The organism is Streptomyces sp. MH60, assembly GCF_002939385.1.
GTDB lineage: Bacteria > Actinomycetota > Actinomycetes > Streptomycetales > Streptomycetaceae > Streptomyces.
In genome coordinates this window covers 1-57,671 of sequence record NZ_MULI01000006.1, presented here as the reverse complement: position 1 = coordinate 57,671, position 57,671 = coordinate 1, and the positions used below count along the sequence as shown (strand labels likewise).

Here is a 57,671-nt window from a genome sequence, read left to right as displayed (position 1 = left end):
GGCGGTCCTCGCCCCGGATGGTCGCGGTCGTCGCCACCACCTTCATGCGGAATCCTCGTCCGTCGGCCCTGTGCCTTGAGGTCAGGGTGCGCTGCACCTCCGCCAAGAGCCCCTCGTAGTGCCCCGAGAAGGCCCCGAGCTCCTCGTTGACCATGTGCAGTTCGTCGATGATCTCCAGGGAGGGGGAGGGGTCGTAGAGAGGTGCCTTCAGGGGCCCGGGAGCCGCCTTCGGATGACCGGGCGCGTGGCGCTCGTGGCACTTCCCGCCCCGACCGAACCCGTGCGGCGTGCACCAGCAGTCGACGTCCCCCAGGAGCGCGCCGAACTTGTCCGACAGCCCGACGTTGGCCAGCTTGTCCAAGGTGCCGACCACGACCGTGGGGAGGTAGCGGTAGATCTCGGTGTCCACCACGACGATGGGCAGGATCTTCCCGCACTGCTCGTTGCCGCAGACGTGCCTGAGCCTGAGCTCCTGAGGATCGGGGGGTGGGATGTGTACCGACCGTTCACCGCAGTAGGGGCAGTCATGCACAAGTCGGTACGCATGCCGCTCTGCCTCGCTCGACCGAAGGCGGTCGAGCGTGCGATCGGACGTGAGCGAGTTTGGGGTGTTGCCTCCGCCGGCGTAGAAGCCGATGAAGAAGGGCCACCCGGGATTGCCGCCGACCTCCTTGATGCGGTCGGCGTTGCGGCCTCGGACGATGTCAGCGGCGGCAATGACGTCGAGTTGCCGTTGTGTCTGCTGGAGGGTGAGGAGCCGGAGGGGGAAGCGGCACCAGGCCGAGACCCCGACCTCCTTTCCTCTGGTCCGGTCGTAGAACATGCACACGAGGACCAGGCCGAGATAGGCCTCCGTCTTGCCGCCTCCAGTCGGGTACCAGACGACGGTCGCCGCTTCGGTGGGATCCACGTCTTGGTCGTCACCCCAGAGTCCCGGAGTGAAGAGCTCCTGGGGGTGCTCCCGCCAGGCCAGGGCGCCGAGCTGGCTCACGATGGCCACGAGCTGGAAGAGGCGCCACCCCCGGTTCGGTTGTTTCCTCCGCGTGTTGAGCTCCGTCATGGACTCGTTCGCCAGCTGGAACGCGGTCAGCAGACGGTCGTCCCGCCGCAGCCACGCGATGCCGTCGCGGAAGCGGGCGACCTCCAACGCGGCGGCCTGGCGGTCGGACTCCTTCCGGCGGGCCAGGTCCGGCCTGTCCTGGAGGTCCTCCGTGCTCCAAGCGGGGGCGTCGAGATACGCCTCCATCTCGTCGGCAAGGTCCTCCAGAACCGGCAGCGGGTCCGCAGCGAGCGCCGAGTAGCCCCAGCCTTCGTCAGCACGGGCCACCGCGCGATGGGTGTCATGCTGCGGCACGGGCACGCTGCGGACGGAGACAAGCCGGCCGTCGTGCCACCGCGGCTCGACACCGCAATTGTTCGCGTACGCCCCCAGGTCACCCGAGTAGCGGTAGGCGTCGGCACCGAGATCCATCACGATGGGCAGGAGAAGGTCACCGTCGATCTCCAGCCCTGCGCGGAACAGGGCGTTGTCCCTCGCCTCGTCGCGGCGGCTGCGGCCCGCGTTCCTGCCCTTTCCCTGGACGGTCACGACCGGGTCCACGGCGAGGTTCTGCAGGGTCGCGGTCACCCGGAGCCGTCCCGGGGCCACCGGCCTCGACGTGATGACGACGTGTGCGGCGGGGGTCGGCACCACAGGATCCCCGGCCACCTCCCGGGCCAGCCACTGCTCGAATGACCGGTCGTCCTCCATCGCTGCGGGAGGCACCAGACGCTCCCGCCGGTCGTTGCCCACGCGACGGTCGATCCGCGGATCACGGAGCGCCAGCTCGACGGCCCCGGCGAAGGCGTGCCGGAACTCACCCTCCAGAGTATGACGGAGGCCGGCCTGACCGAGGACGATCTCCACCGGGCCGACCGCCACGTCAAGTCGCCTGAACAACGGCGCCAGCCGGTACGGCTCCTCGCGGTCGCCAGCCCACTCCAGCTGCTCCGCTCGGGTCGGCAGGGCCGAGTAGTAGAAGGACGCCTTCGCCCTGACCATGACGGAGCTGGCGTTCTCGGCCTCGAACTCGAACCCGAGGCTGTCCGGAGTCATCCGACCGTACCTCGGGGCGGCGCCACCCGGCTCGACGGCGTGGGGACCGAGGCTCTCCATGAAGTAGCGTGCGCTGGGAGGTTCGCCGAGGCAGACGTCGCCCTGTGACTCACCTGTCGCGTCGGTGACCACCGCGCTCACGAGGTGCTCGACGAGGGCCGTCTGCTGGGCGACGTTCGGCTTGAACGGTGGTGTGGTCACTGCGTCTCTCCTCCAGCCTCGGCGTAGTTCGCCGACGGGAAGGAGGCGCTGCAGGAAGACCTGAGCAGCAGACTGGCGCCGTCGCTCATGAACGAGCGACGGGGGAGCCGAAGCGGCTCCGAGGTACGTGCCGGTGGCGACGAGCATGCACAACCGGCCCACAGGACAGGGGTGTCCACGGGGTCTCCAGGGTCCGCGAGTCAGAAGCCGCCATGGCACGACGCCATGGCCGGACATCTTCTGCTTCTCCGAACCTGATCAGGATGAGCTCAGGGCAAAGCAAGTTACAAGCCGATAAACCAAGTTGATCGAATCTGTCCGGAACCAACCGAGTCCTTGTCTGAATCGATCGGCCACCGAAGGGGTGTGGACGGTCGTACGTGTCGACGGATGCAAGGACGGACTCCGTCCTTGCATCCGCGGGCGGAAGGCTTAGCGCGATCGGCGACCTGCATGACTTGGGCGTGGCCGAACGCCGAGACGTGGCTCGACGATCTCAATTAGGTCCTACAAAAAGTACATGGGGGGCAATGTGACCATCGATGTAGTCGACGCCGTAGGGCTCGTCCGCAAGAACCGGAAGACGCGCGAGCGTTTGCGGAAGGCTGCTCAGCAGCTCGATCAGCAGGTCGCTGAGGACTCCATCGCCTTGGACAAGGCGCGGCAGATGCTCTACGACGTGGCCGTTCTTCCCTTTCGCGATGTCTACGGGCATGTGAAGAACGTAGATCACTTCGAACTGGCGGCGATCGAGAGGCCCACCGCGAGCATTAAGAGGAGTGCCGAGCCGCGGCGAACGGGTGGGGTCGCCGTGGTGCCGGCCGCTCGCATGGCTGGCGGTGCGGTTCTGGTCCTCGGGCTTTCACTCGCCGTCGGTCCCGCTGCCAAATCGGGGTCCTATCGGGCGGTGCAGGGCCTCGGATCCGCCTCCACGGGCAGGGCGATCAAGTCGCTGCGCGGGGCCGCAGCCCGCAACGCCACAGAAGCATGGTTTGGTCGCGGGGCTGTTGCGGTCGGCGGCGGAGGGAGAGCGGCCGGCAGGAAGATGCTGGACCAGATCGAGGCCACTTCGAGCAAGGTCACGTACGAACTGGCAGCGGCATGGCGGATCCAAGCGCTCGAAGCCGGTCAGCAAGAGGAGGCGCGAGGGCTGGAGCGGCGTGAAGCCGACATGAAGCAGAGACAGGACGAGGCGCTCGCGCTGCACGAGCACTTCGAGGACATGCAACGCGTCACTCGGGATCTCCGGTCCGAGCTGCTGACGAGGTTGCCGTCCCTTGTCGCTCTGGTCGACAACTCCGAAGATTTCGCCCAATACGGCTCCCGGCAGCGCGCAGAGGTGACGACGATGGTCGATCTCGACGGTCTCGCGGTGAAGGTCATGAGGTGCCCGATGGCTGATCCAACGGGACGCCCGGCCGAGGAGTCCAAGCTCGTCGTCGCCGAGGTCGAAGCGCGACTCCAGGCGATGCAACCACACGCGTGAGGTCCGCCACCGGACTGCCGATCCGCTCGGACGCAGCGTGCACTGGTGATCACGAGGCAACCCAGGGCGTTCAACCGGGTCTCGGAGCAGGGGCATCCCAGGGACTTTTCAGGGACTTTCACGTCTGTCCCGGGGAGGTTCCAGGGACTTTCCGTCGTGCAAGCAGGGAAGGCCCTGGCAGCGCCGAAAGATGCGAACGCGCTGGTCAGGGCCCATCCGCCTAGCACTCGATGATGTTGACCGCCAGCCCGCCCCGCGCCGTCTCCTTGTACTTGACGGACATGTCCGCGCAGGTGTCCTTCATGGACTTGATGACCTTGCTGGCCTCGACGTACGCGTCCGCTCTCCCATTCCGTTGGCAGGCCCGACGACGGCAGCACGCGTTTCACTGCTCGTCTCGACGCGCTCCCGGGCAGGGTCGTCGCGGACGCTGTCGGCGGGCGCCTCGGGCAGCAGGTCGCCGACCCGGACGTGGGGGGCGGCCGGATGATCGAAGGAGCGCCGGTGCGCGTGGAGGTCCGGGCTGGAACTGGCCGTAGCGGTGTAGTGCGCTTGATGCGCGTGCGCGGCGAGGACTGAACTCTGAATCTCAGGAACGCCAGTGGCGCCGTCGGTGCGGACATTGCGAGGCCCCTTTGGCGAGCACTCTGCGTGAAGGCTGACGGATATTCAGATACCTCTGATGCATCGTCACCAATTTAAGATCATCTTGCACGTGCGTTGCACAAGGTGATGAAAAACAGCGATGGTCAATGAAGGGTCCCGCAAGTGCGTAACAGCAGGTCAGCAGGCATTCAGGAGTGTCGCGCCCCTCATCTCCTAGGGGCACGACACCCCGCCAATCAGATGTCCCGGAAGATCTCGATCTGTGCCCCGATCGAGTTCAGCCGCTCGGCGAGGTCCTCGTAGCCGCGGTTGATGACGTACACGTTGCGCAGGACCGACGTGCCCTCGGCCGCCATCATGGCGAGGAGGACGACGACCGCGGGGCGCAGGGCGGGCGGGCACATCATCTCGGCGGCGCGCCAGCGGGTGGGGCCCTCGACCAGGACGCGGTGCGGGTCCAGGAGTTGGAGGCGGCCGCCGAGGCGGTTCAGGTCCGTGAGGTAGATGGCGCGGTTGTCGTAGACCCAGTCGTGGATGAGGGTCTGGCCCTGGGCCGAGGCCGCGATGGCCGCGAAGAAGGGGACGTTGTCGATGTTCAGGCCCGGGAAGGGCATGGGGTGGATCTTGTCGATCGGGGCTTCGAGCTTGGAGGGGCGCACCGTGAGGTCCACCAGGCGGGTGCGGCCGTTGTCGGCGAAGTACTCCGGCGTGCGGTCGTGGTCGAGGCCCATCTCCTCCAGGACCGCCAGCTCGATCTCCAGGAACTCGATCGGGACCCGACGCACCGTCAGCTCCGACTCCGTGACCACGGCGGCGGCCAGCAGGCTCATCGCCTCTACCGGGTCCTCGGAGGGGGAGTAGTCCACGTCGGCGTCGATGACCGGCATGCCGTGCACGGTGAGGGTGGTGGTGCCGATGCCCTCGACGCGGACGCCCAGGGCTTCGAGGAAGAAGCAGAGGTCCTGGACCATGTAGTTGGAGGAGGCGTTGCGGATGACGGTGACGCCGTCGTGGCGGGCGGCCGCCAGGAGGGCGTTCTCCGTCACCGTGTCGCCGCGCTCGGTCAGGACGATGGGGCGGTCCGGGCGGACGGTGCGGTCGACCACCGCGTGGTAGTGGCCCTCGGTCGCGGCGACGTCCAGGCCGAAGCGGCGCAGCGCGATCATGTGCGGCTCGATGGTCCGGGTGCCGAGGTCGCAGCCGCCGGCGTAGGGCAGCCGGAAGCGTTCCATGCGGTGCAGCAGCGGGCCGAGGAACATGATGATGGAGCGGGTGCGGACGGCGGCCTCGGCGTCGATGGCCTCCATGTCCAGCTCGGCCGGCGGCACGATCTCCAGGTCGGTGCCCTCATTGATCCAGCGGGTGCGCACGCCGATGGAGTTGAGCACCTCCAGGAGGCGGTAGACCTCCTCGATGCGGGCGACCCGGCGCAGCACCGTGCGCCCCTTGTTGAGCAGCGAGGCGCACAGCAGGGCCACGCAGGCGTTCTTGCTGGTCTTGACGTCGATGGCGCCGGACAGGCGACGGCCGCCGACCACGCGCAGGTGCATCGGACCCGCATAGCCCAGGGAGACGATCTCGCTGTCCAGCGCTTCGCCGATCCGGGCGATCATCTCAAGGCTGATGTTCTGGTTGCCGCGCTCGATCCGGTTGACGGCGCTCTGACTGGTGTTGAGCGCCTCCGCAAGCTGTGACTGCGTCCAGCCGCGGTGCTGCCGAGCGTCACGGATGAGCCTGCCGATGCGTACGAGGTAGTCGTCTGCCATGAGGTTGAGGCTATCTCAGATATGAGATCGCGCCTCTCGGGGGGTCCGTTCGGGTGACGTGACGTCAAGAAACCGCTGGTGACGGCTCAGCGGCGCCTGCTCGTCGTCGTACGACGCCATCCGAAAGGTCCCGGCAAATCCATCGATGTCGTACGTCGTCCGGTACTGCTGCGGGTGTGGCGCGGGCCGTTCCCGCCTCCGGTCGTGATGGACCACGAACGCTTGTTGATGTTCAGCCGCACTCCGGGGAGGATCCGGAAGCTCTTGCGGAACGTGAGCGGCATCGTGCCCCCTTCCGAGTCGTGCCGGGTCGGTCCGGCACGCATCGGATACCCCCGTTCGGCGTACTGATGGCCGCACGGGTCACCCGGGATGGGGCGTACGCCACACGGCGCCCGGACATGACCGGGCCGCCCCTATGTACTAGAGTTATCTCGACATCGAGATATCTGCCGAGGCGTACCGCAGTCGCACGCCGCTACCAGGCCTGGCGGTAAGGGTTACCTAACTTAGCCTTACCTTAGCGGATCGGCCGGGGGGGCGTGGCGGCAGGATGCGGTGGTACGCGCACATAAATGAAGGAGACTGTCGTGTCGGCGAACAGCTTCGACGCCCGCAGCACACTGCAGGTGGGCGACGAGTCTTACGAGATCTTCCGGCTGGACAAGGTCGAGGGCTCCGCGCGCCTTCCCTACAGCCTGAAGGTGCTGCTGGAGAACCTGCTCCGCACCGAGGACGGCGCGAACATCACCGCCGACCACATCCGCGCCCTCGGGGGCTGGGACTCGCAGGCCCAGCCGTCGCAGGAGATCCAGTTCACGCCGGCCCGCGTGATCATGCAGGACTTCACCGGCGTGCCCTGTGTCGTCGACCTCGCCACCATGCGCGAGGCCGTCAAGGAGCTGGGCGGCGACGCGGCGAAGATCAACCCGCTGGCCCCGGCCGAGCTGGTCATCGACCACTCCGTCATCGCCGACAAGTTCGGCACCAACGACGCCTTCAAGCAGAACGTCGACCTGGAGTACGGCCGCAACAAGGAGCGCTACCAGTTCCTGCGCTGGGGCCAGACCGCCTTCGACGAGTTCAAGGTCGTCCCGCCCGGCACCGGCATCGTCCACCAGGTGAACATCGAGCACCTGGCCCGCGTCGTCATGATCCGTGACGGCAAGGCCTACCCCGACACCCTGGTCGGCACCGACTCGCACACCACCATGGTCAACGGCCTCGGCGTCCTCGGCTGGGGCGTCGGCGGCATCGAGGCCGAGGCCGCGATGCTCGGCCAGCCGGTCTCCATGCTCATCCCGCGCGTCGTCGGCTTCAAGCTCACCGGTGAGCTGACCCCCGGCACCACCGCCACCGACCTGGTCCTCACGATCACCGAGATGCTGCGCAAGCACGGCGTCGTCGGCAAGTTCGTCGAGTTCTACGGCGAGGGTGTCGCCGCCACGTCGCTGGCCAACCGCGCCACCATCGGCAACATGTCCCCGGAGTTCGGCTCCACCGCCGCGATCTTCCCGGTCGACGACGAGACGCTGAACTACATGCGCCTGACCGGCCGCAGCGAGCAGCAGGTCGCCCTCGTCGAGGCGTACGCCAAGGAGCAGGGCCTCTGGCTGGACCCGAAGGCCGAGCCGGACTTCTCCGAGAAGCTGGAGCTCGACCTCTCCACGGTCGTGCCCTCCATCGCCGGTCCGAAGCGCCCGCAGGACCGCATCGTCCTGGCGAACGCCGCCGAGCAGTTCAAGCAGGACGTGCGCAACTACGTCGACAGCGTGGACGAGGCGGGCCAGGAGTCCTTCCCGGCCTCCGACGCCCCCGCCGTCACCAACGGCGTGCCGTCCAACCCGGTCCCGGTCACCGCCCCCGACGGCACCACCTACGAGCTGGACCACGGTGCGGTGACGGTCGCGGCCATCACCTCCTGCACCAACACCTCCAACCCGTACGTCATGGTCGCCGCCGCCCTGGTGGCCAAGAAGGCGGTCGAGAAGGGCCTGACCCGCAAGCCGTGGGTCAAGACCACCCTCGCCCCGGGCTCCAAGGTCGTCACCGACTACTTCGAGAAGGCGGGCCTGACCCCCTACCTCGACAAGGTCGGCTTCAACCTGGTCGGCTACGGCTGCACCACCTGCATCGGCAACTCCGGCCCGCTGCCGGACGAGGTCTCCCAGGCCGTCAACGACCACGACCTCGCGGTCACCTCGGTGCTCTCCGGCAACCGCAACTTCGAGGGCCGGATCAACCCCGACGTCAAGATGAACTACCTGGCGTCCCCGCCGCTGGTCGTCGCCTACGCCCTCGCGGGCTCCATGAAGGTGGACATCACCAAGGACGCCCTGGGCGCCGACCAGGACGGCAACCCGGTCTACCTCAAGGACATCTGGCCGACCGAGGCCGAGGTCAACGACGTCGTCGCCAACACCATCGGCGAGGACATGTTCTCCAAGTCCTACAGCGACGTCTTCGCGGGCGACGCCCAGTGGCAGGCGCTGCCGATCCCGACCGGCGACACCTTCGAGTGGGACAGCGAGTCCACCTACGTCCGCAAGCCCCCGTACTTCGAGGGCATGGGCATGGAGCCGGCCCCGGTCGAGGACATCTCCGGCGCCCGGGTGCTCGCCAAGCTGGGCGACTCGGTCACCACCGACCACATCTCCCCGGCCGGTGCGATCAAGGCCGACACCCCGGCCGGCAAGTACCTGACGGAGCACGGCGTCGAGCGCCGCGACTTCAACAGCTACGGCTCGCGCCGCGGCAACCACGAGATCATGATCCGTGGCACCTTCGCCAACATCCGCCTGCGCAACCAGATCGCGCCGGGCACCGAGGGCGGTTACACCCGCGACTTCACGCAGGCCGACGGGCCCGTGTCGTTCATCTACGACGCCTCCCGCAACTACATCGAGCAGAACATCCCGCTCGTCGTCCTGGCCGGCAAGGAGTACGGCTCCGGCTCGTCCCGCGACTGGGCCGCCAAGGGCACCGCGCTCCTCGGCGTCAAGGCCGTCATCGCCGAGTCCTACGAGCGCATCCACCGCTCGAACCTCATCGGCATGGGCGTCCTGCCGCTCCAGTTCCCGGAGGGCCAGACCGCGGCCTCCCTCGGTCTGACCGGCGAGGAGTCCTTCTCCGTCTCCGGCGTGACCGAGCTGAACGACGGCACCACCCCGCGCACGGTGAAGGTCACCACCGACACCGGCGTCGAGTTCGACGCGGTCGTCCGCATCGACACCCCGGGTGAGGCGGACTACTACCGCAACGGCGGCATCCTGCAGTACGTGCTGCGCAGCCTGATCCGCAAGTAGGCGGCGGCCGCACAAGCCGAGGGCCGCACTCCCGTCGCCGGGAGCGCGGCCCTCGCGTCTGTTCGCCTCAGAACATCAGGCGGTACGTGTTCCAGCCACCGCTGCCGATCTTCACCCGGGACTTGAACGGGGAAGCGGCGTTGCCGGTGCCCTTGTACAGGTACAGCGCACCGTTCTTGTCGCGCGCGACCACATCGGTGATGCCGTCGATGTCGATGTCGCCGACGGAGAGGATGTTGTTGTACGTGTTCCAGCCACCGCCGACGCGGGTGCGGGACGTGAACGGCGCCTTGTAGTTGCCGGTGCCCTTGTAGAGCCACAGCACGCCGGAGCTGTCCTTGGCGACGATGTCGTCCTTGCCGTCACCGGTCAGGTCGCCCTGGCCCGCGATGTGCGTGTAGGCGTTCCATCCGCCGCCGACCTTGTAGCGCTGGGTCAGCTTGCCGTTGCCGTAGCCCAGGTACAGGTACAGCACGCCGGACTTGTCTCGGGCGAGCAGGTCGTCGGCGCCGGCGCCACCGAGGTTGCCGGCGGAGAGCAGACGGTCGTAGATGTTCCAACCGTTGCCCACCAGCTGCTGGAAGTCGTCACCCCACTGCGTGTAGCTGAGCTGGTTGCCGGTGACGTCCCAGATGCCGTCCGAGGAGCCGTCGTTGTCGTGGTCGACCTGCGTGATGAAGCGGGTGTTCTGCCAGCCGGAGCCGTTCCAGATCCGCTCGGAGTCAAGACCGCCCTTGAAGTCGGGCAGGTAGGCCCACAGTACGCCGCTGGCGTCCGTGCCGAAGAGCGGGTTGACGGGGGCGTACTCGTCCTCGGCGGCGCCTGCGCCGAACTTCGAGGCGTCCGACGCCTTCGCGTCGACGGGCGTCTTCGAGGTGGAACGCCCGGGGCCGTCGGCGGCGACCGCGGCACTCGTACCGGTCGCCACCAGTGCGGCAGTGAGCGCCGCAGCCGTGGCACGCGCCAGGGCGCGACGCGTGTTCAGGCCGGAGCTTTTGGCCACGTGGATCCTCCATTTGGTCATGCGGAGGGATCACGGACGGGTAAGTCCGCAGGATCCCGGGATACTTCGTGATCCTTACACATGACGTTCACAGGTCAACCAGATTTACGGCCGGGGACGAGAGCGGTACAGAACAGGTACGCAAGTGCAACGTGGGGCGTACAACCTTTTGCGGGGTACGCCGGTCGCCCGGCGTACCCCGCAATGTCATTCCCTGCTCACCTTCGGGTTCAGGCCAGCAGTTCCACCTCCGCCAGCGTGTGCTCGCCGTCCAGGACCAGCCGGTACTTCGCGTACGTGCCCGGCGACTTCACCGAGAACGCGCGCGTCTGCCGGTCCCAGGCGAAGGACTCGCCGGAGCGCTCGTCCAGCGTCCGCCAGGTGGTGCCGTCGGCCGAGCCCTGGAGCTTCCAGCCGGTCGGGGCCTTGGTGCGGTCCGCCGACGAGGTGAGCGTGTACTGGACCGCCTCGGCGCCCTCGCCGGACACGGGCAGGTCCACCGACGTCACGTTCGCGTCCGTCGCCGAGGTGTTGTCGAACAGCGCGCCCTGGCCCGTGATCGCGTCGGTGCGCGGGGCCGGCACCTCGTCGCCCTGGGTGATCGACGGCGGCGCCGCCTTCTCGCCCGTGCCCCACGAGGAGGGCTTCGCGCCCATGTCGAACTCCAGGACGCCGCCCTTCGCGATCAGCGAGTGGGGGAGCGAAGTGGAGTTCCAGCGCTTGCCGTTGACCTTCAGGCCCTGCACGTAGACGTTCTTCGTGCTGTTCTTCGGCGCCTTGACGACCAGCTTGCGGCCGTTCTCCAGGTGCACCGTCGCCTTGGTGAACAGCGGGGACCCGACGGCGTACTCGCCGCTGCCCATCACCAGGGGGTAGAAGCCGAGCGAGGAGAAGAGGAACCAGGCCGACTGCTCGCCGTTGTCCTCGTCGCCGTGGTAGCCCTGGCCGATGTCGCTGCCGGTGTACAGCCGCTGGAGCACCTCGCGGATGTTCTTCTGCGTCTTGTACGGCTGCCCGGCCGCGTCGTACATGTACAGGGCGTGGTGGGCGACCTGGTTGGAGTGCCCGTACATGCCCATGCGGACGTCCCGCGCCTCGACCATCTCGTGGATGACCCCGCCGTAGGAGCCCTTCAGGTCCGGGGAAGCGGTCTCCGGGGTGGACAGGTACGCGTCGAGCTTGTCGCCGAGGCCGTCCCGGCCGCCGTACAGGTTGGCCAGGCCCCGGCTGTCCTGCGGGGCGGTGAAGGCGTAGCCCCAGCCGTTGGTCTCCGTGTAGTCGTAGCCCCACACGCGCGGGTCGTACTTCTCGGAGGCCACGCGCCAGTTGCCCTTGTTGTCCTTGCCCTGGAAGAAGCCCGCCTTCGCGTCGAAGAGGTTGACGTAGTCCTGGGCGCGGTTGAGGAAGTACGCGGACTCGTCCTTGTACCGCTTCTCGCCGGTCTCCTTGTAGAGCTTCTCGCCCATCTTGGCGATGCCGTAGTCGTTGAGGTAGCCCTCCAGCGACCAGGACAGGCCCTCGTGCGTCTCGGTACCGGCGTAGCCGAGGAACGGCGAGGTCTCCATGCCCTTGCGGCCCACGCCCGAGGACGGCGGCACGACGGTGGCGTTCTTGACCGCCGCGTCGTACGCCGCCTTCGCGTCGAAGTCGACGCCCTTGACGTAGGCGTCGGCGAAGGCCACGTCGGAGGAGGTGCCGGTCATCAGGTCCGCGTAGCCGGGGGAGGACCAGCGCGAGGTCCAGCCGCCGTCCTTGTACTGCTGCACGAAGCCGTCGACCAGCTCACCGGCCTGGGACGGGGTGAGGAAGGAGTACGCGGGCCAGGCGGTCCGGTACGTGTCCCAGAAGCCGTTGTTGACGTAGACCTTGCCGTCCACGATCTTGGCGCCGGTCTCGGTCGGCGTGTTCTCCTTGACCGCCTTGGAGAACGGGGAGGCGTACTTGTACCTGCCGTCGACCTTCTCGTGGCCCGCGTTCGGGTACAGGTACAGCCGGTAGAGGCCGGAGTACAGCGTGGTCAGCTGGTCCTGCGTGGCGCCCTCGACCTCGACCTTGCCGAGGATCTCGTCCCACTGCTTCTGGGCGTCGCGCTTGACCTTGTCGAAGGAGGCGCGCTTCGGCAGCTCCTGGCGCAGGTTGTCCTTCGCCTGGTCGACGCTGATCAGCGAGGTGGCGATGCGCAGCGTCACCGCGTGGTCCCGGCCGGCGTCGAAGCGCAGGTGGCCCTTGACGCCGCTGGAGTCGCCGCCGGTGACCGAGCTGTCGAACTCGCCGTAGACGAAGAGGCGGGTGGCACCGGCGGAGCCGCCGGACTTGACGTCCGAGTAGCCGGTGAAGGTGCCGTTCTCCTTGTCCAGGGTCAGGCCGGCCTGGTCGTTGACGTTGTCGAAGATGACGCTCGCGTCGTCACCGGGGTAGGTGAAGCGCATCATCGCCGCGTGGTCGGTCGGCGCCATCTCGGCCTTGACGCCGTTCTCGAACCGCACCCCGTAGTAGTACGGCCTGGCCGTCTCGTTCTCGTGCCGGAAGGCCAGCTCGCGGGCGTCCCGGCCGGTGTCCGGGGTACCGGAGGCGGCCGACGGCATCACCTGGAAGGTCTGCCGGTCGCCCATCCAGGGGCTCGGTTCATGGCTCGCGGCGAACGCCTGCACGGTGGGCAGGTTGTCGTCGTTGTTGCCGCTCGCGTACTCGTAGATCCAGCTGAGCGAACCGGCGTTGGTCACCGGCGTCCAGAAGTTGAAGCCGTGCGGCACGGCGGTCGCGGGGAAGTTGTTGCCGCGCGAGAAGCTGCCGCTGGAGTTGGTGCCGCGGGTGGTGAGCGCGTAGTCGGACAGGTGGGCCTTGGGACGCTCGGGCGCGGCCCGCTCGATGCGCACGTCGTCCAGCCAGCCGCGGAACTTCGCCGGGCCCTTGGGGGAGTCGTACGCCACCAGGATCCGGTCGACGGTCTTGCCGGCCGCGACCGAGCCGATGCCCGACTCGACGCTGTTCCACTGGTTCACGTAGAGGATCTTGGCGTCGCCCTGACCGCGCGGCGTCAGCGGGAACCCGTGCTGGTCGGTGGCCTTGAGGTCGCTCAGGTAGGTGCCGTCGGTGAAGGCGAGGTCGACGGAGACGTTCGTGGCGTCGTAGTCGAGGTCGCCGTCGGCCATCGACGGGAAGATCTTGTACGACAGTTCGCTGCGCCGGTCGACCTTGACGTTCACGTCGAAGATCTTGTTGTACGAGTAGCCCCGGCCGTCCGCGGTGTGCCGGCCCGCGTAGCGCAGCGCGTGGGTGCCGGTGAACCCGGCGTTCGCCTTCGCGGTCGGCGAGCCCACCGGGCCCTCGTCGACGAAGGACAGCATGTCCTCGGGCGTGGGGACCTCGGTGGCGCTGGTGGCCAGCTGCACGTCGGCGAGCTGGAGCGCGTCGCCGGCCCCGTTGTTCTTGGTGATCTCCAGCCGGAAGTGCTGGAACTCGGCGCTCTTCGCGAGTTCGTAGGTCTTGGTCTGGAAGCGCTCGGCGAAGTGCTCCCCGGAGCGGGTGTCCAGCGTCTGCCAGTTCTCGCCGTCGGCCGACCCCTTCAGCGTCCAGTCCAGCGGGTCGCGCTCGTCGTGGTCGTTGGCCGAGGTGAGGGCGTACTTGGCGATCTTCGTCGGCGCGTCGAGGTCGAACTCCACCCAGCCGGTGGGCGCGAAGGTGAGCCACTTGGTGGCCGGCTCGTTGTCGACGAGGTTCTCCTTCACCTCCCGGCCGCCCGTGTTCTCGGCGCTGGCGCGCACGCCGGTGACGTTCTCGGTGACGTTGCCGGGTATGCCGGTGCTGTATCCGCCGTCCACACCGGAGGCCCGCTTGCCGCCGTCCGCGCCGGTGTCGACGGTGTCGGTCCAGTCCGGAGCCGGGTCGTCGGCCTCGAAGGACGACGCGAACCCCCGGTCGGCCTTGGCGGGCGCGTCCGGCAGCGCGACCGCCGCCCCCTGGGAACCCACCGCCAAGGCGAAGGCGGTCGTCATGACGACCGCCGGACCCCATCTGTGCCGAACTCTGTACTGCATGTCCTGGCCACCCTCCCTGCGCGTGGGACAACGTTGTCAAATCAACTGCGCAAGGACCAGTAGGGGTCAAGTGGCATGTGATGTCAAGGGTGTTGGATGTGGCATTCGGTGCTTATGGCAGGGATTCCTCCGGCATGCGGCGCACCGGCCGTTCATATTTCCGGGAGGTCTCAACTCGGAAAAGACGTACCGCGAACCTTGCATTCGATCTTGCTCCGCCGACGGAAAGTGGACTATACCTGTCGGCCACCGGGGGATACGGGGGGAACCGCGACGAGGAACCGTCCAAGGCGCCCGATCAGCGGTGACAGTATCTGTGACCGCACAAGCAGTACCCGCATTTCCTGCACGACCCAGCGTGACCCGATCGCGGTGCCGGGAGGATCCGGTTCACCGCCTGAGTCCTGGAGAAGGCGAGGACTTGAGCATGGGATCCACTTCCGCCGAGAACAACGGTAGGGGCGTCGGCCGCCGCGATCTGATCAAGCGGTCTGCCGCGCTCGGCCTGATCTCCGTACCCACGATGAGCTTCCTGTCCGCCTGCGCGAGCGGCGGCGGGGACGACCAGAAGAAGGCCGAGGCGGGCGAGAAGTCCGCCAAGAACCCGCTCGCGGTCAACGACAGCGCCCAGATGGAATTCGTCCTCTTCGACGGCGGCTTCGGCAAGGAGTACGCCGAGGACGCCGTGAAGCTGTACGAGAAGGCCTTCCCGAAGGCCAAGGTGAAGTTCGCCGCCACCCAGAAGATCCAGTCCACCCTCCAGCCGCGCTTCAACGGCGGCAACCCGCCCGACCTCGTCGACAACTCCGGCGCCGAGCAGATGGACATGGGCGTCCTGGTCGGCAAGAAGCAGCTCGCCGACCTCACCCCGCTGCTCGACGCCCCGTCCTACGACGACCCGAACAAGAAGGTCCGCGACACGCTGCGCCCCGGCATCGTGGAGATGGGCCAGTTCGACGGCGACCCGGTCTGGATCATGTACTACGCCTACACGGTGTACGGCAACTGGTACTCCCAGAAGGCCCTGGACTCCCTGGACGCGGAGTACCCCAAGACCTGGGACGAGATGCTCGCGGTCTGCGCCAAGGCCAAGAAGAAGGGCATGGCCGGCTGGACCTACGCCGGCAAGTACCCGTACTACATCCCCTTCTCGATGTCCCCGATGATCGCCAAGGTCGGCGGCGTCGAGGTGCTGAACGCCATCGACAACCTCGAGCCCAACGCCTGGAAGCACCCGGCGGTCAAGACGGTCTTCGAGGCCTGGTACGAGCTGTACAAGAAGGGCTACATCCTCAAGGGCACCCCGGGCCTGGACCACATCCAGTCGCAGACCGCGTGGGCCAAGGGCAAGGCCCTGTTCATCCCCAACGGCTCCTGGGTGGAGAACGAGTCGGCCAAGGTCATCCCCGCCGACTTCGACCTCGCCGTCTCCGCGCCGCCCGGCATCGACGACTCCGACAAGATGCCCTTCGGCACCATCTGGGCGTCCGGCGGCGAGCCCTTCATCGTGCCGGCCAAGGCGGCCAACGGGGCCGGCGGCATGGAGCAGCTGCGCATCATGCTCAGCGAGGCGTCCTCCAAGAACTTCACCAGCAAGGTGAAGTCCCTGAGCGCCTACAACGGCGGCACCGACGGCATCGAGCTGACCCCGGGCCTCAAGTCGGGCGTCGCGGCGCTGGAGCTGGCCGGCGACAACGTGGTGAACCCGCGCATGCAGGACTGGTACGTGCAGCTCCAGAAGGAGAAGATCGGCGTCTCCTGCCTGGGCGAGATGATGGCGGGCCGGATGACCCCGGCCGAGACCATCAAGAAGATCCAGGGCTACGCCGACGAAGCCGCCAAGGACTCGTCGATCAAGCACTACAAGCACCAGTGAGGACGCGTCACCAGGGCCTGTCCGGCGCCACCGCGCCGGGCGGGCCCTGGCGGCGCCACCCGCGCGCAGATCGGGGTCGGTAGCAATGCAGCACGGCAAGTACCGGTTCATCGTGGGGTTCCTGGCGGTTCCCCTGGGACTGTACGCGCTCTTCGTCATCTGGCCGTTCATCCAGTCCATCTACTACTCGTTCACGGACTGGACGGGGCTGAGCCCCGAGTTCAAGATGGTCGGCTTCGACAACTACTCGCGGATGCTCGACGACGACATCTTCTGGAAGTCGTTGCAACACAGCGTGATGTTCGCGCTGTTGGTGCCGCTGGTGACACTCAGCCTGGCGCTCTTCTTCGCCTTCATGATCAACGTCGGTGGACGGCGCCGCCGCGGCGGCCCGGCGATCACCGGTGTGCGCGGCTCCGGCTTCTACAAGATCGTCTACTTCTTCCCGCAGGTGCTGTCGATCGCGATCGTCGCCCTGCTGTTCCAGTTCGCGTACAACCCGGACAGCGGTGCGATCAACTCGCTGCTGCGCGGGATCGGCCTGGGCTCCGTCCAGCCACTGTGGCTCGGCGATCCCGACATCGCCCTGTGGTGCGTGATGGCGGTGCTGGTCTGGTCGACGGTCGGCTTCTTCGTGGTGCTGTTCTCCGCGGGCATGGCCTCCATCCCGGCGGAGCTGTACGAGGCCGCGCTGCTGGACGGCGCGAGCCGCGCCACCACCTTCTTCAAGGTGACCCTGCCGCTGCTGTGGGACACCGTGCAGTCCGGCTGGGTCTACATGGGCATCCTCGCGCTGGGCGCCGAGTCCTTCGCGGTCGTGCAGATCATGACGACCGGCCCCGGCGGACCCGACTACTCGACCACCGTCATGGTCCTGTACGTGTACCAGAAGGCGTTCCGTGACGGTCAGGCCGCCTACGCCACCACCATCGGCGTCGCCCTGCTCGTCGTCACGCTGGCCTTCGCCGCCGTCGTGATGCGGCTGGGCCGGCGCGAGCGGCTGGAGTACTGATCAATGAAGACGACCGAGACCCCCGCCCCCGTACCGGCCGAACCCGGTACGCCCGTCATCAAGGCCCAGGCCGCCCCCGGCGGACTGAAGGAGGGGAAGAAGGAGGGCACCACCCTCAACGTCTTCTCCCACGGCGTCCTCGTCATCTGGGCGATCATGGTCGGCCTGCCGCTGGTGTGGGCGGTGATGACCTCCTTCAAGGACGACGCCTCCATCTTCGGCTCGCCCTGGGCGCTGCCCGACAAGCTGAACTTCGACAACTGGTCGCGGGCCTGGTCCCAGGCGCACATGAGCGACTATTTCCTCAACACCGTCCTGGTGGTCGGCGGTTCGCTCGTCGGCACCCTGGTGCTGGGTTCCATGGCGGCCTATGTGCTGGCCCGGTTCGACTTTCCGGGCAACCGGTTCATCTATTACTTGTTCATCGCCGGCATGAGTTTCCCGATCATGCTCGCACTGGTCCCGTTGTTCTACGTGGTGGACAACATGGGGATGCTGAACACCATCCACGGGCTGATCCTGGTCTACATCGCCTATTCGCTGCCCTTCACGGTGTTCTTCCTGACCGGGTTCTTCCGGACCTTGCCCACGTCGGTGGCGGAGGCCGCTTTCGTGGACGGCGCCTCCCACTCGCGGACCTTCTTCCAGGTCATGCTGCCGATGGCCAAGCCCGGTCTGATCAGCGTGGGAATCTTCAACTTCCTTGGCCAGTGGAACCAGTACATGCTGCCGACCGTGCTGAACACGGACCCGGACAAGCACGTCCTCACCCAGGGCCTGGTGCAGCTGGCGGTCAGCCAGGGATACAAGGGCGACTGGTCGGGCCTGTTCGCCGGCCTGGTCATGGCGATGCTGCCGGTGCTGGCCGCGTACATCATCTTCCAGCGCCAGGTGGTCCAGGGGCTCACGGCGGGCGCCCTGAAGTAGCGCACCGGACACCTCGCTCATGCCGCTCCCGGAACCCGGGGGCGGCATGCTCGTGTGGGCGGGGACGACCACGGAGGAGACCCGGATGCGGTTCAACCTCTTGACGGGAGGTGACCCGAACGGCTCAGCTTAGAGTTCACTAGTTGGACATGGAAGGGGCCTCATCGAAGCGGCCCCGCGCGCAGGAGGTCGTCGTGGAGACTCCCGGGTCGCAGTCGTCGCTGCACCGAGCCAACCTGGAACGCGTCGTACGGGCGGTACGGCTCGCCGGTTCGCTCACGCAGGCGGAGATCGCGAGGACGACCGGCCTGTCCGCGGCCACGGTCTCGAACATCGTCCGGGAACTGAAGGACGGCGGGACCGTCGAGGTCACGCCCACCTCCGCGGGCGGCCGCCGGGCCCGCAGCGTCTCGCTGAGCGGGGACGCCGGCATCGTCATCGGCGTGGACTTCGGCCACACCCACCTGCGCGTCGCCCTCGGCAACCTCGCCCACCAGGTGCTCGCCGAGGAGTCCGAGCCGCTGGACGTCGACGCCTCCTCGGACCAGGGCTTCGACCGGGCGGAACAGCTGGTCAGCCGGCTGATCGCGGCCACCGGCGTGGACCGCGCCAAGATCGCCGGGGTGGGTCTGGGCGTGCCCGGCCCGATCGACGTGGAGTCCGGGACGCTGGGCTCGACCGCCATCCTGCCCGGCTGGGGCGGCACCCGGCCCGCCGAGGAGCTGCGGGGGCGGCTCGGCGTGCCGGTGCACGTGGACAACGACGCCAACCTGGGCGCCCTGGGCGAGCTGGTCTGGGGCAGCGGCCGGGGGGTGCGGGACCTGGCGTACATCAAGGTCGCCAGCGGCGTCGGTGCCGGTCTGGTGATCAACGGGAAGATCTACCGAGGACCCGGCGGCACAGCAGGTGAAATCGGGCATATCACCCTCGATGAGGCCGGTCCCGTCTGCCGGTGCGGAAACCGGGGTTGCCTGGAGACCTTCGCGGCAGCACGCTATGTGCTTCCGCTCCTCCAGCCGGGCCACGGCACCGATCTGACGATGGAGGGTGTCGTGCGGCTGGCCCGGGACGGTGACCCTGGCTGCCGTCGGGTGATCGCCGACGTCGGCCGCCACATCGGCAGTGGAGTCGCCAACCTCTGCAACCTGCTCAACCCGAGCCGAGTCGTCCTCGGCGGCGATCTCGCCGAGGCCGGTGAGCTGGTGCTCGGGCCGATAAGGGAGTCCGTCGGGCGTTACGCCATCCCCAGCGCGGCACGGCAACTCTCGGTGCTTCCCGGGGCACTTGGGGGCCGTGCGGAGGTGCTGGGAGCCCTTGCCCTCGCGTTGAGCGAGATGGGCGATTCGACGCTTTTGGACGGATCTGCGACCGGCGCTCTGCCGGCGGCCACCCCTGCCTTCACTTAGAGCACGGATGGCACCGTTGTCATCTCGTTAAGGATTTACTTCTTGACGTCGCACGTGTGGCCGAGTTGACTTCCAGCCACCTCGGCCGCAACGACGCGGCCTCGTCAGGGAGGTTTGTGAAGTGAACACGCGTATGCGTCGTGCCGCCGTTGCTCTCGCCGCCGGTGCCATGGCCGTCTCGCTCGCCGCCTGTGGCAGTGCCAAGGAATCCGGCGACGGCAACGACTCGTCCGACTCGGCCGCGAAGAAGGGCGACGACATCAAGGTCGGCCTGCTCCTTCCGGAGAACCAGACCGCGCGGTACGAGAAGTTCGACAAGCCCATGATCGAGAAGAAGGTCAAGGAGCTCACGAACAACAAGGGCGAGGTCGTCTACGCCAACGCCAAGCAGGACGCCAGCCTGCAGAACCAGCAGGTCGACACGATGGTGACCAACAAGGTCGACGTGCTGATCGTGGACGCGGTGGACTACAAGGCGATCGCGGGCTCGGTGAAGAAGGCCAAGGACGCCGGCATCAAGGTCGTCGCCTTCGACCGCCTGGCCGAGGGCCCCATCGACGCCTACACCTCGTTCGACAACGTCACCGTCGGCAAGACGCAGGGCGAGGCGCTCCTCCAGGCGCTGGGCGACAAGGCCAAGAACGCCCAGATCGTCATGATGAACGGCTCCTCCACCGACCCGAACGCCGCCCAGTTCAAGCAGGGCGCGCACGCCGCCCTCGACGGCAAGGTGAAGGTCGGCCGCGAGTACGACACCAAGGAGTGGAAGCCGGAGAACGCCAACGCCAACATGGAGGGCGCCATCTCCGCCCTCGGCAAGGGCAAGATCCAGGGCGTCTACTCCGCCAACGACGGCATGGCGGGCGGCATCATCACCGCCCTGAAGGCCGCCGGCATCTCCAACGTCCCGGTCACCGGCCAGGACGCCGAGCTCGCGGGTGTGCAGCGCATCGTCACCGGTGAGCAGTACATGAGCGTCTTCAAGTCGTACCCGAAGGAGGCCGAGACCGCGGCCGAGATGGCCGTCGCGCTCGCCAAGGGCGAGTCCCTCGACTCCATCGCCAACGACAAGGTCGACTCCGCCACCGCCAAGGGCATCCCCGCGGTCATCGTCCCGGTCGTCTCGCTGACCAAGGACAACATCAAGGAGACCGTCATCAAGGACGGCTTCTACACGGTCGACGAGATCTGCACCGACAAGTACAAGGCCGCCTGCGACAAGATCGGCCTCAAGTAAGCGGACCCGCGTCCAGGGCCGGCTAGAGCCGCCCGGGACCGGCCGCCCCAGCTCCTCCGGCGCCCCGCACTCATCAGCCCCGCAAGCTACGCGGGGCGCCGGACGGAACACCCCCCAAATACTTCTGCACAACCTCCCGCCGGGTCAGGCGGCGAAGGAGATGGTTCACGTGTCCGCTACGCCCGTGCTGGCGTTGCGCGGGGTCTCCAAGCGATTCGGTGCCGTCCAGGCGCTCACCGAGGTAGAGCTTGAGGTCCACGCCGGTGAGGTGGTCGCCCTGGTGGGCGACAACGGCGCCGGAAAGTCCACGCTGGTCAAGACGATCGCCGGCGTGCACCCCATCGATGAGGGCGCCATCGAGTGGGACGGCAAGGCCGTCTCGATCAACAGGCCGCACGACGCCCAGAGCCTCGGCATCGCGACGGTCTACCAGGACCTCGCGCTGTGCGACAACATCGACGTCGTCGGCAACCTCTACCTGGGCCGGGAGATCCGCCGTCGCGGCGTCCTGGACGAGGTGGAGATGGAGCGCCGCTCCCGCGAGCTCCTGGACACGCTGTCCATCCGCATCCCCAGCGTCCGCATCCCGATCGCCTCCCTCTCCGGCGGTCAGCGCCAGGTCGTGGCGATCGCCCGGTCCATGCTCGGCGAGCCCAAGCTGGTCATCCTGGACGAGCCCACCGCCGCCCTCGGCGTCGAGCAGACCGCGCAGGTCCTCGACCTCGTGGAGCGGCTGCGCGAGCGCGGCCACGCGGTCATCCTCATCAGCCACAACATGGCTGACGTCAAGGCGGTCGCCGACAAGGTCGCCGTCCTGCGCCTCGGGCGCAACAACGGCGTCTTCGAGGTCAAGTCGACCTCGCAGGAAGAGATCATCTCCGCCATCACGGGCGCCACGGAGAACGCCGTGACCCGTCGTGCGGCACGCGCAAATGGGGAGATCAAGAAGTGAGCATCGACAAGACCTCCACCCCCGCCGCGGACAGCGCGGTGGAGAACACCGACGCGGCGGCCGCCGCCGTCACGGCCGTCGACCCCCGGCTGCTGGTGCGCGAGCAGGGCTTCGCCGGCTACCTCGGCGAGTTCAAGCGGAAGATGAAGGCCGGTGACCTCGGGTCCATACCGGTCGTCGTCGGTCTGCTGATCATCTGGGCCATCTTCACCAGCCTGAACTCCAACTTCCTCACCGCCGGCAACTTCTCCGACATGTCGGTCGCCATGGTCGGCACCGGCATGATCGCCGTCGGCATCGTCTTCGTCCTGCTGCTCGGCGAGATCGACCTCTCGGTCGGCTCGGTCAGCGGTGTCGCGGGCGCCACCTTCGCGGTGCTGAGCGTCACGCACGGCATGAACGAGTGGCTCGCCCTGCTGCTGGCGATCCTCACCGGTACCGCCGCCGGTGCCCTCCACGGCTTCGTCTTCGCTCGCATCGGTGTCCCGGCCTTCGCCGTGACGCTCGCCGGACTGCTGTTCTGGCAGGGCTTCATGCTCCAGATCCTGGGCGACAACGGCACGATCAACCTCGACTCCGACGGTGTCGTCGTCAAGCTGACCAGCTACTACTTCAGCGACGTGGCCGCCGCCTACGGCCTGGCGGTCGTGGTGACCGCGGGGTACTTCCTCGCCGCGTTCTTCGACAACCGCCGCCGCGAGGCCGCCGGGGTGCCGTCCCGGCCGCTGAACGAGATCATCGTGCGCACGGTGCTGCTCGCGATCCTGGCCTTCGCCGTGGCGATCGTCTTCAACCAGTACAAGGGCCTGCCGCTGGCCGTGGTGATCTTCCTGGCGTTCCTGCTGCTCACGGACTTCGTCCTGCGCCGCACCGCCTACGGGCGCAAGATCTTCGCACTCGGCGGCAGCGTCGAGGCCTCCCGGCGTGCCGGTATCAACGTGGAGCTGGTCCGGATCTCGGTCTTCGCGATCGCCGGCGGCTTCGCGGCGATCGGCGGCCTCTTCGTGGCGTCGAAGATCGCCTCCGCCAACCAGGGCGCGGGCACCGGTGAGTTCCTGATGAACGTCATCGCCGCGGCCGTGATCGGCGGTACGTCCCTGTTCGGCGGCCGCGGCCGCACCTGGGACGCGCTGCTCGGTGTGATGGTCATCGTCTCGATCCAGTACGGCCTCGCCCTGGAGGGCATCGCCTCGCCGGTCCAGTACATGATCACCGGTGGCGTGCTGCTGGCGACCGTCGTCATCGACGCGATCACCCGCAAGACGCAGAAGACGGCCGGCCGCGCATAGCGTCCCGCACGGCCGACGACGGTCCGCCCGCCCGCCCGGCTGAGCCCTGGGCCGGCGGGCGGACCGCTTCGTCGTACGGATACTCGCTCGTGGTGGTCAGCAGGCGCCGAGGTCCTGCCAGACGCCCCACTGGCCGGTGGTCCCGGGCTCCTCGCCGGTCGTCCACCACTTGGCCTTCCAGGTGTGCCCCTCGTGGGAGACCTGCTGCCCGCCCGTGTAGACCGCCCCCGACTTCCACGGGGCGGCGGTGCACTGGCTGCCGTTGCCGCCGGTGACGGTCAGCGCGTACGTGGTGCTGTGGCTGCCGGACGGGCTGGTGCCCGTGACGGTGACGGAGTAGGTCCCCGAGACGGCCTGGCCGGTGGTGGAGAGGGTGAGCGTCGACTGCCCGCCCGCCGTGACCGAGCCGGGACTGAACGCGGCGGTGACTCCCGCCGGGACCCCGCTCGCCTTGAGCTGCACCGTCTCCGCCTCACCGGTCTTCACCGCGGTCTTCACCGTGGTGGTGGCCGAGGCGCCCGCGGTCACCGTGCCGGAGGCCGGGGTGGCGGAGAGGGAGAAGTCGTTCGCCGGGGCGGTGCCGCCGCCGGTGAAGGGCGCGAAGATGTGCGAGAAGTCCCAGGTGTTCTGCTGGATGCCCGAGCAGTTGTCGGCCGCGCCGCCGCCCGCGCAGCCGCCGTTGTCCCGCTGGAGCGCCCAGAAGGACAGGGTGTTGATGCCCTGCTTCAGTGCCCAGTCGTAGACCGTGCGGGCGTTGGCCAGGGTGAAGGTTTCCGCCGGTCCGAAGTCGTCGACGCCGATCATCTCGATGACGCCGATCATGTGCCACAGCTCGGCGGAGGACTTCTGCGGGTACAGCCGGGCCAGCACGTCGTGCAGGCCCTGGGTCGCCGTCTGGGTGTCCTTGGCCATGTCGTGCTGCTGGTTGTCGTAGTAGTCGAACGTCATGAGGTTCACGACGTCGACCTTCGTGCCGTTCTTGACGGCGTTCTCCAGCAGGGCGACGCCGTTGCCCGCGAGGCCGCGGGTGGTCGTGGGCAGCGTGTAGGAGATCTCGACGTGGCGGCCGGTCGCGGCGGCCCAGTCCTGGACCAGCTTGATGGCCTTGTTGCGGCGGTCGATGCCCGCGGTGTTGTCCAGCGAGTCGATCTCGATGTCCATGTCGAGCCTGGTCACGTCGTAGGTGGTGATGACCTTCTCGTAGACCGCGGCGATCTGCTGGACGTCGGTGCAGCTGTCGGCGATCTCGGTGCCGGTGGTGTCGGCCGTGTAGCCGCCGAACGAGGGGATGACGTCGCCGCCGTTCGCCTGGATGGTGTCGAAGTCGGCACCGAAGGTCGACTGCGCGATCGGCATCGACGTGTCGCCGTTCCAGTACGGCGTGCAGGAGCCCGGTGACGCCGTCTGGAGGAAGGCCATGGTCAGGTGCTTGGCGCCCGACTGCGCGGCCAGCGCGGCCGGGCTCTCGCCGGTCCAGGCCTCGAAGTACGGCGCGAAGACCCGGTCCGGCAGCGGGGTCGCCGCCTGGGCCGGGCCGGTGCCGGACAGGGCGAGGCCCACCGCGGCCACGGTGGTGGCGGCCGCGGTGAGGGCCGCGCGGATGGAACGCATGCGTCTCATGTCAGTCCCGGTGTGTGTGGGGAGGAACGTCGATTCCCGTGCTGTGCTGGGGTGTTGCCGGGTACGGGGATATCGCCGGTACACCGGGGGACGCAATGGTCTGGACCAGAATGGGACTAGACCAATCGACCGGGCCGGGAGCCACCCGGCCTGGACACCGTGCGCACGGTGGACTGGACCAGCCGGGTAAAGGTGTCCCCAAGCCGGAGGCGACGTGCCGGCGGACGCGGACCGGGAAGACGCGGACCGGGAAGACGTAGAACGGCCCGCCCCTGGGTAAGGCCGAACGCGTGACGTACGACGCACCGCCCGGACACGTTCCGCCGGAGCGGAACATTAGACTCGACGAGCCCGGCAACAGCTCTACTGCAAGGAGGCACGGGTGCCGCTGCTGACCCGCATCACGGGACCGCGCGATCTGGACCGGCTCAGCCTGGAAGAGCTGACTCAGCTGGCCGAGGAGATCCGTACCTTCCTCGTCGACGCCGTCTCCAAGACCGGCGGCCACCTCGGCCCCAACCTCGGCGTGGTGGAACTCACCCTCGCCCTGCACCGCGTCTTCGACTCGCCGAAGGACAAGGTGCTCTGGGACACCGGCCACCAGTCCTACGTGCACAAGCTGCTCACCGGCCGCCAGGACTTCTCGAAGCTCAAGATGAAGGGCGGCCTGTCCGGCTACCCCTCGCAGGCCGAGTCCGAGCACGACGTCATCGAGAACAGCCACGCCTCCACGGTCCTCGGCTGGGCCGACGGCATCGCCAAGGCCAACCAGGTCCTGGAGCGCGACGACCACGTCGTCGCCGTCATCGGCGACGGAGCCCTCACCGGCGGCATGGCCTGGGAGGCGCTGAACAACATCGCCGCCGCCAAGGACCGCCCCCTGGTCATCGTCGTCAACGACAACGAGCGCTCCTACGCGCCCACCATCGGCGGCCTCGCCAACCACCTGGCGACCCTGCGCACCACCGACGGCTACGAGCGCTTCCTGGCCCGCACCAAGGAGGTCCTGGAGCGCACCCCGGTCGTCGGGCGCCCCCTCTACGACACCCTGCACGGCGCCAAGAAGGGCCTGAAGGACTTCATCGCCCCGCAGGGCATGTTCGAGGACCTCGGCCTCAAGTACGTCGGCCCGATCGACGGCCACGACCTGGAGGCCCTGGAGTCCGCCCTCACCCGCGCCAAGCGCTTCGGCGGCCCCGTCATCGTGCACTGCCTCACCGAGAAGGGCCGCGGCTACCAGCCCGCCCTCCAGGACGAGGCCGACCGCTTCCACGCCGTCGGCAAGATCCACCCCGACACCGGCCTGCCCATCTCCACCTCCGGCGCCGACTGGACCAGCGTCTTCGGCGACGAGATGCTCAAGCTCGGCAAGGAGCGCGAGGACGTCGTCGCCATCACCGCGGCCATGCTCCAGCCGGTCGGCCTCGACAAGTTCGCCAAGGCCTTCCCGGACCGCGTCTACGACGTCGGCATCGCCGAACAGCACGGCGCGGTGTCCGCGGCCGGGCTCGCCCACGGCGGCGTCCACCCGGTCTTCGCCGTGTACGCCACCTTCCTCAACCGCGCCTTCGACCAGGTCCTGATGGACGTCGCCCTGCACAAGTGCGGCGTGACCTTCGTGCTGGACCGGGCCGGCGTCACCGGCACCGACGGCGCCTCCCACAACGGCATGTGGGACATGTCGATCCTCCAGGTCGTCCCCGGCCTGCGCCTGGCCGCCCCGCGCGACGCCGACCAGGTCCGCGCCCAGCTGCGCGAGGCCGTCGCGGTGGACGACGCGCCGACGGTGGTCCGCTTCTCCAAGGGCGCCGTCGGCCCCGCCGTACCCGCCGTCGGCCGCGTCGGCGGCATGGACGTGCTGCGCGCCCCCGGCACCGACACGCCCGACGTGCTCCTGGTCTCCGTCGGCGCCCTCGCGCCGATGTGCCTGGAGGTCGCCGAGCTGCTGAACAAGCAGGGCATCTCCACCACCGTCGTCGACCCGCGCTGGGTCAAGCCCGTCGACGAGGCCATGGCCCCGCTCGCCGAGCGCCACCGCGTCGTCGTCACCGTCGAGGACAACTCCCGGGTCGGCGGGGTCGGCTCCGCCGTCGCCCAGGCCCTGCGCGACGCCGGCGTCGACGTACCGCTGCGCGACTTCGGCATCCCGCCGCGTTTCCTCGACCACGCCTCCCGCGCCGAGGTGCTGGCCGAGATCGGGCTCACCGCGCCCGACATCGCGCGCCAGGTCACCGGTCTGGTCGCCAAGCTCGACGGCAAGTACGACCGCGCGGGCGCCGAGGTGGACCAGGTGGAGGCCGCGCGCGACTGACGTCCGCACTCCGCACTGGGCCGGATGGGCCGGTTCCGCCACTCGTTGCAGTGGCGGAACCGGCCCATCCGCGTGAAATCGCCTACGCCGGGGCATACGCAGTACGCCCCCTCTCGATCATGTCGAGGACGACAAGCGTGGGAGGTCCCCGTGAGCAACACCCTCTTCAGGACCAAGAAGATCGAGCAGTCCATCCGTGACACGGAGGAACCCGAGCACGCGCTCAAGAAATCCCTGTCGGCGCTGGACCTGACCGTCTTCGGTATCGGCGTCGTCATCGGCACCGGCATCTTCGTACTGACCGGCACGGTCGCCAAGAACAACGCCGGGCCCTCCGTGGCCCTGGCGTTCGTCGTCGCCGGAGTCGTCTGCGCGCTCGCCGCGCTGTGCTACGCCGAGTTCGCCTCCACCGTCCCGGTGGCCGGCTCCGCGTACACCTTCTCCTACGCCTCGCTCGGCGAACTGCCCGCCTGGATCATCGGCTGGGACCTGGTCCTGGAGTTCGCGCTCGGCACGGCGGTGGTGGCCGTCGGCTGGTCGGGCTACATCCGCTCGCTGCTGGACAACGCGGGCTGGCACATGCCCGCCGCGCTGGGCGGCAGGGACGGCGCGGAGGGCTTCGGCTTCGACATCCTCGCCGCGGCCCTGGTGCTGGTGCTCACCGCCATCCTCGTGCTCGGCATGAAGCTGTCGGCGCGGATCACCTCGCTCGTCGTCGCCATCAAGGTGGCGGTCGTCCTCATCGTGATCATCGCGGGTGCCTTCTTCGTCAAGAGCGCCAACTACGACCCCTTCATCCCGAAGTCGCAGCCCGTCGAGGCGGGCGGGGGACTGCACTCACCACTGATCCAGCTGATGTTCGGCTGGGCACCGGCCAACTTCGGCGTGATGGGCATCTTCACGGCCGCCTCGGTCGTCTTCTTCGCCTTCATCGGCTTCGACATCGTCGCCACGGCCGCCGAGGAGACCAGGAACCCGCAGCGCGACATGCCCCGCGGCATCCTCGGCTCCCTGATCATCTGCACCGTCCTGTACGTCGCGGTCTCGATCGTCGTCACCGGCATGCAGCACTACACCAAGCTCTCCGTGGACGCCCCGCTCGCGGACGCGTTCAAGGCCACGGGGCATCCCTTCTTCTCCGGCGTGATCAGCTTCGGCGCCGCCGTCGGCCTGACCACGGTCTGCATGATCCTGCTCCTGGGCCAGAGCCGGGTGTTCTTCGCGATGAGCCGCGACGGACTGCTGCCGCGCTTCTTCTCCCACGTCCACCCGAAGTTCCGCACCCCCTACCGGCCGACCATCCTGCTCGGCGTAATCATCGCGATCGTCGCCGGTTTCACCAGCCTCAGCGAGCTGGCCGAGCTGGTGAACATCGGTACGCTCTTCGCCTTCGTCATCGTCGCGATCAGCGTGATCATCCTGCGCCGGACCCGGCCCGACCTGCCCCGCGCCTTCCGCACCCCGCTGGTGCCGCTGCTGCCCATCGTGTCCGTGGCCGCCTCGCTGTGGCTGATGCTGAACCTGCCCGCCGAGACCTGGGTCCGCTTCGGCGTCTGGATGGCGATCGGCTTCGTCGTGTACTTCCTCTACGGCCGCACCCACAGCCGTCTGGCCCGCGGCGAGGAGGCACCGGCCGAGCCGCCCGCCCCGAAGGGCCCGTAGCGCGACGCAGGACGGTGTGAGCGGCGGACCGCGTGAGCGGCGGAGTGCGCGTCGCCGGCCCGTGCGCGCGCTCCGGCCGTCACCCGGGCCGCACCGTCCTCGGCCCCGCGACCTCCGCGCCCAGCTCCGTCACCCGGCGGCGCAGCCCGCGGTCGGCCGTCACGACCAGGACGGGACGGCCGCCCGCCGTCCGCGCGACCAGCTCGACGATGTGGTCGTCCCCGCTGCCGGGCGCGGACTCCACCCGTACGCCGGCCACGGACTCCACCCCGCGGGCCGCGCCCTCGACGACGAGCACGACCTCCACCGGCCCGGACCGCCCCGGCACCCCGTCCGCCGCCAGCCGGTCCCGCAACCGCTCCGCGGCCCCGCGCCGGTCCCGCCACCAGCCGTCGGGCACCGAACCGACCACGTTCGCGGCATCGACGACCACGAGCAGGGACGCGTTCTCTTCCATCCCGCCAGGGTCGCACGCGCCGCCCGCCCCCCAGCGCCTTCGACCGTACCCGACCGACACGGAGCCGACGGTCCCGCTTAGAGTGATGCGGTGAATGGCGACTGGCTTCTCCTCGGCCGCGACGGCCGCCTCAGTGTGTACCTCCCGTCGAACGACGCCGCCCTGTGGCGCGCCGAACGCGCGCCCGCGGGCCCCTGGGAGCCCCCGCGCCGCATCGGCGGCGACCAGGAACTGCACCCGGGCGGCCTCGCGGCCGGCCGGGGCCCCGACGGCTACGCCCACCTGGTCGCCTGGCGCCCGACCGGTGCCGACCGCTGTGCCCTGGTGCACACCACGCACTTCCGGCCGCTGCTCGCGCCCCTGGACTGGCAGCCGGCCGGCCACCCCAACAAGCAGGGCGGCCGCACCGGCACCCCCGCCGTCGCGGTCGACGCGCAGGGCCGCGCCCATGTCTTCGTCCGCAACGGCGGCGGCGGCATGAGCATGGTGGCCCAGCAGGAGAAGGGCGGCTGGGAGCCCTGGCGGGACCTGAAGGGCCGCGGCGTCCAGGAGTCGCCCGCCGCCGTCACGGCCGACTCCGGCCTGGTCGAGCTGTACGCGTCCGTCGAGGGCGGCATCCTGCACTGGAGCCAGGACAAACCGGGTGCGCGACCGGTGCTGGGGGAGCGCCTCGACGCGGCCGTCCGCCCGGGCACCCTGCGCGCCCTGGCGACCTCCACGGAGCACACCACGGTCTTCTTCACCGACGACGACACCGGTGAGCTGTGCGCCTGGCGCCCCGGTGGCAAACCGACCCCCTTGGTGGCCGCCGCCGGCCCCGGCCCCGTGGCCGCCGTCCGCACCGTCATAGACGGCCACGACTGCACGCTGCTCGCCCAGCGTTCGGCGGGCAGCGGCCGTGTCGCCTTCGCCGCGTACCCCACGGAACTGGAGGAGATGGGCGCGGCCTGGACCGAGTCGGGCCCCGCCCTGCCGTCCGACGCGACCGTCTCCCTGGCCCTGGACACCGACGGCCGCCTGGCGGCGGCCACCCTGTCCCCGTCGTCCGGCCAACTGCTGCTGACCCGCCGGAAGGACGAGGCGGGGCTGGCACTGGGGGCTTGGGGGGCGGTCTGAGGGAACGGCGAGAACCGGGGGAGGGCCCCGACGGCCTTCTCCCCCCCCGGTGGACCTACCGGTGGCGGGTCAGGAAGTCTTGCCGCCCGCGGGGGACTTCTTCGCCGACTCCGGGATCTCCTTGTCGCCGCGGATCGCCTTCCACAGCGTGGAGGCCTGCGGCTGAGCGGCCACCACCCGGTTCGGGTCGATCTTGTCGTACGCCACCGGCAGCATGATGGTCTCCATCGTCGACGGGTCGACCCCGTTCAGGCTGCGTCCGAAGTCCGCGAGCGCGGTGAGCGAGGCGAGTTCGGAGTCGGTGGTCAGGGCCGCGGTGAGAGTGTCGGCGATCTTGTACGTCTTGGTCGGGCTGCCCAGGAGGTCCTGCTTCTTGATCTCGCTCAGCAGGGCGATCATGAACTCCTGCTGGAGCCCGATCCGCCCGAGGTCGCTGCCGTCACCGATGCCGTGCCGGGTGCGCACGAAGGCCAGCGAGTCGGTGCCGTTCAGCTTGTGGGTACCGGCCGTCAGGTCGAGCCCGCTGGACTTGTCGTGGATGTCCTGGTCGACGGTGACGGTGACGCCGCCTATCGCGTCCACCAGGTCCTTGAAGCCCGCGAAGTCGATCTCCACGTAGTGGTCCATGCGGACCCCGGACATCTTCTCCACCGTCTTGACCACGCAGGCCGGACCGACCTGCGAATAGACGGAGTTGAACATCACACGCTCGGCCGAGGCCACCTCGGAGCCGTCCGGCTTGGTGCACTCGGGCCGGGTCACCAGGGTGTCACGCGGGATGCTGACGGCGACGGCCTCCTTGCGCCCCTCGGGGATGTGCATCACCAGCGCCGTGTCGGAACGGGCCCCCGCGACCTTGCCGGTGTTCAGTCCGGCGTTGTCGCCCGCGCGCGAGTCGGAACCGAGGACCAGGATGTTCTGCCCGGAGGTGGGGAGCTTCTCCGGCCGGTCCTTGCCGATCGCGTCGTTGATGTCGACGCCGTCGATGTTGCCGTTGAGGTCGCTGTAGAGCCAGTAGGCGGTGCCGCCCGCTGCCACGACGAGTACCGCCAGGCCGAGCAGGATGTTTCGTCCGGTACGGCGCTTCTTCTTCCCGTTCTTCCCGGCTCGTCGGCTCCCCCGCCCCTCGCGCGGCGATTGAGGGGCAGGCGGCACGGGGGTACTCAGGTCGTGGCTCACGGCGGGTCCTCGCAACTCGTGCCCTGAGGGCAGGAGCAGGCCGCTCCCGTGAGGGGCCGGGTCGGTGCTGCTCGGCTGACGCTTGGTTGGCATTGAACTATAGACACGCGGTCGAGCACTCGTACGACCGATGTGCCCGGTGTGTGCCCCGACGGGAGAGCGAGCCGTCCGGTCCACCCGTGGCTCCGCGCGCGCCGGCACCTGCTGGAGAGACCGCTGTGCGAGGCCCGTGCGGTACCGGCAGAGACCTGGGACACCTGTTCGGTCGTGCGTATGATGTGGCGAATTCTGGAGTCATCTGTGGACACCAGGACCGGCGTGGGAGGGGACGGCACACATGCGCGGCAGAGGTGCGCAGGCGGTGGACCGGGAGACCCGGCCCGGTGTCACGACCGGGGTGCGGCCCCAGCGCGCGTCCGTGACCTCTGCGGCCACGGGGTCATGGCTGCTGCGCGGGAACGACGACCGCCTCAGTGCCTACGCGCTGGTCGAGGGCGGTGTGCACCGCTGGACGGAGACCGCGGTGGGCGGCGGCCGCTTCAGCGGGCCGGACTTCTTTCCCGTCGAGGGGCTGACGTGTCTGGCCGTGGCCCAGGGGGCCAACCGCTACGCGCACTTCCTCGGGCGCAGGGAGCGGTCGGGCGGTGGCGGGCCGAAGGCCGATCTGGTCTACGCCGTGCAGTACCAGACGGGGCGGACGCTCGGCGACTGGCGTTCCCTCGGCAACCCCTTCCGTGACCCCAGGGAGGCGGCGAGCCTCGGTGCGCCGACTGCCGCCGTCGACGGACAGGGCACGGTCCACGTCTTCGTCTCCGGTGGCCCCGGCGGGGTCATGCTGCGGCGCGAGGCCAGGAGCGGGGCGTGGGAGGCATGGAAGGACCTGCGCGGCGGCGCGGTCGCGGGCGGACTGAGCGCCGCGGCGAACTCGGCCGGGCTGGTCGAACTGCTCGCGCCGGGGCACCGCTCGGTCATGCACTGGGTGCAGACGGAACCCGGGGCGGATCTGCGGCGGGCGCAGGACCTCACCCCGGCTCCCGTGCCCGGCTCGGCCGCGCTCCTCGAAACCTCGCCAGGAGTGTTCACCGCGTACTGGTCCGAACAGAGCGGGACGGGGGTCTACGCGCAGCGGCCCGGTGAGTGGGCCTTCCCCGCCGGCGGGGCGCCGGGGGAGGGACCTCACGCCACGCTCCGTGCCGCCGTCGACGGCTACGACTGCACGGTCCTGGCCCACCAGGGACGTACGGGGACAGCCGTGCTGGGCGTGTGCGGCACCGGCGCCGAGTCCGGCGGGCTGTGGTGGACCGACACCGGGCTGGCCTGTGCCGGCACTCCGGCGCTCGCACTGGACGGACATGGCCGGATCGTCATGGCGATGGTCGCCGCGGACGGCGCCGTTTTGGTGAACAGGCAGCGGCCGGAGCCGGGGCTGACCCTGTCCGACTGGGAGCGCCTGCCGGGCAGTTGAGAGCGCGCCTGTACAGCACACCGCGCTGAAAGTCCAGAGCGACAAATGGTTGTACCCGTCGCATGTGGTGATCGTCACGCGTCGCAAGCTGTCTGTTGGCTGTCTTGATCTGGACTTTTAGGAAACCATTATGTGAAAGTTTGATGGATTGCCGGTGTGTGGCGATCGCGGTCGAATCGGGGGTGATGGGCCCCCGTGTCTGGGAATGCGTGCTTCTTCTAGTCCAAGGCCCCACACAGCGAGGTGTGGAAGTCCTTGGAGGGCAGAGCTGCTGGGTACGGATGGTGGATGCCTCGTGGGTGGCTCGGACAACCCTGAAGCCGGAGCGCTGATTTCGGCGTACCGGTCTGCGGTCCCGACCGGCGCGAGGCGACGCATCGTCCGCGGGGTGCCGACCCCCGTCCGCAGGGCGGTGAAGTCCTCGCTCACCGCCGCCGACTCCGTACGCTCCGCCGCGGTGGTCTGGGCGATGGGAGGCAAGCGCAACGCTCCTCGGCACAGCCCCGCCCACACCCGGCGAGTCGTCCGGGTCGGCCGCCGCCACATGCGTGCGCTGCTGGTCGAGGGGGCGACGGACTGGGCGGCCCGGGCCCGCAACCTCAACATCGTGGTCTCCGTTCTGGAGTCGGCGGGCATCGACTACTTCTGCGTGCGCGGCACGAACAGCGGACTGCCCGCCGTCGCCGTCCCCACCGCGTCCCGCCCGCTGGTGGAGGAGATGCTCCGGCTGGCCTTCGACCAGGCCCCGGGCTACGTGGGACCGGCCACCGGCGGCGAGGCCCGCATGGAGCCCGGCGACGAGGAGCGGTCCTGGCGGCAGCTGCGCAACCACAAGGTGCTGAGGGTCGCCTGGTACGTGTGCGACCCGACCCAGCAACTGGTCTTCGGCGCGGCCAGCGGATGCGACATCGAGATGTGGACGGAGCGGGACGGGGAGCTGCGCGCTCCGCGGCCCAACCGGGTCATCGACGCGGTTCCGGTGGACGCCGCGCGCAAGTCGGCGCCGCAGAGCCTCTTCAGCCCCATACCCCCCGCATACCGCACGGGGAAGGCCCGGACGCTGGCCGAGTTCGCCGTACCGCTCCCCGAGGACCACCAGTTCCCCATCGATGTCGTGTACACCTGGGTGGACGACTCGGACCCGGTCTGGCGGGCCTCGCGCGACCGTGTGCGCCGGGGGTTCTCCGCGGACGGGCTGCACGAGCAGGCGGCGAACGACTCGCGGTTCACCAGCCGTGACGAACTGCGTTACTCACTGCGGTCGCTCCACCAGAACGCACCCTGGGTGCGCAACATCTATCTCGTGACGGCGGGGCAGGTGCCGTCCTGGCTCCAGACGCAGCACGCGAACCTCCGGGTGGTGGACCACCGGGAGATCTTCTCCGAGGCCACCGCCCTGCCGACGTTCAACTCCCACGCCATCGAGAGCCAGCTGCACCACATTCCCGGCCTCTCGGAGTGCTTCCTCTACCTGAACGACGACGTGTTCTTCGGCCGGCCGGTCACGCCCGCGCACTTCTTCCACCCGAACGGCATCACCAAGTTCTTCACCTCGCCCGCATTGATACCGGGCGGGGCCGCCTCCCCGGACGACCTCCCCGTCAATGCCGCGGGAAAGAACAGTCGTTGGCTCATTGCGCAGAAATTCGGTACCGCCATTTCCCAGAAGATGAAGCACACCCCGCACGCGCTGCGCAGGAGTGTGCTGGAGGAGATCGAGGAGACCTTCGCGCAGGAGCACGCCGCCACCCAGCATTCGCGTTTCCGCTCCCCGGACGACGTGCCGATCGCCTCCTCGCTGCACCACTATTTCGCCTATCACTCGGCGCGGGCCACGGTGGGGGAGATCCAGTACCGGTACATCGACCTCTCGGCGGATCTCGCCGACCGGCGCCTCAACACCCTCCTCGCCAACCGGAACATGGACACCTTCTGCCTCAACGACACGGTCGAAGCGGCTGACCCGGAAGCGCAACGGATCATGCTGGATCGTTTCCTCAAGGCCTACTTCCCGGTGCCCAGCCCTTATGAAGTGGCGGACCACAGGAACGCCATCGAGCCTGCGAGCGAGCCCCACCGCACATGAATGCCTATGACGTCACGCTGGTCGTGCCGGTGTACAACGTGGAGCAGTACCTCCAGGAGTGCCTGGACTCCATCGCGGCGCAGACGGTGTTCGAGCGCTGCGAGGTCCTGCTCGTCGACAACGGCAGCACGGACGGCTCGTACCGGCTCTGCGCCGAGTTCGCCCGTCGGCACACCAACACCACCGTGCTGGTGCGCCGCGGCGGGGGCGCCGGAGCGGCCCGCAACCTCGGGATGGACCGGGCGACCAGTGCCCGCATCACCTTCTGCGACTCCGACGACGTCCTGCCGCCCGCCGCGCTGGAACACCTGTTGGCGGCTGCCACGAGGACCGGCGCCCAGGTCGTGGTGGGGATGATGGAGACGTTCCCCAAGCCGACCAACTGGGCGTGGAAGGGGTACTTCGGCAAGGGCGACCAGACGTTCGGCAGCGTGGCGGAGCTGCCCGAGCTGGTGCACAGCGCCAGTGCCTGCAACAAGCTCTTCGACCTCGCCTACCTGCGCTCCCACGGCATCCGCTTCGCGGAGGGCGTCCACTTCGAGGACGCCTACGTCGGCGTGGCCGCGCTCGTGCTCGCCACCCGCCTCGCCCTGGTCGACCAGTGCGTCTACCAGTACCGCAAGCGCGCGGCGGGCAACTCGACCATGGACGCGATCTGGACGCGGCGGCAGAACTACTGGGACCACCTGCGGCTGGTGGAGCACCTGCACCGGATGGGCGCGGGCCTCCCAGACCTCTCGCGGGCCGTGCTCGACCTCTTCCTGGTCCGGAGCTACCAGGGCTTCGCCCTCCGGGCGCCCGACCTCTTCCATGGGGCCGAACTGGAAGACATCTACTCGCGGTGTCGTGCGGTCTACCGCGACGTCGAGCCGGACCTGGTCCTCAGGGCCACCGCCGACGCCCGCCACCGCGTGGCCTACCTCGCGTTCGCCACCGGGGACTTCGGCCTCTTCGCGGACCGGGCGGCCCGACTGCACAAGCTCTCCGTACGTGACGGTGGCGCCTGCCTCCTCGGCGACCTTCCCGACCGGCTGGCCCCGTTGGCGCGGGCCACCCCCTTCACCGCCCACCTCGAACACGTCCGCGAGGTGCCGGGAACCGGAACGCTGAGGCTCTCCGGGCGGTTCGACGTGGGCGGCATGCCCATGGTCCGGCCGCTGGACGCGCACCTGAGCCTGCGCGTACGCGGAAGCCGTCTCAGCGTCCCCGCCACCCAGGTCCGCCGGCGGGACATGAGGAACACGCGGCCGGACACCGAATGGGGCGGCTTCACCGCGGAACTGCCCATCGACGCCCTGCGGCAGGGCGTCCACGACCTGGAGTTCGCCGTCGACGCCGAGGGCGGCCAGGCGGTCACCCCGTGTCTGGTCGCCGCGGGCTACCTGCGCGGGGCCCGCGTCGTCGAACATGGCGGGACTCGGGTGGTGGCGCACTGGAAGGGGAGGAACCGGGCGATCCTGATGGTCCTCGGGACGGCCCGCCGACTCGGCGGACGCACGGTGCTGGGCGGCCTTGTCGCCAAGGACGCCAAACACGTACTGCGCCGACGGCCCTTCTGGAAGCAGCGTCTGCTCCGACTGCTCACCAAGCCGCTGAAGCCGCTGTTCCTGGGGCGGGACATCTGGCTGTTCGGGGAGCGGGGCGACACCGCGCAGGACAACGGGTGGCATCTGTTCCGCCACGTGCGCACCTCCGGAGGGCGGCGCGGGGCGTACTACGTGATCCGGGCCGGCAGCCCGGACAGAGTCCACCTGGCCGGGCTCGGACACGTCGTCGCGCACAGCTCCTGGAAGCACAAGCTGCTGATGCTGCACGCGACCGCACTGATCAACGCCTATGACATCGACACCTACATGCTGCCCGACGGCTGGGACCGGACCCGCTATCTCAAGCACCTGAGCTGGCGCGTGGGTGCGCGCCGGATCTTCCTGCAGCACGGGGTGACGGACAAGGACGTCAGCAAGGGCCTGCACCGCAACCGCACGGGTGTCGATCTCATCCTCGCGGTGAGCCGGGACGAGGGGCGATTCCTGTCGGAGGAACTCGGCTACGAGGGCCAGGTGGAGGTCAGCGGTTTTCCCCGCTTCGACGCGCTGACCCCTGCTCGCGGCAGCCGCACGATCCTCTTCATGCCGACGTGGCGCGCCTATCTGACCGTCGCCTCCTACAGCCGTGACGGCGGTGGCCGCGAGGCGCGACAGGCCGCGCGCGACCGGTTCCTCGCCTCCGGCTACCGGGAATTCATGGTCCGCTTCCTGAACGACCCGGCTCTGCTGGCCGCACTGGACCGGTACGACTACACCCTGGAATTCCTGCCGCACTACGAAATGCGCGCGATGGTCGGGGACATGGCGCCGGACCGGAAACGGGTCCGGATCGTCGATCAGAACGAGATCAGTGTGCAGGAGGCCATGCGCCGTTGCGATCTCTTCGTCACGGACTGGTCGTCGACCGCGTTCGACGTCGCGTACCTCGGGACGCCCCTGGTGTACGCGCAGTTCGACGCCGACGAATATTGGGACGGGCATTACCAGAAGGGGTACTTCGACGCCCGCCGGGACGGTTTCGGGCCGGTGTGCGAAACCGTCGAAGAGACCGTCGCCGAAGTGGTGCGCTACATGCGGGAAGGATGTGCGCGGGAGCCCGAGTACCTGCGACGGGCGGAGGATTTCTTCGAGTACCGGGACCAGCAGAACAGTGTGAGGGCCTCGGAAGCGATCGACAGCCTCATTCGGGGTTCGAAGCATTGATGTGGTGTTCCAGGAGGAAATATGTCCCAAGGCAACCGTGACGTCACGGTCGTCGTGCCGTTCCGCGACGTCCAGAACTACTTCGGCGAGTTTCTGGAGTCGGTGGCCGCGCAGACGGCTTTGGCGCGTGCCCATGTGATCCTCGTCGACAACGGCAGCACCGACCAGTCGGTGGCGATCGCGAGCGAGTTCGCCGGCCGGCACGCCAACGTCGACCTGGTCGCCCAGCCCGAGGGCAGGGCCGGGGATGCGCGCAACATGGGCATGGACATGGCGACAACGCCGTACATCGTCTTCTGGGACGCCGACGACATGGTGCCCGAGCGGTCCCTGGAAGTGCTCCGCAACACCATCGTCAAGACGCGGGCCACGGTCGTCGTGGGACGGGAGAAGCACGTTCCGAAGCCGGTCAAGGCACCGTGGCACAAGTACTTCGGCAAGAACGTCAAGACAGTGAGCAGCGTCGTCGACATTCCTGACCTGATCCACTCGGCGTCCTGCTGGAACAAGATCTTCGACCTCGATCTGCTGCGTTCCCAGGGCATACGGTTCGGTACCGGCACCGCCTTCGAGGACGCCTACGTCTCGCTGCCCGCGCTGCTGCTCTCGGAGCGCATCGCCCTGGTCGACGCTCCCGTCTACGAGTACCGCAGGCGCGGTGACGGCACCTCCGTCATGGACACCATCTGGGACCTCCCGCAGAACTACGCCGACCAGTTGGTGATGCTGGAGTACCTCGCGGCGATGCGCCAGACGCTCACGCCGTACCAGCAGGAAACGCTGGAACGGTTTCTGGTCCGCAGCATGCAGGGCTTCCTGCTCAGAGCACCGAACATCTTCGGCGAGGCCGACTGCCGACAGCTCTTCGAGCGCTGCCGCGCGCTCTACTGGGGGATCACCTCCGAGCAGTTCGCGCGCAGTACCAACGACACCAGGCACCGGCTCCCGTACCTCGCGCTGCATGTCGGAGACTTCGACCTCTTCTACCGTCCGGCCTCCGTCCTCGGCCCCGTCTTCGGCCGCGAGGGGGACCTCTACGTCGACTACCCGGGCACGTCGTGGGGGCTGCCGCTCACGAAGGTCACGTCCGTCCCGGCCCGGATCGAGGGCGTCTCCGCGGGTGACGGCGGGACAGCGGTGATCCACGGCCGCTTCTCGGTCAACGGTGTCCCCGACGAACTGCTGGCCAAGCTGGAGCTGCAGGTCTGGTTCGAACGCAGCGGCACGACCCTTCCGGCGGTGAACCACGGACACTCCCACGACCGGCCGGACCAGGCGGGAGCGGTCTTCAGCGTCACCGTCGACCCCCGGCAGTTCCCGGCCGGCTCCTTCCCCGTGCGCCTCGTGGTGTGCACCCGGGGGAGGGACGTCTCGCGCCCCTGCGCCGTCTCCCCGGCCCTGGCCCAGAACCCGCCCGTCAACGGATTCCACGGCCTCGCCCGGATCGCTGCCGAGGGCGGTACCGCCCAACTGGTCATCGAGTCCAGCCAGCACTGATCAGCGCCCGCTCCAGAAATGGGGTATTCGTCAGAAATCAGGAGTCCTTCGTGTTCGAGCCCCTCTACGCCGTCGCCGTCGTCGTCCCCATCTTCAACGTGGAGAGATATCTCCCGGAGTGCCTGGACTCGCTGGCCCGCCAGACGATCTTCGACCGCTGCCAGGTGGTCCTGGTCGACAACGGCAGCAGCGACAGCTCGGCCGCCATCGCAGCGGAATTCGCAGCGCGGCACCCCAATGTATGGGCGTTCGTGCACGCGGAGGGAAAGGCAGGAGGGGCCAGGAACGCGGGGATGGACCTGGTCAGCGCCCGCTACATCACGTTCTGCGACTCCGACGACGTACTGCCTGACGACGCCCTGGAAACCATGTGGCGGACCGCGGTCAAGGAGCGGGTGCCGCTCACCATCGGGCGGATGGAGACGTTCCCGGAGGAGACCAACTGGCCCTGGCTGCGCTACTTCGGCAAGCAGGTGCAGGTGCACCCCGGAATCGAGAACATTCCGGAGATGATCCATGGCGGCAGCGCCTGCCACAAGCTCTTCGACATCGAGTTCATCCGCGCGAACAACATCCGGTTCCGCGAAGGCGTGCACTTCGAGGACGCGTTCTTCTCGGTGCCCGCCATGCTGCTCGCGGACCGCATCGCCATGGTGCCGAGCACGGTCTACAAGTACCGCAAGCGGGCGGCCGAGGACTCCACCATGGACAAGCTGTGGGAGCGCACGGCGAACTACTGGGACCACCTCCTTCTGGAGGAGTACCTGATGACCCTCCGCTCCCGCCTCTCCGGCCACCGGCAGGAGGTCCTCAACCGGTTCCTGGTGCGCAGCTACCAGGGATTCGCCCTGCGCGCGCCGCAGATCCTGCCGGAGGAAGAGCTGTTCCAGCTCTTCCAGCGGGCCCGTGCGGTCTACACGCTGGTGACACCCGACGCGGTCCTGGCGTCCACCCACGACGCCCGCCACCGGGTGCCGTTCCTCGCGATGTACATGAACTGGTACGAGCTCTTCGCCCGCCCGGACCAAGCGATCGGCGGTGTGTACGGACGAGGCGGGGACCTCTACCTCGACGTGGCGGTGCCGAGCGCACTGCTTCCGCTCACCAAGGTCTCCTCCACCAGCGTGCACGTGGAACGGATCCAGGCGGACCCGGAGTCCGGCGGCGTCCTGGTCGCCGGACGGTTCGTCCTCAACGGACTCCCGATGGGCCGCCCCATGCGCAACCGACTGCAACTGTGGGTGGAGAAGAGCGGTCAGATGGTGCCCGCCCAGCAGGTCTGGCGCAGTGACCTGCTGGCCACACGGGACGACCTCGCCTGGGGCGGATTCGAGGCGGTCGTGCCGGCAGGCGCACTCAAGGACGGCGAATTCCCGCTGAAGCTGGTCTTCTGCACCTCCGGCCGCGATGTCTCGCGCCCGTGCATGACCACCACGGCGATGCTGCGGAGCGCCCGGCCCATGAAGGTCGCGGACCGCTGGGTCCTTCCGCTGTCGAAGGGCAAGGACAACGCCGTACTGGTGGTACGGGAAGCGCGGGGCCGGGACGGGGACAAGGACTGGGAGGAGTTCCTCCAGGAACTGGACCACGACCAGAAGAAGCGCAAGGCACCCTTCTGGCGCGCTCGCGCCATCCGGCGGGCCACGCTCCGGTTCTACGGCCGCAAGGAGATCTGGCTGATCGGCGAGCGCAGGGACACCGCGCAGGACAACAGCCTGCACCTGTTCACCTATCTGCGTAAGCACGAGCGTCGCCGCAAGGCCTACTACATCATCGAGAAGGGCAGCGCGGACCGGGCCAAGCTGAAGCGCCTGGGGAACGTGGTGGCGCACAGTTCCTGGAAGCACAAGCTCCTCATGCTGCACGCGTCGCTGCTCATCAACGCCTACGACATCGACTCGTACATGCTCCCGGACGGCTGGGACCGCACGAAGTACCTCAAGCACCTCAACTGGCGCATCGGGGCCCGGCGGGTCTTCCTCCAGCACGGGGTCACGGACGAGGACGGCAGCAAGGCGCTGCACCGCAACCGGACCGGAGTGGACCTGGTGTTCGCGACCAGTGACCGGGAGGCCCAGTACTTCTCCGAGCACATGCACTACGGCGACCAGGCCAAGGCGCTGGGCTTCCCGCGCTTCGACGCCCTGCAGCCGGACCGCGGCCGCAGGCGGGTCCTGCTGATGCCCACCTGGCGCAAGTACCTGACGATCCCCTCCTACCTCCAGCAGGACGGTGCCGACCAGGACGCCGTCGACGAGATCTTCCGGGAGTCGACCTACCGCGAATTCATGGTGCAGCTGCTGCGCCACCCGAAGCTCATGGAGGCGCTGGAGCACTACGACTACGTGCTCGACTTCCTTCCGCACTACGAGATGCGGAACATGATCGACGGAGTGGTGCCGGAGCACCCCCGGGTGCAGCGCCTGGACCAGACCAAGGTCAGCGTTCAGACGGCGCTGCGCCAGTGCGACCTGTTCATCACCGACTGGTCCTCGGTCCACTTCGACATGGCCTACCTCGGCACGCCGCTCGTCTATGCCCGGTTCGACCCGGACGAGTACTGGGCGAAGCACGCCAGGAAGGGGTACTTCGAAGCCGCGTACGACGGGTTCGGGCCGGTGTGCGGCAACGTCGAGGAAGTGGTGACCGAGGTGATCCGGTACCTCAGCAACGGGTGTGTCCGGGAGCCGGAGTACGACTACCGGGCGCGTGCCTTCTTCGCCTTCGAGGACCGCGACAACTGCGCCCGCGCGACGGCCGCCATCGCCGAGCTTGCCGCGTCGGAAGGCTAGAACCGACGAAAGGGGCGCGGGGTGCCCGCGAGACCGGCCACGGCCGATCCGCGGGCGCCTCGCGCCCCTTCGACGACGGACCCGTCTACGCGGGCACGCTCGCCACCCCCGCCTCCAGGAACCGCTTCCCGTTCACCCGCTGCGCGACGCCCTCGCGGTCCAGGTACGGCGTGATGCCGCCCAGGTGGAAGGGCCAGCCGGCGCCGGTGATCAGGCAGAGGTCGATGTCCTGGGCCTCGGCGACGACGCCCTCGTCGAGCATCAGGCCGATCTCCTGGGCCACCGCGTCGAGTACCCGCGCCCGCACCTGCTCCTCCGTGAGGACGGTGTCGCCCTGCTTGAGGAGCGCGGCGACCTCCGGGTCCAGCTCGGGCTTCCCGCTGTCGTAGACGTAGAAGCCGCGCTTGCCCGCCTCGACGACCGCCTTCAGGTTCGGGGAGACCGTGAAGCGCTCGGGGAAGGCCCGGTTGAGGGTCTCCGAGACGTGCAGGCCGATCGCGGGGCCGACCAGCTCCAGGAGGACCAGCGGGGACATCGGCAGGCCGAGGGGCTCCACCGCCTTCTCCGCCACCGGCACCGGGGTGCCCTCGTCGATGACGTTCTGGATCTCGCCCATGAAGCGGGTCAGGATGCGGTTGACCACGAACGCCGGGGCGTCCTTGACCAGGACCGCGGTCTTCTTCAGCTTCTTGGCGACGCCGAACGCCGTGGCCAGCGAGGCCTCGTCGGTCTGCTCGCCGCGCACGATCTCCAGCAGCGGGAGGATCGCGACCGGGTTGAAGAAGTGGAAGCCGACGACCCGCTCGGGGTGCTTCAGCTTCGACGCCATCTCCGAGACGGAGAGGGAGGAGGTGTTCGTGGCCAGGATCGCGTGCGCCGGGGCGACCGCCTCGACCTCCGCGAAGACCTTCTGCTTGACGCCCATCTCCTCGAAGACGGCCTCGATCACGAAGTCCGCGTCCGCGAAGCCCTCGGCCTTGTCCAGGACGCCGGTCACCAGGGCCTTCAGGCGGTTGGCCTTGTCCTGGTTGATACGGCCCTTGCCGAGCAGCTTGTCGATCTCGGCGTGGACGTAGCCCACACCCTTGTCGACGCGTTCCTGGTCGATGTCGGTCAGGACGACCGGGACCTCCAGGCGGCGCAGGAAGAGCAGCGCGAGCTGGGAGGCCATCAGGCCGGCGCCGACGACGCCCACCTTGGTGACCGGGCGGGCCAGCGACTTGTCGGGCGCACCCGCCGGGCGCTTGCCGCGCTTCTGGACCAGGTTGAAGGCGTAGATGCCGGAGCGCAGTTCGCCGCCCATGATGAGGTCGGCGAGGGCCTGGTCCTCGGCGTCGTAGCCCTGCTGGAGGTCGCCGTTCTTGGCGGCGGCGATGATGTCCAGGGCGCGGTAGGCGGCCGGGGCCGCGCCGTGCACCTTGGAGTCCGCGAGGAACCGGCCCCGCGCGACGGCCTGGTCCCAGGCCTCGCCGCGGTCGATCGCCGGACGCTCGACGGCGAGTTCGCCCTTGAGGACGGACGCCGTCCAGATCAGCGACTGCTCCAGGAAGTCCGCGCCCTCGAAGATCGCGTCCGCGATGCCGAGTTCGTAGACCTGCTTGCCCTTGAGCTGCTTGTTCTGGTTGAGGCTGTTCTCGATGATCACCGAGACGGCCCGGTCGGCGCCGATCAGGTTCGGCAGCAGCGTGCAGCCGCCCCAGCCGGGGACCAGGCCGAGGAAGACCTCGGGGAGGGAGAAGGCCGGGAGGGCCGCCGACACCGTGCGGTAGGTGCAGTGCAGGCCGATCTCCACGCCGCCGCCCATGGCCGCGCCGTTGTAGTACGCGAAGGACGGCACCGCCAGGTTCGCCAGGCGCTTGAGGACGTCGTGGCCGCCCTTGCCGATGGCCAGCGCGTCCTCGTGCCGCTTCAGCAGCTCGACGCCCTTGAGGTCGGCGCCGACCGCGAAGATGAACGGCTTGCCGGTGACGCCGACGCCGACGATGTCGCCGTCCGCGGCCTCCTTCTCGACCTGGTCGAGGGCGGCGTCGATGTTCGCCAGCGACTGCGGGCCGAGCGTGGTCGGCTTGGTGTGGTCGTGGCCGTTGTCCAGGGTGATGAGCGCGAAGCGCCCAGCGCCCAGGGGCAGGTCGAAGTGGCGTACGTGTGCCTGCGTGACGACCTCGCCGGGGAACAGCTCGGCCGCACCCTTCAGCAGCTCTGCGGTGGTGCTCACTTGTCCCCCTCGAAGTGCGGGTTCTCCCAGATGACCGTCGCGCCCATGCCGAAGCCGACGCACATGGTGGTCAGGCCGTAGCGGACGTGCGGCTGTTCCTCGAACTGGCGGGCCAGCTGGGTCATCAGGCGGACGCCCGACGAGGCCAGCGGGTGGCCGAACGCGATGGCGCCGCCGTACTGGTTGACGCGCGCGTCGTCGTCGGCGATGCCGTAGTGCTCCAGGAAGGCGAGCACCTGGACGGCGAAGGCCTCGTTGATCTCGAACAGGCCGATGTCGTCGATGGACAGGCCGGCCTGGGCCAGGGCCTTCTCCGTGGCCGGGATGGGGCCGTAGCCCATGACCTCCGGCTCGACGCCCGCGAAGGAGTACGCGACCAGGCGCATCTTGACCGGCAGGCCGTTCTCACGGGCGAAGTCCTCGCTCGCGATGAGGGAGGCGGTCGCACCGTCGTTCAGACCGGCCGCGTTGCCCGCGGTGACCCGGCCGTGCACGCGGAACGGCGTCTTCAGGCCCGCCAGGTTCTCCAGCGTGGTGCCCGGACGCATCGGCTCGTCGGCGGTGACCAGGCCCCAGCCCGTCTCGCCGGCCTCCTCGTTGGTGCGGCGCACCGAGATCGGCACCAGGTCGGCCTGGATCTGGCCGTTGGCGTACGCCTTGGCGGCCTTCTCCTGCGAGCGCACGGCGTACTCGTCGGCGCGCTGCTTGGTGATGCTCGGGTAGCGGTCGTGCAGGTTCTCCGCGGTCATGCCCATGAACAGGGCGGACTCGTCGACCAGCTTCTCGCTGACGAACCGCGGGTTCGGGTCCACGCCCTCGCCCATCGGGTGGCGGCCCATGTGCTCCACACCGCCCGCGATGGCGACGTCGTACGCGCCGAAGGCGACGGAGCCGGCCACGGTGGTGACGGCGGTCAGGGCGCCCGCGCACATGCGGTCGATGGAGTAGCCGGGGACCGAGGTGGGCAGGCCCGCCAGGATGCCGGCGGTGCGGCCGATGGTCAGGCCCTGGTCACCGATCTGCGTGGTCGCGGCGACGGCGACCTCGTCGATCTTCTTGGGGTCGAGACCGGGGTTGCGGCGCAGCAGCTCCCGGATCGCCTTCACGACCAGGTCGTCGGCGCGGGTCTCGTGGTAGATGCCCTTCGGGCCCGCCTTGCCGAACGGGGTGCGGACGCCGTCGACGAAGACGACGTCCCTGACGGTACGAGGCACGATGGCTCTCCTCCAGGGTGCGGGATGGCACTGCTGCGGCACGCATGCACTGAGCGCGCGCTCAGTCCCCATGCTACTTATGAGTAACGTAGCTGCCCAGTCCCCCCGGCGGGAGCGGCGAAGGTCACACCGCTCGTCACACCACCGGAGGACCGATCACGCGGCGCCCGCTCCGGGAGCGGCCCCGGGACCTTGGCCGGAATCCGCCGCTCCCGCTACGACGCGTCCCGCTACGACGCGTCCCGCTACGACGCGTCCCGCTACGGCGCGTCCCGCTACGGCGCGTCCTGGCTCAGCGCCGCCACCAGTACCGGTGTCACCTGCTCCACCTGCCAGGGCCGGGCCCCGTGTCCGGTGAGGGCCGCGCCCACCGACTCGGCGTCGACCGTCGCGGGCGGTTCCCAGCAGACCCGGCGCACCGTGTCCGGCGTGATCAGGTTCTCCTGGGGCATGCCGAGGCGCTCGGCCAGCGCCGTCACCGCCGCGCGCGCCGCGGTCAGCCGGGCCGCGGCGGCCGGGTCCTTGTCGGCCCAGGCCCGCGGCGGCGGAGGGCCGGTCACCGGCTGGCCGGGCTGCGGCAGCTGCGACTCGGACAGCGCCCGGGCCCGGTCGACCGACACCTGCCACTGCTCCAGCTGCCTGCGGTTCACCCGCCCGAACCCGTTCAGCGCGGCCAGCGCGTGCGCGTTGGGCGGCAGCGCGAGCGCGGCCTCGACGATGGCCGCGTCCCCGAGCACCTTGCCGGGGGAGACGTCCCGGCGCTGCGCGATCCGGTCCCGGGCCTGCCACAGCTCCCGCACCACGGCGAGCTGACGGCGCCGGCGCACCTTGTGCATGCCGGACGTACGGCGCCACGGGTCCTTGCGCGGCTCGGGCGGCGGGGCCGACGCGATCGCGTGGAACTCCTGGCGGGCCCACTCCAGCTTGCCCTGGCGGTCCAGCTCCTTCTCCAGGGCGTCCCGCAGGTCGACCAGCAGCTCCACGTCGAGCGCGGCGTAACGCAGCCAGGGCTCGGGCAGCGGGCGCGTCGACCAGTCGACGGCCGAGTGGCCCTTCTCCAGGACGAAGCCCAGGACGTTCTCCACCATCGCGCCCAGGCCCACGCGCGGGAACCCGGCGAGCCGCCCGGCCAGCTCGGTGTCGAAGATGCGGGTGGGCACCATCCCTATTTCCCGCAGGCACGGCAGGTCCTGGGTGGCCGCGTGCAGCACCCACTCCGCGTCGGCGATCGCCGCGCCGAGACCGGAGAGGTCGGGACAGGCCACCGGGTCGATCAGCGCCGTGCCCGCCCCCGCGCGGCGCAGCTGCACCAGGTACGCGCGCTGGCCGTAGCGGTACCCGGAGGCGCGCTCGGCGTCGACGGCGACGGGGCCGCTCCCGGCGGCGAAGGCGGCGGTCACCTCGGCGAGGGCGTCCGCGTCGGCGATCACCGGCGGAATGCCCTCGCGTGGTTCGAGCAAGGGGATCGGCGCCTGACTCGCAGAAGATCCGGCGTCGTCCGGAGGGGCGCCTCCGGTGGTTCGCAGTGGACGGTCTGCTGCGGTTTCGTGGGCGTCGGTCACCTGTCAAGGGTATCGGTGGATCGACCGAGCCCGCCGACGGAACGTTCCGTCGGCGGGCTCCGGGGGGTCGTAAACCAGTCAGGTCGGTGAAAGATCCGCTGCACGGGGCGTCGGTGGGGAGGGGGAACAGGGAGCGTGGGGGAGCGGGCGGGGCGTCGGGAGCGGGGTGGTGGGTGTCAGTGGATGATGCCCGTGCGCAGGGCCACCGCGACCATCCCGGCGCGGTCGCCCGTGCCGAGCTTGCGGGCGATGCGGGCCAGGTGGCTCTTGACGGTCAGGGCGGACAGGCCCATCGAGACGCCGATCGCCTTGTTCGACTGGCCCTCCGCGACCAGCCGCAGCACCTCCACCTCGCGGCCGGACAGCTCGCGGTAGCCGCCCGGGTGGCTCGGGGCGCCCGGGGGGCGGCGGTGCAGGCGGGCGGCGGCGGCGCCGATGGGGGCGGCGCCGGGCCGGGTGGGGAGCCCGACGTTGGTGCGGGTGCCGGTGACGACGTAGCCCTTGACGCCGCCGGCGAGGGCGTTGCGGACGGCGCCGATGTCGTCGGCGGCGGACAGGGCCAGCCCGTTGGGCCAGCCCGCGGCGCGGGTCTCCGACAGCAGGGTCAGGCCGGAGCCGTCGGGGAGGTGGACTTCGGCGACGCAGATGTCGCGGGGGTTGCCGATGCGGGGACGAGCCTCCGCGACGGACGAGGCCTCGATGACGTCGCGCACACCGAGCGCCCACAGGTGGCGGGTGACGGTGGAACGGACGCGCTGATCGGCCACGACCACCATGGCGGTCGGCTTGTTCGGGCGGTAGGCGACCAGGCTTGCAGGCTGCTCGAGGAGAACGGACACCAGGCCTCCTGGGGTGCGGGGACGGGGCCGGCTCATGGGGGTGAAGCCGGGACGAACCGTGCTTTCAAGGTCACAGTCGTCTTCGGCACCGAACGCGTCCGCCTTTAGAGAATGATCACGATCTGGTGAGTAACAATCCGAGCAATTCGGACACGCTGTCGATCATTCGAAGATCGAACGGTTTCGCACTTTGTCGATACGAGCCCGAAAGTGGCCGTGTCGACAAAGTGACGGAACCTGCTCCGGGCATGCGGGCCCCTTCGCCCGGAATGATGAACGGCGGTCGGCGGCGTCAGCGCGACTGCGGGCCGCGCCGCTGCGGCAGCGTCACGATCGAGGCGTCGCCGGGCGCCGCCGGCGGCAGGCCCGCGACCTGGGCCAACAGATCGCACCACGAGGTCAGGTGCGCCGCGGTGTCCGGGACGCCGCCCAGACCCTCGCGCGGCGTCCAGGACGCCCGGATCTCGATCTGCGAGGCGGACGGGCGCGCCGAGAGCCCTCCGAAGTAGTGCGAACTCGCACGCGTGACGGTGCCGCTGGGCTCGCCGTACGCCAGCCCGCGCGCCTGGAGCGCACCGGTCAGCCAGGACCAGCACACGTCCGGCAGCAGCGGATCCGCCGCCATCTCCGGTTCCAGCTCGGCCCGGACCAGCGTCACCAGGCGGAAGGTCCCCTGCCAGGCGTCGTGTCCGGCCGGGTCGTGCAGCAGCACCAGCCGCCCGTCCGCCAGGTCCTCGTCGCCGTCGACGACCGCGGCCTCCAGCGCGTAGGCGTGCGGGGCGAGCCGCTGCGGTGCGCGGGTCGCCTCCACCTCGATCTGCGGCCGCAGCCGCGCGGCGCGCAGCGCCTCCACGGCGGCCGTGAAGGCCGGCGGCGCCGTACTCCCGTTGTGACTCCCCTTGTGCCGGGCCTCTTCCTCGGTCCCCTTCGCGTCGTCCATTCCGCCAGCGCCGTCCGACAGTCGTCCCTGAGCCGCAGCCATGCGGGGAACATTAAGCGGAACGGCGGCCCGGCGCAGGGAGGGACACCCGCGTGCGGGCGCGATGTCCGGATCACGCGGCCCGGCAGGGCGCGCGGGAGCCGCCCCACCCGTGCTCCACGGGTGCCCGGACCGGGCTCCGCGGGCCGCCCACCCGTGGTCCGGTGCCGTCCGGGGGACATGCGAGACTTGCCGGTGTGAGTGCCAACCAGAGCCCCGCGGGCCAGCAGCCGACCGCCACGTACGACTCCGCGTTCCTCAAGGCGTGCAGGCGTGAGCCGGTGCCGCACACCCCCGTGTGGTTCATGCGGCAGGCCGGGCGCTCACTGCCGGAGTACCTGAAGGCGCGCGAGGGCATCCCGATGCTGGAGTCCTGCATGCGGCCGGAACTCGTCGCCGAGATCACCCTCCAGCCGGTGCGCCGGCACGGTGTGGACGCGGCGATCTACTTCAGCGACATCGTGGTCCCGCTCAAGGCCATCGGCATCGACCTCGACATCAAGCCAGGTGTCGGCCCGGTCATCGTGAACCCGATCCGCACCCGCGCGGACCTGGCACAGCTGCGCGACCTCACCCCCGAGGACGTCACCTACGTCACCGAGGCCTTCGGCCTGCTCACCCGCGAGCTCGGCGCCACCCCGCTGATCGGTTTCGCGGGCGCGCCCTTCACCCTCGCCAGCTACCTCGTGGAGGGCGGCCCGTCCCGCAACCACGAGCACACCAAGGCCCTCATGTACGGCGACCCGCAGCTGTGGGCCGACCTCCTGGACCGCCTCGCCGGCATCACGGCCGCCTTCCTCAAGGTGCAGATCGACGCGGGCGCGAGCGCCGTCCAGCTCTTCGACTCCTGGGTCGGCGCGCTGTCCCCCGCGGACTACCGCCGCTCGGTGCTGCCCGCCTCCCGCAAGGTCTTCGAGGCCGTCTCCGGGTACGGCGTGCCGCGGATCCACTTCGGCGTCGGCACCGGCGAGCTGCTCGGCCTCCTCGGCGAGGCCGGCGCGGACGTCGTCGGCGTCGACTGGCGCGTCCCGCTGGACGAGGCGGCCCGCCGCGTCGGCCCCGGCAAGGCGCTCCAGGGCAACCTGGACCCGGCGGTCCTCTTCGCCGGCCGGGAGGCGGTCGAGACCAAGACCCGCGAGATCCTGGACGCGGCGGCGGGCCTGGAGGGCCATGTCTTCAATCTCGGCCACGGCGTCCTGCCGACCACCGACCCGGACGCGCTGACCCGCCTCGTGGAGTACATCCACACCCAGACCGCGGGCTGACGCACTCCCGTCACGGAGGTCCGGCTCAGGGCGCCGACGCGGCCGTCAGGACCTCCGCCGCGGCCACCCCGGAGGCCGCGCTCGCGCCGTGGGTGAAGATCTGGGCCGCCGCGACGGTGGTGGTGCCCGGCAGGCCCATCTCCACCACGATCGCGTCCGGGCGGGCGGCGGTCAGGCCGGTCACGGCGCGGCTCATCCAGGTGTGCCGGGCGGCGTCGCGGGCCACGATCACCAGCGGGCGTCCGACGGCCGGTTCGAGGGCGCAGCTCTCCAGCGCCACCGTCCCCTCCTCCAGTTCCTGCCCGCGTACCCGCACGGAGGTCGTACCGGGCAGCCGCTCCCGCAGCGGTTCCGCCACGCCCCACGGGGTCTCCTTGCCGATGGCCATGTTGGTCACCGGGGCCAGCTCGACCACGTGCGGCGCGGCGGTCAGCGGCAGCGCGGCCCGCGCGGCGCCGGTGAGCCGCACGGCCCGGCGCGCGGCGACATGCCCGATGCCGTCCCCGGCCGCGTCCCCCGCGGCCCCGGCCGCCCGCAGCCCGGCCGACCAGCGGGCGAACTCCCGTACCCGGCCCGCCGCCTCGGCCAGCCGCTCCTCGGGCAGCTCCCCGCCGGTCACCGCGGCGGTGAGCGCCTTCACGGTGGCGCCGTCGATGCCGTACCGGCGGGTGACGGCGCCCATCTCGATGGCGTCGCTGACGACCAGGCCGTCGAAGCCCAACTCCTCGCGGAGCAGGCCGTGCAGGATGCGCCGGCTCAGCGTGGCCGGCAGGTCGGGGTCGTAGGCGGGAACCAGCAGGTGGCCGCTCATGACCGCGCGCACACCGGCCGCGACGGCGGCCCGGAACGGGGGCAGCGCCTGGGCGGCGATCTCGTCGAGCCCGGCCGGGTACGCGGGCAGGTCGTGGTGGGAGTCGACGGCGACGTCCCCGTGGCCGGGGAAGTGCTTGGCGCAGGCGGCGACGCCGGACGACTGGAGGCCGCGGATCCACGCGGTGGTGTGGCGCGCGACCACCTCGGGGTCCGAACCGAAGGAGCGCACGCCGATGATCGGGTTGTCCGGGTTCGAGTTGACGTCCGCGCTCGGCGCGTAGTCGAGGCTCACCCCGGCGGTGCGCAGCTGCCGGCCGAGGTCGGCGGCGACGGCCTCGGTCAGCTCCGCGTCGTCGACGGTGCCCAGGGCGAAGTTGCCCGGCCGGGACGACCCGGTGGCGGACTCGATGCGGGTGACGTCGCCCGCCTCCTCGTCGATCGCGACGATCAGGTCGGGGTTCTCGGCGCGCAGTCGTGCGGTCAGCCGGGCGACCTGCTCGGTGGAGACGATGTTGCGGGAGAAGAGCACGACGGAGGCCAGTCCGTCGCCGATGTCGCGCAGGATCCAGTCGGGGGCCTCGGTGCCCACGAAACCCGGCTGCAGAACGGAGAGCGCGAGCCGGCGCAACTCGCTGCTGTACTTGCTTGAGGACATCGGCCGCGCCTTTCGGATGGTTTCTTGGTATAGACCAAGGGGGTGCGCGTTCAGGTTAACCAGACGTGTCAAGGGCGTTCTCGCTGAACTGGGAAGTAACAACTCGCCTAGTCGGAAGGGGTGTTGACACCCCGCCCTGGTCTAGTCCATTGTGAGGCGCAAGTTCGGCGAGGGACGAATGTGACACCAGTTTCCGCGCCGGGCACCTGCCGCGGCCGGACTGCGAAGACCGCCGTCGTGGCACCGACTTCCGTACGACGACTTCCGTGACGACCACCCCGGACCTCGCCCCGCTCCCGCCCCGTGCCGCGAGCGGGCCCCGCTGCCACCACCCGACCTCATGTGCGACGGCCCGACCACCGTCGTCCACACCGCCGTCGCCCGCACGGGGCGACGGCGAGGATCTGGAGCACCACATGGCGACGCCCGATTCCCACCTCCACCGAGCCCCGTCGGACCTGCCCTACTTCAGCGCGGACGCCGACACCTACCTGGCCCGCACCCAGCTGCGCGACCTCGACAAGACACGTCCGCTGCGGGTGCTGTCCGAGGAGGACTTCGCCCACTGGCAGACGTACGGCTACGTCGTCGTGAAGGAGGCGATACCCGCCGGCTCCGCGCGCCGACTGCTCGACTTCGCCTGGGAGTTCCAGGGGCTCGACCCCGAACGCCCCGACACCTGGTACCAGGACCGCGAGTACCGCTCCGACCTGGACCGGGAGCTGCACATCTACGGCTTCGTCGAGGCCTACCACCACCAGCTCATCTGGGACAGCCGCCAGACGCAGCGCGTCTACGACGCCTTCGTCGACGTGTGGGACTGCGAGGAGCTGTGGGTCACCCTGGACCGGCTCAACCTCAACCCGCCCAACGTCGGCAACCGCGACCGCGCGCTCATCGACAAGCCCGACCGCGGCTTCGACATCGAGCTGCACTGGGACGTCGACACCACCCTCGGCGTCCTGCCGCAGCGCGTCCAGGGCATCATCGCCCTCAACGACACCAAGCCCGACCACGGCGGCTTCCAGTGCTGCCCCGAGCTGTTCCGCCGCTTCGACCGCTGGAAGGCGCTCCAGCCGGACGACCGCGACCCCATCCGGCCCGCGATCGACCGCGAGGACATGCCGGTCGTACGGCCCGACCTGGAGGCCGGCGACCTCCTCATCTGGAACGGCCTGCTGGCCCACGGCGTCGCCCCCAACGTCTCCGGCGAGGGCGTGCGCGCGGTGCAGTACCTGTCGATGATGCCCGCGCTGGAGACCCACCGCACCCTGCGCGACTCCCGGATCGACTCCTGGCGCACCCTCGCCACCCCCGACTGGAACGCCACCCTGCTCGGCGACGCCCACCGGCACGAGTCCGAGCGCTACGGTCCCGCCGAACTGACCGAACTCGGCGCCAGGCTGCTGGGCCTGAAGTCCTGGCACCCCGGCACCGGTACCGACGGCAGTGACGAGCACCAGGCCACCGGGGACGGCGCATGCGCAGCATCTGCCTGACCCTCCCCACCAACCGGCACTGCCCGGACACCGTCGCGGCCCTCGGCGAGGAAGCCGCCTACGCCGCCGACCACTTCGACATCGATGTCCACCTCCTGGTCCTCGACTCCTGCCCGCCCGCAGACCGCGCCGCCCACGCCGCCGCGTTACGGCGCCTGCCGACGCACCCCCGGATCACGGCCCACCACCTGGACGAGGCCGCCCAGCGCGACTTCCTGACCCGGGTCACGGCACGTTCCGGCAGCGCCAAGCCCGACCTGCTCCTCGACCTGATGCTCCCCGACGGACTGTCCTACGGCGCCTGCACCAACCGCGCCTTCCTGATCGCGGCCGCGCTCGGCTGCGAGTCCGTCCACCGCCGGGACTCCGACAGCCGCTACCAGCGCGTGGACGGCCGTACGGTCTTCCCCGTCCACCACGAACTGCTGTCGCTGGGGGAACGCGCCGCCGACGCGGTGGCGGGGGTCACCGAGTCCACGCTGCCGGACCGCCTGCTGGAGCGGCGGGTCGCCATGGTGGGCAGCTCCTTCGTGGGCGAACTCTCCGTCGACATCGCGCAGATACGGGACGCCGACCCTGCTGTCTACCGCGACGTCGTCTCCCTGTGGGCGCCGCAGGGCTGGTCCGCCGAGCAGAAACGCGCGCTGGCCGAGGAGTCCTTCACCGGCGCGGGCACCGAGCCCTTCACGGCGGACCACTCGCTGCTGACCGTGGTCGACCCCATGCGTGTGGACATGTGCAACATCGCTTTCCACGGTCCGACGGTCAGCGAACGCGTGCCACTGCCGCCCGCCCGGGACACCATCGGCAGCGACTACTTCCTCATCCACCTCGTGCACGACGCCCGGCTGCCGGGCGTGCTGCACAACCGCAACATCGTCAACTACTACACCGGCGAACGCCGGACCGGCCCCGGCTTCCACGCCTACCAGACGCGCTTCGCCAAGTTCCTGCTGTCGATGCTCTACTTCCACCACGTCTACGACCGCATGGCCGAAGCGGGCGACGCACTGCTGGACGAGCGGGGCCGGGCCCGCCCCGCCGCCGTCGCCGCCCTGGCCCGCGAGAGCACCGGCCTCGACACCGCGGAGAACGTCCGCCGGCTCGACGCCCTCGACACCGCCTACCGCAAGCTCGGCGGCCGGTACGCCGACTTCGCCGACCTGCTGGCGGGCCGCCGCGCCCGCCTCCTCGACGAGGCCCGCGGCGACATGGCGGACTTCGCGCTGCTGACGGAGGCGTGGGAGCCGATGGTGGCCGCGGCCCGGGCCACCCCCGTCTCCCCGGCCGCGGGACAGCCGCGGTGAGCGCGGTGACGGCCGCGGACCTCGACGCACCCCTGGCCGCCGCCCTCGCCGCCGCCACCGAGGACCGGCTCGTGTACGACCTGGCCGGCATCGAGGGGCGCCACGACACCCTGCGCCGCGAACTGCCCGGCGTACAGGTGCGGTTCGCGATGAAGGCCTGCCCGGTCGACGAGGTCCTCGCCGCCCTGGCCCGCCGGGGCGCCGGTGCCGACGCGGCGAGCCCCGGCGAGGTCGAGCAGGCGCTGCGGGCCGGGGTGCCGGTCGGCAGCGTGCACTACGGCAACACCGTGAAGTCCGACCGGAACATCGCCGAGGCGTACCGGCTCGGCGTGCGCACCTTCGCCACCGACAGCCTCCAGGACGTGGCCGCCCTCGCCGCCCACGCACCCGGCGCCCGCGTGTTCTGCCGGCTGGCCACCGGCGGGGCGGGCGCGGTGTGGGGACTGAGCAACAAGTTCGGCTGTCCGCCCGCCGACGCCGTCCGCGTGCTGGCGGCGGCCCGGGACGCCGGGCTGGTACCGGCGGGCCTGTCCGTGCACGTCGGCTCCCAGCAGATGACGGGCGAGGCGTGGCACGGCGCCGTGGAGGATCTGGGCGAGGTGCTGCGCGTACTCGGCCGGCACGGCATCCGCGTCGACCACGTCAACCTCGGCGGCGGCCTGCCCGCGCTCGGCTACCGCGACCGGCGCGGCACCCCCCTCGACCCGCCGCTGGACAAGATCTTCGCGGTGATCAGGGAGGGCATGGACGAGCTGCGCCGGATCCACGGCGGTCCCCTGGACTTCGTCATCGAGCCGGGACGGCACCTCGTCGCCGACCACGGCGCGATCCGCGCCCACGTCGCCCGCCTCACCGAACGCCGGGCCGCCGACGGCGAACGGCGGCACTGGCTGTACCTGAGCTGCGGCAAGTTCAACGGCCTCTACGAGATGGACGCCCTGCAGTACCGGCTGGTCTTCCCGGGCCATCCCGCCGGCCCGTACGTCCCGGCCGTGGTCGCCGGTCCCACCTGCGACAGCGACGACGCCTACTCCCACGAGGAGGGGCTGGTCCCGGTGCCGGCGGCGCTGGCCTCGGGCGACCCGGTCTGGGTGCTGTCCTGCGGCGCCTACGCGACCAGCTACACCACCCAGGGCTTCAACGGCTTCGCCCCGCTCCCGTACGCCTTCGCGGGCGGCCCGGAGAGGAGCGGCGCCGATGACTGAGACCGTGCGCATCCGCACCCTCGCCGACGGGGACTGGGACGCGGTGGTGGCGCTGGAGCGGGACGCCTACACCGGCCTCGGCCTGTCGGAGGGCCGGGCCGCGCTCCAGTCCCGGGCGGCGGCGTCGCCGGACACCTGCTTCGTCGTGGACGTCGGCGCCCGTACGGCCGGCTACCTGCTCGCGCTGCCCTATCCGCCGCACCGCTACCCGGACCTGACGCGGACGGAGGCGGCCCGGAGTGCGTTCGAGTCCGGGAACCTCCACCTCCACGACATCGTGGTCGCACCCGGTCTGCGCCGCAGGGGGCTCGGGCGGCACCTGCTGCACCACCTCACCGCCACCGCACGGGCGCGCGGGGACGAGCGGATCTCCCTGGTCGCCGTGGGCGGCACCGAGCGGTTCTGGTCGGCGCGCGGCTTCGTGGCCGAGCCGGGGGTGGTGCCCGTCGGCGCGTACGGCGACGGCGCCGTCTACATGTCCAGGCCGGTCGCGGCCGCCCGGCAGACCCGGGCCCGCCCGTCCCTCTCCCCGCCCGCCCCCACCCTGCGCGAAGTGAGCTGATGGCGCGTGTCCCGTCTCCACGACCCCTTCCGGCGCGGCCAGTTGGCCATCGCCGCGCTGTTCCTGTCCCTCGGCTTCCAGTACGCCACCTGGGCCGCGCGGATCCCCGCCGTCAAGGCCGACCTCGACCTGAGCGCGGCCGAGGTGGGAGTGCTCCTGATGGCCGCGGGGGTCGGCGCCGCGGTGTCCTTCCCGGCGGTGGCGTGGCTGATGCGCCGGATGGGTTCGCGACGCCTCGCCCTGCTGTCCCAGCTGGGCCTGGCGCTGCTGCTGCTCGCCCTGGCGGCGGCGCCGAACTACCCGGTGGCCCTGCTGGTGATGTGCGCCGACGGCGTCCTCGTGGGCTGCCTGAACGTGGCCATGAACGCGCAGGGCGCGGCCCTGGAGGCACGGCACGAACGCAACACCATGGCGAAGCTGCACGCCGTCTTCAGCGCCGGCTCGCTCCTCGCGGCCCTGCTCGCCTCCGGCATGACCGCCGCCACCGGATCGGTCGCGGCACACTTCGGCGTCGCCGTCGTCCTCCTCGCCGCACTGGGCGCCACGGCACGCACCGGACTGCTCGACGAGGACGCCCCGGCCGACGCACCGGCCGACGCACCGGCCGACGCACCGGCCCCCGCCGGCCCGGAACCGGCCCGCCGTCGCTGGACCGTCCCCTCGCGCCTGACCCTGTGGATGTGCTGCGCCATGGTCTTCGGCACGGTCGCCGAGGGCGCCATGAACGACTGGTCCGCCCTGTACCTGAAGGACATCGCCGAGGCGTCGGCGGAACTCGCCCCGCTCGGCATCGCCGTGGTGTCCGGGATGATGGTCGTCGCCCGCCTCTTCGCCGACGGCTGGCGCGGCCGCTGGGGCGACGGACGGGTCGTCCTGCTGGGCAGCGCCGTGGCCGGTACCGGTCTCGCCGTCGCCCTCGTGAGCGGCGGCGTCGCACCGGCGCTGGCCGGGTTCGCCTGCATGGGCCTGGGCATCGCGGCCGTGACCCCCTGCGTCTACGCCGCCGCCGCTCGGCAGGGCTCGGACGCGCTGACGCTGGTCGCCGCCATGGGCACCACGGGGCTGCTGGCCGGCCCGCCGCTCATCGGCTTCATCGCCGGTGCGAGCAACCTGGCGTGGGGCATGGGCGCCGTGGCCGCGTCGGCGGGCGCCGTCGCGCTGTGCAGCACCCGCATCCGCTGGACCCCGGTCCCCGCCGCGCGGAGCGAGGCGACCCCGGCCTGAGCGCACGGGAATGGACATCGCCATGCGGGGTAAGCGCCTTTCGTAGCCATCGGCGCCCGACGGGCGTTGACGACTGGGAGGGCACATCATGACGACCACGACCGCGCGGACGACGGCGGACACCGCGACGGGCATGCCGGAGATCGCGGACCCGTCCAAGGTGGCGCCCAGGGACGCGCGGGAGTTGTCGAAGCTGTTC

37 protein-coding genes (1 of these 37 running past the window's edge) are annotated in these 57,671 nt (G+C 69.8%); 23 read left to right on the top strand and 14 right to left on the bottom strand.

Annotated features, from left to right (window positions below; genetic code table 11):
• A protein-coding gene (locus tag BZZ08_RS06620) for a helicase-related protein (protein ID WP_104631191.1) crosses the window boundary here: on the bottom strand, window positions 1–2,296 show its 5' portion. Its footprint begins 1,157 nt before the window's first position; only the first 2,296 of its 3,453 coding nucleotides appear in the window; it begins with the start codon at window positions 2,294–2,296; the stop codon falls past the left edge of the window.
• A gap of 520 nt (window positions 2,297–2,816) precedes the next feature.
• Here BZZ08_RS06620 and BZZ08_RS06615 point away from each other — a divergent pair.
• Window positions 2,817–3,782 carry a hypothetical protein gene (locus BZZ08_RS06615; RefSeq protein WP_241965390.1) on the top strand — a complete coding sequence of 322 codons (966 nt, stop codon included), beginning with the start codon at window positions 2,817–2,819 and terminating at the stop codon, window positions 3,780–3,782.
• 842 nt (window positions 3,783–4,624) lie between these two features.
• Here BZZ08_RS06615 and BZZ08_RS06610 read toward each other — a convergent pair.
• Both BZZ08_RS06610 and BZZ08_RS06605 read right to left on the bottom strand, forming a co-directional pair.
• Window positions 4,625–6,154, bottom strand: a complete 1,530-nt coding sequence (locus BZZ08_RS06610; protein ID WP_104631190.1) for a helix-turn-helix domain-containing protein — start codon at window positions 6,152–6,154, stop codon at window positions 4,625–4,627.
• A gap of 86 nt (window positions 6,155–6,240) precedes the next feature.
• The gene (locus BZZ08_RS06605) at window positions 6,241–6,438 is read right to left on the bottom strand and encodes a DUF4236 domain-containing protein (RefSeq protein ID WP_104631285.1); all 198 of its coding nucleotides are present in this window, start codon (window positions 6,436–6,438) and stop codon (window positions 6,241–6,243) included.
• A gap of 306 nt (window positions 6,439–6,744) precedes the next feature.
• On the opposite strand from BZZ08_RS06605, the gene acnA reads away from it, so the two are divergent.
• Entirely contained in the window at window positions 6,745–9,459 is a 2,715-nt protein-coding gene (gene acnA / locus BZZ08_RS06600; protein WP_104631189.1) for an aconitate hydratase AcnA, read from the top strand.
• A 67-nt stretch (window positions 9,460–9,526) separates the two neighbouring features.
• Here acnA and BZZ08_RS06595 read toward each other — a convergent pair whose 3' ends face one another.
• A complete protein-coding gene (locus BZZ08_RS06595; RefSeq protein ID WP_241965389.1) occupies window positions 9,527–10,462 on the bottom strand; it encodes an FG-GAP repeat domain-containing protein in 936 nt (311 codons plus the stop codon).
• Window positions 10,463–10,692: 230 nt separating this feature from the next.
• Window positions 10,693–14,499: a GH92 family glycosyl hydrolase gene (locus BZZ08_RS06590; RefSeq protein WP_104631187.1), complete on the bottom strand. Its 3,807-nt coding sequence runs from the start codon at window positions 14,497–14,499 to the stop codon at window positions 10,693–10,695.
• Between the two features lie 427 nt (window positions 14,500–14,926).
• Between BZZ08_RS06590 and ngcE the strand changes: the two genes are divergently transcribed.
• The 7 genes from ngcE (at window position 14,927) to BZZ08_RS06555 (ending at window position 23,198) form a co-directional block, all read left to right on the top strand.
• The gene (gene ngcE, locus BZZ08_RS06585) at window positions 14,927–16,375 is read left to right on the top strand and encodes an N-acetylglucosamine/diacetylchitobiose ABC transporter substrate-binding protein (protein ID WP_104631186.1); all 1,449 of its coding nucleotides are present in this window, start codon (window positions 14,927–14,929) and stop codon (window positions 16,373–16,375) included.
• 85 nt (window positions 16,376–16,460) lie between these two features.
• Window positions 16,461–17,387, top strand: coding sequence for a carbohydrate ABC transporter permease (locus tag BZZ08_RS06580; protein WP_104631185.1), 927 nt, complete (start codon window positions 16,461–16,463; stop codon window positions 17,385–17,387).
• Between the two features lie 3 nt (window positions 17,388–17,390).
• Window positions 17,391–18,314 (top strand): carbohydrate ABC transporter permease, encoded by a 924-nt coding sequence (locus tag BZZ08_RS06575; protein ID WP_104631184.1) that lies wholly within the window; start codon window positions 17,391–17,393, stop codon window positions 18,312–18,314.
• A 194-nt stretch (window positions 18,315–18,508) separates the two neighbouring features.
• Window positions 18,509–19,720 (top strand): ROK family transcriptional regulator, encoded by a 1,212-nt coding sequence (locus BZZ08_RS06570; protein WP_059298200.1) that lies wholly within the window; start codon window positions 18,509–18,511, stop codon window positions 19,718–19,720.
• Between the two features lie 133 nt (window positions 19,721–19,853).
• Window positions 19,854–20,957 carry an ABC transporter substrate-binding protein gene (locus BZZ08_RS06565; protein WP_198601333.1) on the top strand — a complete coding sequence of 368 codons (1,104 nt, stop codon included), beginning with the start codon at window positions 19,854–19,856 and terminating at the stop codon, window positions 20,955–20,957.
• 160 nt (window positions 20,958–21,117) lie between these two features.
• Window positions 21,118–21,909 (top strand): ATP-binding cassette domain-containing protein, encoded by a 792-nt coding sequence (locus tag BZZ08_RS06560; protein WP_198601322.1) that lies wholly within the window; start codon window positions 21,118–21,120, stop codon window positions 21,907–21,909.
• Window positions 21,906–23,198, top strand: a complete 1,293-nt coding sequence (locus BZZ08_RS06555) for a sugar ABC transporter permease (RefSeq protein ID WP_104631181.1) — start codon at window positions 21,906–21,908, stop codon at window positions 23,196–23,198. Before BZZ08_RS06560 ends, BZZ08_RS06555 begins: the two co-directional genes overlap by 4 nt.
• Window positions 23,199–23,294: 96 nt before the next feature.
• On the opposite strand, the gene BZZ08_RS06550 is transcribed toward BZZ08_RS06555, so the two are convergent.
• Window positions 23,295–24,818 (bottom strand): chitinase, encoded by a 1,524-nt coding sequence (locus BZZ08_RS06550; protein ID WP_104631180.1) that lies wholly within the window; start codon window positions 24,816–24,818, stop codon window positions 23,295–23,297.
• Between the two features lie 382 nt (window positions 24,819–25,200).
• Between BZZ08_RS06550 and dxs the strand changes: the two genes are divergently transcribed.
• Entirely contained in the window at window positions 25,201–27,129 is a 1,929-nt protein-coding gene (dxs, locus tag BZZ08_RS06540) for a 1-deoxy-D-xylulose-5-phosphate synthase (RefSeq protein WP_104631179.1), read from the top strand.
• A gap of 150 nt (window positions 27,130–27,279) precedes the next feature.
• The gene (locus BZZ08_RS06535; RefSeq protein WP_104631178.1) at window positions 27,280–28,791 is read left to right on the top strand and encodes an amino acid permease; all 1,512 of its coding nucleotides are present in this window, start codon (window positions 27,280–27,282) and stop codon (window positions 28,789–28,791) included.
• Window positions 28,792–28,870: 79 nt separating this feature from the next.
• Here the strand turns inward: BZZ08_RS06535 and BZZ08_RS06530 are convergent, their stop codons facing one another.
• Complete coding sequence (locus tag BZZ08_RS06530) at window positions 28,871–29,248, bottom strand: NTP pyrophosphohydrolase (protein ID WP_104631177.1); 378 nt, start codon at window positions 29,246–29,248, stop codon at window positions 28,871–28,873.
• A gap of 90 nt (window positions 29,249–29,338) precedes the next feature.
• Here BZZ08_RS06530 and BZZ08_RS06525 point away from each other — a divergent pair, with 90 nt between their 5' ends.
• Entirely contained in the window at window positions 29,339–30,364 is a 1,026-nt protein-coding gene (locus BZZ08_RS06525) for a hypothetical protein (RefSeq protein ID WP_104631176.1), read from the top strand.
• Between the two features lie 69 nt (window positions 30,365–30,433).
• On the opposite strand, the gene BZZ08_RS06520 is transcribed toward BZZ08_RS06525, so the two are convergent.
• Window positions 30,434–31,543 carry an LCP family glycopolymer transferase gene (locus BZZ08_RS06520; protein WP_446750237.1) on the bottom strand — a complete coding sequence of 370 codons (1,110 nt, stop codon included), beginning with the start codon at window positions 31,541–31,543 and terminating at the stop codon, window positions 30,434–30,436.
• A gap of 337 nt (window positions 31,544–31,880) precedes the next feature.
• Between BZZ08_RS06520 and BZZ08_RS06515 the strand changes: the two genes are divergently transcribed.
• The 5 genes from BZZ08_RS06515 (at window position 31,881) to BZZ08_RS06495 (ending at window position 42,133) form a co-directional block, all read left to right on the top strand.
• Window positions 31,881–33,008: a hypothetical protein gene (locus BZZ08_RS06515; protein ID WP_104631175.1), complete on the top strand. Its 1,128-nt coding sequence runs from the start codon at window positions 31,881–31,883 to the stop codon at window positions 33,006–33,008.
• Window positions 33,009–33,396: 388 nt separating this feature from the next.
• Complete coding sequence (locus BZZ08_RS06510; RefSeq protein WP_446750236.1) at window positions 33,397–35,094, top strand: stealth family protein; 1,698 nt, start codon at window positions 33,397–33,399, stop codon at window positions 35,092–35,094.
• Window positions 35,091–37,844, top strand: a complete 2,754-nt coding sequence (locus tag BZZ08_RS39800; protein ID WP_104631173.1) for a bifunctional glycosyltransferase/CDP-glycerol:glycerophosphate glycerophosphotransferase — start codon at window positions 35,091–35,093, stop codon at window positions 37,842–37,844. Before BZZ08_RS06510 ends, BZZ08_RS39800 begins: the two co-directional genes overlap by 4 nt.
• 21 nt (window positions 37,845–37,865) lie before the next feature.
• Window positions 37,866–39,341 (top strand): glycosyltransferase family 2 protein, encoded by a 1,476-nt coding sequence (locus BZZ08_RS06500; protein WP_104631172.1) that lies wholly within the window; start codon window positions 37,866–37,868, stop codon window positions 39,339–39,341.
• Window positions 39,342–39,391: 50 nt separating this feature from the next.
• The gene (locus BZZ08_RS06495) at window positions 39,392–42,133 is read left to right on the top strand and encodes a bifunctional glycosyltransferase/CDP-glycerol:glycerophosphate glycerophosphotransferase (RefSeq protein ID WP_133169154.1); all 2,742 of its coding nucleotides are present in this window, start codon (window positions 39,392–39,394) and stop codon (window positions 42,131–42,133) included.
• Window positions 42,134–42,218: 85 nt separating this feature from the next.
• Here BZZ08_RS06495 and BZZ08_RS06490 read toward each other — a convergent pair whose 3' ends face one another.
• From BZZ08_RS06490 to BZZ08_RS06470, 5 genes are all read right to left on the bottom strand, one after another.
• A complete protein-coding gene (locus BZZ08_RS06490) occupies window positions 42,219–44,348 on the bottom strand; it encodes a 3-hydroxyacyl-CoA dehydrogenase NAD-binding domain-containing protein (RefSeq protein WP_104631170.1) in 2,130 nt (709 codons plus the stop codon).
• Entirely contained in the window at window positions 44,345–45,562 is a 1,218-nt protein-coding gene (locus BZZ08_RS06485; protein ID WP_104631169.1) for a thiolase family protein, read from the bottom strand. The genes BZZ08_RS06490 and BZZ08_RS06485 overlap by 4 nt, the downstream gene beginning before the upstream one ends.
• A 275-nt stretch (window positions 45,563–45,837) precedes the next feature.
• On the bottom strand, window positions 45,838–47,124 hold the full coding sequence (locus BZZ08_RS06480) for a ribonuclease D (RefSeq protein ID WP_198601320.1): 1,287 nt from the start codon (window positions 47,122–47,124) through the stop codon (window positions 45,838–45,840).
• A gap of 176 nt (window positions 47,125–47,300) precedes the next feature.
• Complete coding sequence (locus tag BZZ08_RS06475; RefSeq protein WP_059298226.1) at window positions 47,301–47,963, bottom strand: helix-turn-helix transcriptional regulator; 663 nt, start codon at window positions 47,961–47,963, stop codon at window positions 47,301–47,303.
• 292 nt (window positions 47,964–48,255) lie between these two features.
• Window positions 48,256–48,903, bottom strand: coding sequence for a DUF3000 domain-containing protein (locus BZZ08_RS06470; protein ID WP_446750235.1), 648 nt, complete (start codon window positions 48,901–48,903; stop codon window positions 48,256–48,258).
• Between the two features lie 236 nt (window positions 48,904–49,139).
• On the opposite strand from BZZ08_RS06470, the gene hemE reads away from it, so the two are divergent.
• Entirely contained in the window at window positions 49,140–50,207 is a 1,068-nt protein-coding gene (gene hemE / locus BZZ08_RS06465) for a uroporphyrinogen decarboxylase (RefSeq protein WP_104631166.1), read from the top strand.
• Between the two features lie 25 nt (window positions 50,208–50,232).
• On the opposite strand, the gene BZZ08_RS06460 is transcribed toward hemE, so the two are convergent.
• On the bottom strand, window positions 50,233–51,675 hold the full coding sequence (locus tag BZZ08_RS06460) for a glycoside hydrolase family 3 protein (RefSeq protein WP_104631165.1): 1,443 nt from the start codon (window positions 51,673–51,675) through the stop codon (window positions 50,233–50,235).
• Window positions 51,676–52,091: 416 nt separating this feature from the next.
• Here BZZ08_RS06460 and BZZ08_RS06455 point away from each other — a divergent pair, with 416 nt between their 5' ends.
• Genes BZZ08_RS06455 through BZZ08_RS06435 form a run of 5 tightly spaced genes read left to right on the top strand, consistent with a single transcriptional unit; the run spans window position 52,092 to window position 57,472 of the window.
• Window positions 52,092–53,174 (top strand): phytanoyl-CoA dioxygenase family protein, encoded by a 1,083-nt coding sequence (locus tag BZZ08_RS06455; protein WP_104631164.1) that lies wholly within the window; start codon window positions 52,092–52,094, stop codon window positions 53,172–53,174.
• Window positions 53,156–54,481: a DUF6271 family protein gene (locus BZZ08_RS06450; protein ID WP_104631163.1), complete on the top strand. Its 1,326-nt coding sequence runs from the start codon at window positions 53,156–53,158 to the stop codon at window positions 54,479–54,481. Before BZZ08_RS06455 ends, BZZ08_RS06450 begins: the two co-directional genes overlap by 19 nt.
• Complete coding sequence (locus BZZ08_RS06445) at window positions 54,478–55,686, top strand: ornithine decarboxylase (protein WP_104631162.1); 1,209 nt, start codon at window positions 54,478–54,480, stop codon at window positions 55,684–55,686. The genes BZZ08_RS06450 and BZZ08_RS06445 overlap by 4 nt, the downstream gene beginning before the upstream one ends.
• Window positions 55,679–56,248: a GNAT family N-acetyltransferase gene (locus BZZ08_RS06440; RefSeq protein WP_104631161.1), complete on the top strand. Its 570-nt coding sequence runs from the start codon at window positions 55,679–55,681 to the stop codon at window positions 56,246–56,248. Before BZZ08_RS06445 ends, BZZ08_RS06440 begins: the two co-directional genes overlap by 8 nt.
• A 6-nt stretch (window positions 56,249–56,254) precedes the next feature.
• Entirely contained in the window at window positions 56,255–57,472 is a 1,218-nt protein-coding gene (locus tag BZZ08_RS06435; RefSeq protein ID WP_104631160.1) for an MFS transporter, read from the top strand.
• The last annotated feature ends 199 nt before the right edge of the window (window positions 57,473–57,671 follow it).

Bases quoted from the DNA above. Each gene is read 5' to 3' on its own strand.
- BZZ08_RS06440 (WP_104631161.1), top strand. From the start codon at position 55,679: ATGACTGAGACCGTGCGCATCCGCACCCTCGCCGACGGGGACTGGGAC.
- BZZ08_RS06615 (WP_241965390.1), top strand. From the start codon at position 2,817: ATGGGGGGCAATGTGACCATCGATGTAGTCGACGCCGTAGGGCTCGTC.
- BZZ08_RS06560 (WP_198601322.1), top strand. From the start codon at position 21,118: ATGGTTCACGTGTCCGCTACGCCCGTGCTGGCGTTGCGCGGGGTCTCC.
- BZZ08_RS06500 (WP_104631172.1), top strand. From the start codon at position 37,866: ATGTCCCAAGGCAACCGTGACGTCACGGTCGTCGTGCCGTTCCGCGAC.
- BZZ08_RS06590 (WP_104631187.1), bottom strand. From the start codon at position 14,499: ATGCAGTACAGAGTTCGGCACAGATGGGGTCCGGCGGTCGTCATGACG.
- BZZ08_RS06610 (WP_104631190.1), bottom strand. From the start codon at position 6,154: ATGGCAGACGACTACCTCGTACGCATCGGCAGGCTCATCCGTGACGCT.
- BZZ08_RS06460 (WP_104631165.1), bottom strand. From the start codon at position 51,675: ATGTCCTCAAGCAAGTACAGCAGCGAGTTGCGCCGGCTCGCGCTCTCC.
- BZZ08_RS06450 (WP_104631163.1), top strand. From the start codon at position 53,156: ATGCGCAGCATCTGCCTGACCCTCCCCACCAACCGGCACTGCCCGGAC.
- BZZ08_RS06565 (WP_198601333.1), top strand. From the start codon at position 19,854: ATGCGTCGTGCCGCCGTTGCTCTCGCCGCCGGTGCCATGGCCGTCTCG.
- BZZ08_RS06580 (WP_104631185.1), top strand. From the start codon at position 16,461: ATGCAGCACGGCAAGTACCGGTTCATCGTGGGGTTCCTGGCGGTTCCC.
- BZZ08_RS06605 (WP_104631285.1), bottom strand. From the start codon at position 6,438: ATGCCGCTCACGTTCCGCAAGAGCTTCCGGATCCTCCCCGGAGTGCGG.
- BZZ08_RS06575 (WP_104631184.1), top strand. From the start codon at position 17,391: ATGAAGACGACCGAGACCCCCGCCCCCGTACCGGCCGAACCCGGTACG.
- BZZ08_RS06515 (WP_104631175.1), top strand. From the start codon at position 31,881: ATGCGCGGCAGAGGTGCGCAGGCGGTGGACCGGGAGACCCGGCCCGGT.
- ngcE (WP_104631186.1), top strand. From the start codon at position 14,927: ATGGGATCCACTTCCGCCGAGAACAACGGTAGGGGCGTCGGCCGCCGC.
- BZZ08_RS39800 (WP_104631173.1), top strand. From the start codon at position 35,091: ATGAATGCCTATGACGTCACGCTGGTCGTGCCGGTGTACAACGTGGAG.
- BZZ08_RS06470 (WP_446750235.1), bottom strand. From the start codon at position 48,903: ATGGACGACGCGAAGGGGACCGAGGAAGAGGCCCGGCACAAGGGGAGT.
- BZZ08_RS06550 (WP_104631180.1), bottom strand. From the start codon at position 24,818: ATGAGACGCATGCGTTCCATCCGCGCGGCCCTCACCGCGGCCGCCACC.
- BZZ08_RS06455 (WP_104631164.1), top strand. From the start codon at position 52,092: ATGGCGACGCCCGATTCCCACCTCCACCGAGCCCCGTCGGACCTGCCC.
- BZZ08_RS06530 (WP_104631177.1), bottom strand. From the start codon at position 29,248: ATGGAAGAGAACGCGTCCCTGCTCGTGGTCGTCGATGCCGCGAACGTG.